The organism is Chitinophaga sp. RAB17, from assembly GCF_052114225.1.
GTDB lineage: Bacteria > Bacteroidota > Bacteroidia > Chitinophagales > Chitinophagaceae > Chitinophaga.
Window position 1 is genome coordinate 115344 of sequence record NZ_JBFREI010000008.1, and the last position, 57671, is coordinate 173014.

Genomic DNA, 57671 nt, shown 5'->3' on the forward strand with positions numbered 1-57671 from the left:
TATCGCACTGGTGTGCCTTGGCGTATTCCTGTACTGTATCACACATCGTAAACTTCGCCTTAGCCTGTTTTACCTGTATGAGTGGCTCATGAAGAAACTCGTAGGACTGGTGATCGAACTTGACCCCTTCCTCATTGCGGAAGATTATATCGGCGACATGGAAGAACAGCGCGAAAAGCTGTACGCCCAATCCGTTGATGTAGACGCCCAGAAGGAAAAGATCGACCTCAAAATCAGCGAAAAGGAAAAGGAAATGACGCAGCTCCTGAGCCGCGCCAAAGCCGCCCAAAACAATAACATGTTGCCGGAACTGGGTAACGCTACCAGGCAGATTGCCCGTGTGAAAGAATACATCGCACAGCTCACGCCTATACGTGATAACCTCGCCCGCATTGGTGACTACCTCACCAAAGTGCATAAGAACAGCGGTTACATGATTGAAGATGCCCGCAATGAACTGGAACTGAAAAAAGACCTTTACAAGTCTGTCACCTCCGGTAACAAAGCGTTATCATCTGCACTCAAAATTTTCAACGGAGATCCGGAGAAAAAACTGATGGTAGAACAGTCTATGGAATTCCTGAAAGAGGATATTGCGACCAAACTGGCCAGCATGAAAAAAGCCATCAACTATTCTACAGACTTTATGCGCTCTATTGACCTGGATAATGCCACCTATGAGCTGCAGGGACTGAAAATGCTGGAGTCTTACGACCCCGATAAAACATATAAACTGGATGTACAGAAGTGGGAGCCTTCCCGTGAACCCCATCAACCGGGTACTGTACGTACTGACAACTACAACGATCTGTTAAGTTAACAATAACCTCTAATCAACAAATATTACAACTATGGCCGTGAAAGTAAAACCCGGTGGAAAGGTTTTTGGCATCGTACTGCTGTTAGGTGCCATCTATGCAGGAAAAATGTTATGGTGGGATAAACGCCCACAGGAAGCTAAAGCAGCTACTGAAATCGGGAAAGTAGCGTTGCCGGATGCGGCAGAAGCATCCCTGAGTGGTAATGCCGTGAAGTTGCCTTTACCGGAAAGTACAGAAGCATTAAATGGTGGTACTAAAATATCCTGGCGCGTAATGGCGTGGAACTCTCAGTTCGCGCTGATGTACGCCAACGGTGGTGTAAATACCACCAAAGGTTCACTGATAGATAAAGCAAAACTGCAGCTGCAACTGGTACGCCAGGACGACTGTAATAAATCACTGGCAGACATGGTAAAGTTTGCACAGGACTATAAAAAGAATCCTAACACCGCAGGGGTATTTGCTTCCTTCATGGGAGATGGTATGCCAGCCTTCTTTGCCGCGCTGGCAAAGGAACTGGAGCCACTGGGTGCTGATTACCAGCCTATCGCTTTCTATACCATGGGTAAAAGCTATGGTGAAGATAAACTGATGGGACCTGTAGAGTGGAAAAGAGAGCCTAAAACAGCTATTGGTAAAACTGTTGCCGGTGTTCTGCGCGATGGTGATATCAACATCATGCTGAAATGGGCTGGTGACAACAACATCCCTGTAAATCCGGATGAAACTTCCTATGACCGCAATGCGATCAACATCATTGCTGCCAACGACTTCCTGGATGCCGGTGCGAAATACATCGCAGGCTACAAAGAAACCCGCAAACTGGTGATTGATGGTAAGAAAACCAGCAAAGACACTACTGTTGGTGTAGACGGTGTGGCTACCTGGACGCCTGGTGACGTGAATATTGCACAGAAGAAAGGTGGTCTGGTGAACATTGCATCTACCAAAGAATACTCTTCACAGATGCCGAATATCACCATTACCATCAAGAAGTTTGCTTACGATCACCGTACAGATATCGAAAACCTGATCATTGCACTGGCCCAGGCCGGCGACCAGGTTCGTTCTTACAACGAAGCAAAAGCTTTTGCCGGTGACGTATCTGCGAAAGTGTACAACGAGCAGAATGGTGCTTACTGGCTGAAATACTACAATGGTGTGGAAGAAAAAGATGTGCAGGGCCTGAATATTCCTTTGGGAGGATCCATGGCATTTAACCTGACAGATGCTGCCAACACCTTCGGTATGGGTAAAGATGCCATTGACCGTTACAAAATAGTATACACTACTTTCGGTGAAATCCTGACCAGGATGTATCCTGAAATTATGCCTACTTATCCTGTATATACCCAGGTAGTAGATAAGTCCTTCCTCGCCTCTGTGGTGGCTAACCACCCTGAGTTACTGGAAGGTGCTGCTATCAAGGAAAAATATGCGGAAAGCATCACTTCAGAAGTATCTTCCAAATCATACCAGATACAGTTTGAAACCGGTAGCTCTGTAATTAAAGCTGCTTCTCACGCGGTACTGGATGAAATCCTGAAGAGCGCTGTAGTGGCGGAAGGCTTGAAAGTAGGTGTGTATGGCCATACCGATAACGTAGGTAATCCAACTGCCAATGAAAAATTATCCAACGAACGTGCCGAATCCGTAAGGAAATACCTGCTGGATAAAGGTTTACCAGAGGCACGTATCGAATCAAAAGGTTATGGTGATACCAAGCCTATCGCAGATAATACTACCAATGATGGTCGCGCGAAAAACCGCCGCGTACAGATCGTATTAGGTCAATAATATGAAATTGTCTGAATGGTGAATCATCACTGTTCAGACAATTTTCCCTCCGACCCATCTACACATTGACTCAATAATTTTAGACGTGATAAAATCTTTTTTTGAACCACTGCGCATACTCAACCGCCGTGCGATGTTGTCGCTGGTGATTGCTGAGGCAATAATAGCATTGATATGCTGGCAGCTGAGTGGAGGTGGTTTAATTCCGACTCCGGTAAAAGTATTGCAAACACTGGGTAAGATAGTACAGGACCCCTCTTTCATTGACAATCTTTTCAGTAGCCTGGTACTGACCATCAAAGGCATGTTTATTTCTATTGTCATTGCCCTGGTGATCAGCTATCTTTCTATTGTTCCCTTTTTTAATCCGATCGCACGTTTTGTGATCAAATGCCGTTACCTCACCCTTACCGGCTTAACGTTTCTCTTCACCCTGTGGACACAGGATGGACACGAACTGAAACTCAGTCTCCTGATTTTCGGTATCGTTCCGTTCTTCGTTACTTCGCTGTTGTCTGTAATCGATGGCATCAATAAACAGGAGTTCGAGCTGTGCACCACATTGCGTATGAACAGTTGGAAAACCTTATGGGAAGTGATTATCGTAGGACGACTGGACCAGGTTTTTGAAGTGATGCGGCAGAACTTTGCCATTGCCTGGCTCATGATCACCTCCGTAGAAGGACTGAGCATGAGTGAAGGGGGACTTGGTGTAATGCTGATCCGCGCTAACAAATATGTACAGCTGGATGTGGTATTCGGTACCCTGGTGATCATCTTTCTGCTGGGTATCTTCTTTGACTATATTCTCGGCAAATTCCGGGAGTGGTTATTTCCTTACACTAAACTCACGACCCGCTGATGAACGCCAACGTATATACGAAACATGCGCCATTGCTGTGTGCAGAACACATTACGCTGCAATACGGTGAGAAAACCATTCTCCGCGATATTAATTTCTGTATTCATGATATTCACCGCCCTGATATACAACAGGGACAGGTGGTTTCATTGATTGGTCGCAGTGGTATTGGTAAAACCCAGTTGTTTAAAATCTTGTCAGGCCTGATTCAGCCTACGCAAGGAGTGGTGAAAATAGATACAGACCAACACCCGGTGAAAGCAGGAGAGGTGGGCATTGTACCGCAGAATTATATCCTCTTTAACCACCGCACTATTTATCATAACCTGAAAATAGGATTGGATAATGCAGCCGTGAAACTGACAGAAGACGAGAAAAAACGTATCATTGAAGATTATGCGGCTACCTTTCAGCTGACAGAACACCTGAAGAAGTACCCGGCCCAAATCAGTGGTGGACAACGTCAACGCGTTAGTATCATTCAACAGGTGCTTACCGGCAACAAGTTCATTTTACTGGATGAACCCTTTTCAGGGTTGGACATTCTCATGATAGATAAGGTGATTCAGCTGTTGATAAAAGTATCAACATTGCATGAAGAAAACACCCTGATCATTGTGAGCCATGATATTGAGAATGCGGCCGCTATTTCTGATACCGTTTGGGTATTGGGAAAAGAGGAAAATAAAGAAGGGGCTACCATTATGCAGGAATATGACCTGTGCAAAATGGGGTTCGCCTGGCAGCCTGAAATCCGTAAGGAACCCGGATTCCAGGAGCTTATCAGCACTATTAAAAAACAGCTGTAGTTTACCGATATTTTTTTAATTTTTTTGGGGAGATGGATACTGCCATGGCGGTATCCATCTCCCCAAATCTTTTTACCATGGTATATATTAAAAACTGTTAAAACTGATGGAGGGAATAAGGGTGTCCGCATGACAAACTTCTCTTTTCCCTACATTTGCAATATTATGAAGAGAGTCATCGGTCTATTTTGTTTACTACCGCAATTATTACAGGCGCAAACCATTCCGGTAAAGGACTATCCCAAGGGCTATTTCAGAAATCCGTTGAATGTTCCAATAGAGCTGGCAGGGAATTTTGGTGAGCTGCGTCCTAACCATTTCCACTCAGGAATGGATATTAAAACCCAGCAAAAGGAGAATCTGCCGGTACATGCTGCCGCAGATGGTTATGTGAGCCGTATTGGCGTTTCACATACGGGATTCGGGAATGTATTATACATTACTCACCCCAATGGATATACGACCGTATATGCGCATCTGAACGCCTTTTTCCCGGCGCTGCAACAATATGTAAAGAAACAACAATACCAGGCGGAAAGCTGGGCAAGCGATCTGGATATTCCTGCCGGGTTGTTCCCGGTAAAAAAAGGCGACTTTGTTGCCTGGAGTGGTAATACCGGAGGTTCTGCCGGCCCGCACCTGCACTTTGAAATCAGGAATACCCAGTCGGAAAAGCCGCTGAATCCGCTGCTCTTTGGATTCGATATTGCAGATACCCACGCGCCGGACGTATATCGCATTGCTATCTACGACCGGGAGAAAAGTGTTTATGAGCAGCAGCCCATTATGTTGCCAGTGAAAAAGGTGGGCGGCGAATATGTGACCACCCAGCCAGTCATTAAAATAAATGCGGTGAAAGCAGGCCTGGGGGTGAGTGCAGTAGATCGCATGAATACCGGTAACATCTACGGCATATACGAAGTTACTTTATTGCAAAACGGTGAGCCGGATATCGACTTTCAGCTGGATAACATCGGCTATGAAGAAACCCGCTACCTCAATGCGCATATAGATTACAAAGTGAAGAAAGGTGGTGGCCCCTACTACCAGTTGCTCTTCTCTTTGCCAGGCAATAAACTGGATATTTACCACGATCTGAAAGGAGATGGTACTATTCACCTGGAGGATGGTGCTGTACACGAAGTAAAGCTGCTGGTAAAAGATGCTTATGGGAATACGTCTACCGTGAAACTGCATCTGCAGCAGGGTGGACCTGAAGCCGCGGATAAAAGCTGCGCCAACCTCATGTATCCTGATTCACGCAATATCTTCGAAAATAACCAGGTGGAATTTTACCTGGATGAAGAAGCTTTGTACGACAAGATCTGCTTTAACTATGCAGAAACGCCATCTGTCAGCACCAAAGCATATTCTAATGTATATCATCTGCACAACCCACTGGTGCCGGTACATGATTTCTTCAATGTACGTTTGCGTGCTTCCCGTACGGTTCCTGAAAACCTGCAACCTAAAGTTGTGATGGTAAGAGAAGGAATGGGCAGCAATGCTTCCGCTACTACACTGGAAAACGGTTGGTACAAAGGAACGTTCCGTGACTTTGGCAACTTCCACCTGGAAGTTGATACGATTGCGCCGAAAGTAACGCCATTGGGTGTGAAGCCAGGAGCAAATCTTGCTAAAGCCGCAAAAATAGCTTTTGCCATGAACGATGCCAGCGGCATTAAAAGTTACCGGGCGGAACTGGATGGTAAATGGTTATTGTTTTCCCGTAGGAGTAACGTGCTTACCTATACGTTTGATGAACATTGCCAGCCGGGTACACATATCCTGGTGATGAAAGTAACAGATATTGCCGGCAACGAAGGAACATACAGACTATCTTTTAAACGTTAGGAACATAATTTCAAACAGCTAAAACCTTATATATGGGAAACTTAAATGAAGGCGATAAAGCCCCGGTTTTTAAAGGACATGATCAGCACGGCAAAACCGTATCCCTGACAGACTTTAAAGGAAAGCGGGTGGTTCTGTATTTTTATCCGAAAGACAATACCCCGGGATGTACGGCTCAGGCCTGCAACCTGCGTGATAATTATGATGCACTGTTGAAAAAGGGATATGTAGTAGTAGGCGTAAGCACAGATAGCGAGCAAAGCCACCAGAAGTTTATAGAAAAGTTTGACCTGCCTTTTACTTTACTGGCAGATGAAGACAAGAAGATCGTGAACCAGTATGGTGTTTGGGGAGAAAAACAAATGATGGGGAAAACCTATGATGGCATTCACCGTACTACCTTTCTCATTGATGAAAAGGGTGTAATTGCTCACATCATCAAAAAGCCGGATACCAAAAATCATACAGAAGAAATTCTGGAACTCTGGAAATAGTCAGCGAAAAAACTGTACATAAAAAAAGGAGCGAAGATCATTGATCTTCGCTCCTTTTTTTATGTACAGTTTAAACTGTTATCTCTTTTGACGCTGTTTCTTGAACAGGTTACCGGTTTTAAACTTATTACCTTCAGGGCTACCTACACGATCCATGGCGCAACGGAAACCTACGGTGTTAGTGGCCATATCTTCCTGCATGTAACGGCGGGTACCAGGTGAAAGCCAGTAAGCGCGGTCATTCCAGCTACCACCCTTGATCACGTGTGATTTATCGTTGATCAGCGTAGTAACGCCGTAACCATATTCCACCTGTGAAAGGGAGTCACCATCCAGGTAGTTGATTACATCACCTTTCTGGTAGTTAAGACGGTTGGCACTTTCTTCGTCTGTTACATCACGCATTTTCAGGTGACCGAGACTATCTTTTTCCAGTTCTTTATTTTCATTCTGGTAAACAGTCTGGAACTTGTTACCACGGAAGTAGTTAAAGTCTTCCCCATCGATCGGGTTCAGAGGTCTGTAAACGTCCAGTACCCATTCTGCTACGTTACCTGACATGTTATAGATGCCAAACGTATTAGGGTAGAAGGAGCGGATAGGACCTGGAATGGAAGCACGGTCATTCAAACCACCGGCCACACCCATGTTATCACCGGAACCACGTTTGAAGTTGGCCAGGAACTGACCCTGCATGGTACCGCGGCGGATATCACGTAATCCGCTGGTGTTGGTACCCCAGGAATATACCTGTTTGTTCATGATCAGCTCTTCCCCGTGTTTGCCTTCTTTTTTGGAAGGGCCAGGGTTCTGACCAATATAACCCAGTGCGGCGTATTCCCATTCTGCTTCTGTTGGGAGGCGGTAGTTTGGTAACATTACACCATCTTCAAAGGCAGCATTGCGGGGAGTTCCGTCTGCGTTTTTAAATTGATTTTTGGCACTTTTAGACAACTTGCCGGGAGTACCTTCGTACAAACCAGCGGTGTATGACTTGGTGTCAAAAGTATTGTCGTCTGACTGGTTACCGACATCTGCTTTGGACAGCAGGCCTTTATCCATCAGCAACTTTTCGTTTACACGGTTGGAACGCCATTTACAATAGTCGGTTGCCTGTTTCCAGGTAACACCTACTACCGGATAGTCGTTGTAGGCCGGGTGGCGGAAATAATATTCTACCAATGGTTCGTTGTAAGCCAGTTCACTACGCCATACCAGGGTATCGGGCAGTGCATTGCGGTAAACATCCGGGAATGACTCGCCGTAAACGCGGTTCAACCAGTAAAGATATTCACGATAATGTACGTTGGCTACTTCAGATTCATCAATGTAGAAAGAGGAAACAGTGATACGACGTGGAATATTGTTCCAGTCGCCCATTACATCCTGCTCCGTTGCTCCCATCGCAAAGGTACCACCTTGTACAAAAACAAGGCCCGGGCCCGTTTGCTGGGCAACGTTTTTAGCTACGCTGAAACCGCCCATTTTCTGGTCGTTGTAGTTCCAGCCCGTAGCGGAAGAAGATTCCTTCTTCTTACCGAAAAGTCCCCCGCCGTCTTTATGACAGGCACTCATGGATAGCATTACGCTGGTACCTACGAGCAATGATAAAGAGGTTAATCTACGCATGCGATACAGCTTTAGTCTAGTATATTTACAGTAAACGCAAATGTACTCTTTTTTATTTTATGGCGAAAAAAATTAATTTGTAATTTGCTGCCATTCGTCCCTGCTGATAAAGGGTTTTCTACATCAACCGGTCGAAAAACTGCGATTAAGATAATGAAACTCAATTATATTTTTATCGGGATGTTCCTGATTTTTTTGCTGCGGCAACCCGAAATATATGCCCAAAGCAGTATTCGTCAATATAAAAAAAACTCCGCCCTGGCAGCCGGGAGCTGGTATAAGTTGTCGATCACCGATCCCGGGGTCTATAAAATAGATGTTGCCTTCCTGAAAAGTATGGGTATCAATACCCAGCAGCTACCGGTTACTGCCATCCGGCTGTTTGGTAATGGTGGACAAATGCTGGGGGAGCCCAACAACACCCCACGGTACGACGATTTGCCGGAAGTAGCCATGTATGCGCAAGATGGAGGAGATGGCGTACTGGACGGAAATGACTACCTGCTTTTTTATGCCCCTGGTCCACATTGCTGGTCGTATAATATGGTCTCCCGGACATTTACCCACCAACGTAATCTTTATTCAGATGCTTCTTTTTATTATATAACAGTGGGGGGAGAAGGATTACGGGTACAGGCAGATAATAACCCGCCGGCAACCGGTACTCCCGAATATGCTTTCACGTATCGTGCGTTTTATGAACGCGATAGCTTTAACTTCCTGGGCAGTGGCAAACAGTGGTGGGGAACGGAATTCAGTAAGGTGTTGGGGTTATCCCGCAGCTATCGCTTTACGCTGCCGGCGGCACCGGCAGGACCAGTTACATTGAGTATGCGTGCAGCTGCCCGCAGTGGTGGTGGATGTAATTTTAATGCCACCGTGAATAATGCAACAGCGGTCAGCAATTTATACCTGCTGCCCGTAACAGATAATATTTTTGAAGGCGTAGCTACTGCTGCGGCTGCCTCCGGCAGCGCTAATGCGTCCCAGGCGCAGCTGGATATAGGCGTGGAGCTCGCCCCCAATAATATTAATGACCGGGGATGGCTGGACTACCTGGAAGTACAGGCGCCCTGTCCGCTGGTAATGCCGGCAGGAGGCATGCTCGATTTTCGTAGTGCACTTTACGCAGGTAGCGGGCAAAACAGTCGCTTTGCACTCCATAACGCTGATGTGCAAACGAAAATATGGGATGTCACTGATCCGGTAAAGCCCGTGGCCGTCAAGTATCAGCCACAGGGCGATTCCCTGCTTTTTACCGGAAAGAATGAGCGCCTGCATGAATACATTGCTTTCTACGACAAGGCTGCATTGTTGCCTGTATTTGCAGGCCAGGTGCCTAATCAGGATCTGCATGGGAATGGCGCCGCAGATATGATCATTGTTACCACCACCGCATTAAAGGGGCCTGCAGAAAGACTGGCTGCCATGCACCGTTCACTGGATCAGTTATCGGTACAGGTAACTACCATTGACCAGGTATATAATGAATTTGCTTCTGGTACGCCCGATCCCACCGCCATCCGGGACTATGTAAAAATGTTTTATGACCGGGGACCCGCACCCCGCTACCTCCTGTTGTTTGGAGCGGCCTCGTATGATTATCAGCAGCGTATAAAGAATAATACCAATGATGTTCCCTCCTGGCAAAGTGAAGCCTCTCTGGATGCTATCCGCTCCTACGTATCAGATGATTATTTCGGAATACTGAAGGATGGGGGAGATATTACCCAAACCAGTGTACCTGATCGGCTGGATATAGGAATAGGGCGTATTCCGGCGCGCAATGTAAGTGAAGCTGCTTTGGCTGTAGATAAGATAATACGGTACCGGCAACCGGCAGCCTTTGGGCCCTGGCGTAACCAGGTGGCCGTACTGGCAGACGATGAAGACGATAACCTGCACCTGGAGGATGCCGAAAAAATGGCCACGGTCATCGCAGGTAATGCCCCCATATTGAATACAGAAAAGATTTACCTGGATGCTTATCCGCAGGAAACAAGTTCAGGGGGCGCTACTTATCCCGAGGTGAATACGGCTATTGCCAATCGGATCAACAAGGGTACGCTGGTGCTGAATTATTCGGGTCATGGCAGCAATTCCCGCCTGGCAGCTGAAAATATTATGGACGCCAACAGCATTGCTGCCTGGCATAACGATAATAAATTACCCCTGTTTATCACTGCTACCTGCGACTTTGCACCTTACGATGATCCGGGAATAACTTCGTTGGGGCATAAAATACTATTGCAGCAGTCCGGAGGCGCTATTGCGCTGATGACCACTACCCGCGCAGTTTTTGCGGCTTCCAATCAGCTCATGAATGCCAATTACCTGAAAGTGGCTTTTACCCCTGCAGCCAATGGGAAGATGCCTGCACTGGGAACGGCCGCTATGCAGGCTAAAAATGTTACTTACAATACCTCTGCGGATGCAGTCAATAATCGTAAATTTCAGCTGCTGGGGGATCCGGCATTAACGCTGGCATTTCCGGCTTATAAAGTAATCACAGATTCTATGAATGGAGTAGTACCGACGGGCATAGATACACTGAAAGGGTTAGGCACCTATACTATCAGGGGGCATATTGCTGATGCGCGGGGGAATGCTGTAACTGACTATAACGGTGTCCTCTATACGACTATATATGACCAGCCCACACTGCAGAAAACGAGGGGCAATGATGCCGGGAGCAGTGTAGAAGGGTATAAGGTACAGCGTAATGTTTTGTTTCATGGAACACAAACAGTAGCAGCAGGCAAGTTTTCCCTTACATTTGTGGCTCCCCGCGATATTCGCGAAGGCACCGGAAAGGGGAAGATCAGCTATTATACCAGCAATGATCAGCTGGATGGAAATGGTTATTTTGATAATTTTACGACCGGTGGAATCATTGCGGGACCTATAGCTGACATAACAGGACCTGCTATAAACGCCTGGCTGGATAACCGCCAGTTCAGAAGCGGAGATATAACCGGCCCGGATCCTATGCTGATCATCGATCTGGCAGACAGTAGTGGTATCAATATGTCAGGGAATAATGATAATCATAGTATTATAGCAATTCTGGATAGTACTGGATATATTGTATTAAATGATTATTTTGAGTCATCTTTGAACAGTTACAAAAAAGGGAATATATTGTTCCCTTTGAATGGTTTGTTAGCAGGAGAACATAGGATAACAATTAAAGCATGGGATACCTACAACAATGCTGCTACCACTACTATTTATTTTAAAGTAACTGAACAGGAAGTGCTGGCAGTAGAAGAGGTGAGGAACTATCCGAACCCTTTCCATGATGGAACACGTTTCACCTTCCTGCATAATCAGCAGGGAGAGGAACTACAGCTAACATTACAGGTATTTACAGTAGCAGGAAGTTTGGTAAAAACAATGCGTAGTACAATAATTTCCACAGCCGGTCGTTATGATGGCATGCCCTGGGACGGACGTAGTGATTCGGGAGCAAAGTTACCCCCGGGAGTATATGTTTACAGATTAACAATCAGAACCACGAAAAGAACTAAAATAAAGGGCGGTAAGCTGGTGTTATTATAGCCTATGCAAGGAAGATAATTTTTGCCATTATCCCAATTAAACCCCTTTCTGTATTATATTAATAAATAAGATTATTTTTACATCCTTATCAAATACAAAATCTGCATGATCCGAAAGGTAACAATGGGCCTCGTGTTCATTTACGGCACTTTCATAAGTTTTAAATCCTCAGCGCAAATTTCTACGGGGCAAATTGATGGTCGTTCAGTACCTATTAACACCGCTGTACCTTTTTTGCGCATTACACCGGATGCACGCAGTGGAGCCATGGGGGACGTGGGGTTGGGAACTTCTGCAGATGCCTATTCCATATATAGCAATCTTGCCAAGCTGCCATTTGCCGAAAAGAGCGCTGGTCTTGCAGTTACTTATACTCCCTGGTTAAAAGAACTGGTGAACGATGTGTTTCTGGCCAGCCTGAATGGTTATACCAAACTGGATGAGCAACAGGCCATTTCCGGATCCCTGCGTTATTTTTCGCTGGGCACCATTGCTTTCACCGACAGAGACGGAAATCCCATCCAGGATTTTCATGCCCGTGAATTTGCATTGGATGCAGGTTATGCCCGTAAGTTGTCAGAACACTTTTCTATTGGGTTAACCGGGCATTTTATTTATTCCAACCTGGCCAACGGGCAATCTGTGGATGGTGTTCAGGTGAAAGCCGCTAAGGCATTTGCTGTGGACTTATCCGGGTTCTATACCAAGGATTTTGAGAAATCAGATGGCCTGGTGAATAAATTAAACATTGGGATGGCCATTTCCAATATGGGTACCAAAATTTCTTACCTGAGCTCTGCACAGGAAAAAGATTTTATACCCACCAACCTGGGGATTGGTACTGCCTACACCATCGCCCTGGATGAAACCAATCAGTTAACATTTGCCCTGGATATTAATAAATTACTGGTGCCTACGCCGGATTCTGCTGGAAAATATAAAAGCAAGAGCTCACTGGAAGGAATGTTCAGTTCCTTTGGAGATGCGCCGGGAGGATTTAAGGAAGAATTGCAGGAACTGATGTATTCCGTGGGTATGGAATACTGGTATAACCAGCAGTTTGCAGTAAGAGCAGGCTATTTCAATGAAAATAAGAATAAGGGCAATCGTAAGTATTTTACCGCCGGTATCGGGGTGAAATATGACATCTTCGGCCTGAATTTTTCTTACCTCGTGCCTTCAGGATCTGGTATTCAACGTAATCCGCTGTCCAATACACTGCGGTTTACCCTGACTTTTGACCTGGGGCCAAGAGATGAGGATTCCCGTACAGGCTGGTAATGAACATTTTGTCTTTTATTTAACTAAATAATTAACTGGTTAAACGGTTGAATCCCTCCGCCAAACGGGGGGATTTTTATATTTATTGCCTTACCTTGCGGATTGGCAAATGATTAAATTATTACAAATATGAGTAGGATACGTATTGGACTGGGGGTAGATTTTCATCAGCTGGTAGAAGGTCGTGAATTCTGGCTGGGCGGTGTACTGGTACCTCATCATAAAGGAGCGCTGGGACACAGTGATGCCGATGTGCTGTTACATGCTATCTGTGATGCTATGTTGGGTGCACTTTCCTTAGGTGATATCGGGGTACATTTTCCGGACACGGATAATGCCTATAAGAACATCGACAGTAAGATATTATTAGCCCGTTGTGCACAACTGATTGGGGAAAAAGGGTACCAGGTGGTAAACGTAGACAGTACCCTCTGTTTGGAGGCGCCTAAAATAAAACCATACGTAGCGGCTATGCAGGCCGTGATTGCAGAAACCCTGCATATCGGTATCGAAGACGTATCTGTGAAGGCTACCACTACCGAAAAACTAGGCTTCGTAGGCCGCGAGGAAGGCGTTACAGCACACGCTGTAGTATTGCTGGAGCATATTACCCAATAGAATTACAAATTACGAATTACGGGATTGTGTGATTATCTTCTCGTTTATTATCCCGGGTGAATTCGTAATGCCTAATTCGTAATTATTTTAAAATATCTTTGTTCAATGGCGGATATTATAGTGAAAATCATCAATAAGTCTGGTAATGAATTACCGGCTTATGCAACGGCAGATGCGGCAGGAATGGACCTCCGCGCACATTTGGAAACAGCAGTTACATTACAGTCACTGGAAAGGATGCTGATCCCTACTGGTTTATTCATGGAATTACCAGCAGGACATGAAGCACAAATCCGTCCCCGTAGCGGTCTGGCTATCAAACAGGGATTAACCCTGCTGAATACACCCGGCACTATAGATGCCGACTACCGCGGAGAGATTAAAATCATTATGATCAACTTATCCAACGAACCGCAAACCATACAACCCGGCGATCGTATTGCCCAAATGATCATCGCCCCTTTTGTACAGGCGGTAATAGAACCGGTAACTGTGCTCACTGAAACAGTAAGAGGCGTAGGTGGTTTTGGACATACCGGTAAATCCTGATAAATGCGGATATACTTCACCGTTATAGGGCTGGCAGGTATTTTATTAATGGGGGCGTGTAGTGGTGCCAGGCAATCTGCATCACGTGGCAACACTTCCGTTAAGAATGCTGCTGTGCTTTCACAGCGGGCAGATAGCCTTTTCTTTGCTGCTCAGCGATCTAAAATGCTGGGCGACTATCGCACGGCTATTACCCAGTATGCTGACTATCTGCGGCTGAATAAAAATAATGCTACCGTTAATTACGAATTGGCCCGTCTCTTCATAGAAGTACAAAACGCCGGCAACGCACTCATTTTTGCCCGTCGTGCGGCAGCGCTGGATCCTGAAAACCATTGGTTCCAGGTAACCCTGGCTGATGCATATGCAGTGAATGAAAAGTTCGACAGCGCCGCTTTCGTTTTCGAAGGACTCACCAATAAGTATCCTGATAACGAAGACTATCTCTACAACAAGGGAGTACTACTGGCAAAAGCCAATAAAGCGGCATCTGCACTGGCTGCATTTAACCAGCTGGAAAGTAAAGTAGGGGTAGTCGAAGAACTCATCTACCAAAAACAAAAACTGTTGCTCAAAATGAGCATGGTAGATGAAGCCGCAGCGGAAATAAAAAAACTCATTAACCAGGAGCCGCAGGAAATCAGGTACTACTACCTGCTGGCAGAAATATATGATGCCAACGATCGTATTGCAGATGCGGCAGACGTATACCATACTATCCTCACAAAAGATCCGGACAATCCGAGAGCATTGATTGCATTAGCTTCTTACGCAAAGAAGAATAATGATATCAACACTTATTGGGCAAATCTCACCAAAGCATTTGCCAATCCGGGTTATAGCATCGATGAAAAAGTAGCTTATGTGTATCCTTATCTCCAGATGATGAACACAGATACTACCAAGCTGGAAGAAGGTCTGCATCTTACGTCCCTGATTATTAAAGCACACCCGAAAGACGCCAAAGCATACGCCTTACGCGGTGATATGTTTTCGCAGGCCGATATGCTCGACAGCGCAGAAGCCAGCTATAAAAAGGCCCTGAGCCTGGATGATACCCGCTTCTCTGTCTGGTATCAACTGATGTGGATTTACTCCCGTAAAGAAGACCCTACTGCTTTGCTGACACTCAGCAATAACGTGACCACCAAATTCCCGAAAGAATTTATGGGCTATTACTTTAAAGGTGTAGCCAGTTTTCTTTTGCAACAATATTCTAATGCGATTAATTCTTTGAATGCCGCATTGGAAATCGGTAACGGCGAGAAGAAATTCCTGGGAGATATTTATTCTCTGCTGGGTGATTCTTACCATGCTACCGGACAACACCGTCAATCAGACAGCAGCTACGAAAAGGCACTGGTACTCCGGCCTAAAGATGCGCTGATCATGAACAATTACAGCTATTACCTCTCTTTACGGGGTGAAAACCTGGATAGAGCCGCTGAATTGTCAAAACAATCCCTGGATCTGGAACCGGAAAGTCCAACCTACATGGATACTTACGCCTGGATTCTTTTCCGGCAGGAAAAGTTTGGAGAAGCAAAACAGTGGATCGAAAAAGCACTACAATATCCGGAAGCACAGAAAAACCCGAATGTATTGGAGCATTACGGGGATATCCTGTTTAATCTGAAAGAAGTAACAAAAGCAGTAGAGTACTGGCAGATGGCGAAAGACAAAGGAGCATCCTCTGTAGACCTCGCCCGTAAGATCGCTGAAAAAAGATATATTCAATAAGCTTTTAGCTATAAGTTCATCGCTCAATGAAGAGAAAAACCATCGTCACACTTTTAATTGTAACCATAGGCCTGGGTATGGTGGCCTGCCGCCATCCCAAAAAACTGGCTCGTAGTTCCTTCCCAGCCGCTGATACCAGTAAGGTAACAGTGGTAAAAGACAGTTCATCTAACGAGGAACTGGCCCGGTTTACCAGCGATATGCTGAAGGGAATACATGCCAATCATATCGACTTTAATACTTTTTCCGGCAAAATGAAGCTGGCATTTGAAACAGATAAGAAAAGCCATAATAATCTGAATGCTACTTTTCGTATAAAAAAAGATAGCATCATCTGGATATCTATTTCGGCTCCGATTGTAGATGAAGTGATAAGGGCAGTGATTACGCCGGATAGCCTTAAAATGTATAATCGTCTGGATAAACAATTATTTCTCCGGAAGATGTCTGACGCAGAGGACCTGCTGAATATACCATTTGATTTTCAGACCCTGCAGGATATGCTCATTGGGAATCCGGTATATCTGACAGACTCTGTATACCAGGTGGTGAAAACACCTTCTATTATTTCGTTCAGTTGTAATCATTCAAAGTTTGTAAGCCTGTTTAATGTGTTTGCAGATGATTATGGATTACAACAGAGCAAAGTGATGGATAAGGATAGCGCCAGCGTCGTAAAGCGCTCCTGCGAACTTACCTATGGAGATTATACCAAAGTAGCCGGGCGTAAATTCCCTACTACCCGCCGTATATATGTGGAAGAGAAAAATGTAACGAAAGTAGCGCTGGATTTTACGCGCTATGATTTTGATATCCCACTCAGTTTTCCGTTTAGTATGCCATCGAGCTATAAACGCATGTAAAATGGCAACTGAGTAAATGTCATCTTCATTAAACTAATAAACGTTGTATATTTATTTAATTTGCAGTTACTAAAATCAGTCATGTTGTATTTGAAGAAGATTATCCCGTTGATGTTGATGCTATGGTTAATGCCAGCCATGTTGGTTGCCCAGAATAATGGGCAACAGCAGCAATCGCGGGAGGAACTGGAGCGAAGAAAAAAGGAGCTGCAAAGAGAAATAGATGAGGCAAATGAACAACTGAAGGAAACCAAGAAATCTACCAGAGAAAGTCTTGGCCAACTTCGTGCACTGCGTGATAAAATTACGCTGCGTTCCCGGCTGATCAACAATATCAATGAAGAAATAAACTTTATCAACGGCGATATCAACTCCGCATACCGGGATGTAAAAACCCTGCAGAAAGACCTGGATACCCTGAAAGCACAATATGCACTCCTGGTGGTATATGCTTATAAGAATCGCTCTTCCTATGATATGCTGAACTTCGTGTTTTCTGCCCAGAGTTTTAATGATGCAGTGAAACGCTTCCAGTATTTAAAGCAATACCGCGAATACCGCCGCAGACAGGCAGATAACATTGTGAGCACACAGGATCAGTTAAATCAGAAAATACAGAACCTGGAATCACAACGGGTAAAACGTTCCGATGCACTTAAAACAGAACAGGAGCAAAGAACTACCCTGGAAGTAGATAAGAAAGAAAAAGATGAAGTCTTAAATAAACTGAAGGGCCGTGAAAAAGAGTTGATAACAGATATCAACCAGCGTAATAAAGATGCCCAGAAAGTACAGGTGGCTATCAGGGCGGTAATCCGTAAAGAAATTGAAGATGCCCGCCGTAAAGCTATAGAGGAAGAAACAGCCCGCCGTAAGGCCGCAGAAGAAAAACGCAGACGGGATGAAGAGGCACGTAAAGCCGCTGCACTCGCTGCCGCGGAAAAAGCCAGAGCTGCCGCCGCTGCCGCTGCTGCAAACAATAACAATAATACGGCTAACAATACCCCTGCCCCAGCGCCGGAAAAACCTGCCCCAGCTCCGGTTAAAACACCAGAGCCGACCCCGGAACCGGAAAAAACTACCCGTACTGAAAACGTACTGGAAGCAACACCGGAAGCACTGGCATTGTCAGAAAGTTTTGAAGCTAACCGTGGTAAACTCCCGTGGCCGGTAGATGCCGGTAATATCATCGAACATTTTGGTATTCACCAACACGCCGTAATGGAACATATCCAGGTACCTTCAGATGGTATTGTGATTGCTACCAACAAAGGCGGCGCCGTGAAATCCATCTTCGATGGTGAAGTGAAATCTGTAGTGGTAATGCCAGGCTCTGGATATGTAATTATTATCCGTCATGGACAATACTTCACTACCTATGTACGTTTGCAAACTACCCGGGTGAAGAAAGGTGATAATGTTAAAACCGGTCAGGTAATAGGTACTGCCAGCACCAATGATATTGAAAACACCGGTGAGGTGGAACTGCAAATATGGAAAGGTATTACCAAACAGAATCCTGAGCAGTGGATCCGGAGAAGATAATTTAACTGAAACTGAAACTATAAGAGATAAAAGCTGAAAGCATTTGATGATGCTTTCAGCTTTGCGCTTACTAACCAAATGCATTTTTTTTGAGAAAGTTGATCCCTCTTTTGATGGCTCTATGGCTATTGCCTGCGCTGTTGTATGCACAGCGGGGTGACAGACAATCGCGCACGGCACTGGAGAACCGTAAGCAGGAACTGTTGAAAGAAATAGAAGAAGCCAATAGAGCCCTGCAGCAAACAAAAAAATCTACCCGCCAGAACCTTAGTCTGCAGCGGGAACTGCAAGATAAGATCGCCTCCCGCAATGCGCAGATCGTAAATATTAACAAAGAAATCAGCTTAATTGAAGGAGACATCAGCAGTACTAACGATAACGTACAAACGCTGGAGAAAGAAGTCGATTCCCTGCGGGCCCGTTATGCGCAACTGGTAGTGTATGCCTATAAAACCCGTGATTCCTATGATGTATTGAGCTTCTTTTTCTCCGCTACCAGCTTTAATGATGCACTGCGCCGTTATCAATACCTGCAGCAATACCGGGAAAACAGGCGAAAACAGGCAGAAAACCTACTGTCTACCAAAGCGTTACTGGGACAAAAGTTGGTGGTATTACAGGAACAGCGGGCACAGAAAGCGGGCGCATTACATACAGAACAGCAACAGCGGGTAACCCTTATTGCTGATAAAAAGGAAACAGATCAAACTATTGCCCAGCTGAAAGACCAGGAGCAGGAACTACAGCAGCATATCAATAAAAGCAAGGCAGAAGCCCGGCAGGTAGACCAGGCCATCCAGGATGCCATCCGGCGAGAAATTGCAGCTGCACAGAAAAAAGCCGCCGCACAGGCACTGGCAAGGAAAAAGGCCGCCGATGCGAAACGTAAACAACAGCGGGAGCTGGCGGCAGCCCGTAGAAAAGCGGCGCTGGAAGCAGCCAGAAAAGCACATAAAAAGCCACCTGCAAAACCGGTAGAGGAGAAGGAAGAAGAGGAAGAGGATGTTCCGGTAGCGAAGGCCTCCAGCGAAGATGTGCTGGTAGCTACGCCGGAAGCATTATCGCTGTCGCGCGACTTTGAAGCCAACCGTGGCCGTTTACCATGGCCGGTGGAAGCTGGTCGTATTACCGGGCATTTCGGCACCGGAAGAGTAGGTAAAATTGAAGTAGATCATAACGGCATTATCATCGCTACAGCAAGAGGTGCTGCGGTAAAAGCCATTTTTGACGGAGAAGTAATTATGGTATTTATGGTACCAGGCGCAGGGTATATGGTTACCCTACGCCATGGAAAATATTTTACCAATTATGTGAGATTACTGGATGTACGTGTTAGCAAAGGTGCTAATGTAAAACGTGGTCAAACACTGGGCGCTGCCGCCTCCGGGCCTGGTAGTAATACCGGTGAGATAGAATTACAGATATACCGGAATATGGTGAAACAGAATCCTGAAAAATGGATCCGTTCCCGTTAAAGCAATTGTACCTGTTTTAGCAATACTTCTTCGTATAAAGCCTCGTATTGAGGAATGATATTATCTATATGAAAGCGTTGGGCCTGTTCCAGCGCACCTTTCCGTACATGTGCCAGCAATGTTTCGTCTGTCAGCAACTTGATGGCGTGAGCAGCCATACCTTCCACATCGCCTACATTACTCATGTAGCCTGTCTGGCCGGGGATGTTGATCTCAGGTAAACCACCTGCATTGGAAGATATCACAGGCACTTGTGCAGCCATGGCTTCCAGCGCCGCCAAACCGAAGCTCTCATATTCTGATGGCAGCAGGAACAGGTCACTGATAGACATCACATCTTCCAGTTGCTCCTGTTTTCCTACAAATCTTACATCTTCGCAAATACCGAGTTCCCGGCAAAGACATTCAATAGAAGGTCTGTCCGGACCATCACCTACCAGCAGTAATTTGGCAGGTAATTCTTTGCGTACCAGGGCAAATATTTTCACAACATCAGGCACCCGCTTCACTTTACGGAAGTTGGATACATGCAGTAATATTTTTTCACCGTTAGGTGCTATTGCTTGTCTGAAATGAGGCAGTTCCCGGCGGCTGAAACGCTGGGTATCCACAAAGTTGTAGATCACCGTGATATCCTTTTCTATAGGGAAGGACTTGTAGGTTTCATCCCGCAGGTTTTCAGATACGGCGGTAATAGCATCTGATTCATTGATGGAAAAGGTAACTACCGGCTCGTAGGTCTTATCCTTACCCACCAGGGTAATGTCAGTACCGTGCAAAGTGGTGATAAAGGGAACCGTTCTGCCATGTTTTTTCACGATTTGCTTCGCCATATATGCCGTAGAGGCATGTGGAATGGCATAATGTACGTGCAGCAGATCCAGTTTCTGGTTAATGATCACATCCACCATGGTGCTGCTTAGGGCAGACTCATAGGGAGGGAAGTCGAAAAGTGGATATGTGGGAACCTGTACTTCGTGATAATATATATTAGCGTGAAACGCGTTAAGCCTTACCGGCTGTTGATATGTGATAAAGTGGACCATGTGGCCTTTGTCTGCCAGAGCTTTACCCAGCTCGGTGGCCAGCACCCCACTACCACCGTAAGTAGGGTAACATACTATTCCTATGCGCATGAGTTAATTTTTTGCATTCTGCAAAGGTACTAAAAAGCAGAATGGATACAGCATAAAGCAAAACGCTGCCAGGAGTGGCCATGGGAAGCGGCCGTGGCTATCTGGCACCCACCTGGATAGCTTTATGCTTTTTGCCTTCGGCTTTTTTAGTAGTTTTAACCATAAATTAACCTGCTACATGAGAAAATATATTGTGCCAATTTTATTAGCCTGTTCATTGCCAGCCCTGGCAATGGCGCAGGAGAAAGATTCAGTCACCATGAGAAAATTAGCTGACGAAGTCTTAACTCACAGCACTGCTTACGAAAATCTGCGCAACCTCACCAAAAACATTGGTGGCCGCTTAGCCGGATCTCCTCAGATGCCAAAGGCAGAACAATGGGGAGTAGCTGCGCTGAAGGCAGCAGGTGCAGATACGGTATACCTGCAGGAGTGCATGGTGCCGCACTGGGTGAGGGGAGCCAGGGAAGAAGCCCGTATTATCTCCAAACGCCGCGATTTTATACCTCCACTGAATGTCCTGGCTTTGGGAAACTCTGTTGGCAGCGGCCCGGATGGAGTGACTGCGGAAGTGCTGGAAGTCGCTTCTTTTGATGACCTGGAAGCCAAAAAAGACAAGGTAAAAGGAAAGATCGTTTTCTATAATGTTCATTTCAATCCCACTTATATAAAAACATTCCATTCCTATCGTGATGCCGTGATGTATCGTGGGGTGGGAGCCAGCAGGGCGGCTAAATACGGCGCTTTGGCAGTCATTGTGCGCTCTATGTCTCACGGCGCCAATAACTTCCCGCATACAGGCGCTATGCGCTACGACAGTGCTTATCCCAGGATACCTGCAGTCGCCATTGGTTTGGAAGATGCCGATCGCCTGAGCCAGCGCATTAAAGACGATACCGATGCCAGGGTATTCCTGCGCACCAACTGCGAAATGCTGAAAGATGTAGTGGGCCATAATGTGATCGGAGAACTGAAGGGAAGCAAATATCCGGATCAATACCTCACCGTGGGCGGCCACCTCGATTCCTGGGATGTAGCCGAAGGTGCTCATGATGACGGGGCCGGTTGCGTGCAGTCTATTGAAGTATTACGTGCTTTCAAAGCGCTGGGAATAAAGCCGGAACATACATTGAGAGTGGTATTGTTTGCCAACGAAGAAAATGGCACCCGTGGTGGTACCAAATATGCGGCAGTGGCAAAAGCAAAGAACGAGCAACACATCTTTGCGCTGGAAAGTGATGCGGGTGGCTTTACCCCACGTGGTTTTTCCACTACGATGGATGCTGCTAAAAAAGCAAAAATTGCCAGCTGGAGACCACTGTTTGAGCCTTACGGCATCTATGATTTTAAAGAAGAAGGTGGTGGAACAGACGTAGGTCAGCTGAATGAGGCATTGGGTACGCCTATGGCTGAACTTTTTCCTGACTCACAACGTTATTTCGACATTCATCATGCCGCTAACGATGTATTTGAAGCGGTGAATAAAAGAGAGCTGGAATTGGGTGCTTTTGGTATGGCCGGTTTGATTTATCTTGTAGATCTGAATTTCTGATCATCCATCACTAAAATGTCCTTATGGGTCGCTTTGTCTTTATTGTTGTAAGTATTATTGTACTGGTACTGGGAGGTATATTCTTCTATAAATACTATTTTGTTTTCGGACAGGGAGTAAAGGCAGGTGAGCTGAATTATTTTGTGAATAAGGGATTTGTGTTTAAAACCTATGAAGGCAAGCTGATACAGTCAGGGTACCGGGGGAAGGTGGTAGGAACGATTCAGTCAAATGAATTCCAGTTTTCCGTGGCCAATGAACGGGTTGCGCAGCAATTGATGACAGCCAGCGGTAAAGTAGTTGAGCTGCATTATAAAGAGTACCTGGGCGCTATTCCCTGGAGAGGTTACAGTCCCTTTATTGTGGACAGTGTTATTTCCATCAAAGATCCCAACAGGCAGGAGCTTCCATAAAGAATTACGAATTTCAAATTACGAATTACGGATTTGCGGGTAGATGATAAACGTGGATATTATCCTTTACGTTATCTACCTGCAAATCCGTAATTCGTAATTTGAAATTCGTAATTCTTTTATTCGCTTGCTGCCAACAGCAGAAATATGGCCGGCCTCTTGTGAAGGTCAGGTATCTGTTGTTTCCATTCTTTCACTGTCTTTGTTTTAATATATTCAGTAGGAGCAGTGATATCTGCTGCCACACATACTTTCGTATAGTCCTTGCAGTTATCCAGTATATCTTTCATCAGCTGGTTGTTGCGGTAAGGGGTTTCTATAAACAGCTGTGTTTGGTTTTTCTTTTCAGATTCCTGTTCCAGTTCGCGGATCATTTTTGTTCTTTCCGGTGGTTTGATGGGCAGATAGCCAGCAAACTGGAAGTTTTGTCCATTTAAGCCGGAGCCCATCAGGGCCAGCAGCATGGAGTTGGGGCCAATCATTGGTATTACTCTTGCATTTACGCTGTGAGCTACCTGTACGATGAGGTTTCCCGGATCTGCAATAGCAGGGCATCCGGCTTCACTCAGCACACCAATATCCTTGCCTTCGAGTAATAATTTTTTTGCGAGCGCCAGGTCTGGGGGCTGATTTTCATTCATGATCAGCAACTGCAGGGCGTCTATATTTATATTTCTGTCCAGCGCTTTTAAATAGCGGCGGGCGGTGCGTTCATTTTCTACATAAAAAACAGATAGCTGCTGCACAATAGCAGTTACATATGCAGGAATGCTAAATAAGGCATCGGCGCTCAGCACAGTAGGGACAAGGTACACTTTGCCAGGGGTATTCATTATTTCAGTCTTTTAGTTTGTAAGTCAATAGTAGCAGCAATCACTGCATAAGAAGGCGCCAGCATCCAACCCAACACGGGAATAAGCATGAACAGGTAAAATACCATGCCATTACCCAGGGCCATGCCCCGATGCTGCCGTATAAAATCGATGCTCTGCGACATATTTAATTTATGTCGTTCACAACTGTAATCCATCATAGAAAAACCGTAAAAATAAGATTCAATAAAGAATCCTACCATCGGCGTAAGCCAGCCAATCACAGGTATAAATGATACCAGTAACAATACCAGGATGGCGGCTGTCTGATAAACAATATTGCGGCAGGACATTTTGATACCCCTCAGGATATCCTGTCCCAGCTGCGACCAGCTGAAAGGGAATTCTTTGTGATCAAGAATGGCCTCTGTCTTCTCTGATAAATAAGAAAAAACGGGAGATGCCACTATGAGGAACAAATATTTGAAATAAGAGAAATACCAGAAAACAAAAACGATTCTGATAGAGAAGGCGACTAATATAAAAAGGAAACTTATCCAGCTGCTTTCCAGGTCCTGTACCCACTCTGTAATGTGCATCAGCTTAGTCAGGTATTCTACGAAGTCACCAGAATATCCCCATACAAAGTAAAAGCCGGTAAAAAATAACAGGCAATAAATAATGCCTGGTATCAGTATCCATTTCCATAATTTATGCTGCAGTATAAATTGGTGGGCTTTTCCGTAAGACTGAACAGCCGACAGTACTTCTCTGAATGAAAACAACGCCTGAATATTTTTAATGTAACTGAATGTGTGTTTGTTCCTGTTTTATGAAAGAGCAACGAAACTAAGGCAAAAATAACTATGATTGCTATATTATACAGCAAAAAGCAGAAAGCATAAGGCAAAAAGCTATTAAAGCGAATGATGTCAGCGAAGGAATAATATCCGCCAAGATCATTCGCTTTAATAGCTTTTTGCCTTATACTTTCTACCTTCGGCTCACTAGAAACGTGGACAGAGCGTTTTGTATTTATTATTTTCGTTCCGGGTATGAATGTAGATCAGTGAGATTTCCATACCACCACGGTAATGAGAGGCAGGGTTGAGGGTGGATACGTTGGTATCGTAGGTGAGACCAACCTGGAAACCTTTGATTTCCATACCAATGTAGGGTATGATCGCATCTTTCAGGCGATACCAGCTACCCACATAAAAAGTGGTAGGGTTGTCGTCCATATCGCTGAGAGAGAATCCGTAGGCACCCCCAAATGTGAGTTCAGAGGCTGTACTTTGCTTCATATACAGGATACTTCCGTGAAAGCGGTCTTTCCCGTTAACAGGAACAGATCCTCCGCCGTGTACCGTCCAGCGGTAGCTGAGCCGGTTTTGGGTGAGGTTCATAAAAGACTCTGTAGGCTGTGTAATATGGTAATAGGAGGCTCCCAGGTAAATATTGGAAGATTCCCCGATCAGGCCGTTATACAAAATCCCAACGTTAGGATCGAAATAAGATATTTTAGGATTCACCAGTGTTTCATTACTGGGAATCATAGGATTATACCCGTTATTGTCTATCTGATTTTCGAACTGCAGTTTGCTGTTATCCAATCTTTTTTGCACCAGTGTACCTTGCAAACCAATCGCCAGCGTATGATTTCCTTCCGGATCAAGTCCTTTGTGATAGGCTGTGCTGAAAGAAAGGTAACTGGAAGTAAGTGCACCACCGCCACTTCTGTCATACATCGCCATAAAGCCCACTCCCCAGATATCAGTATAAGAAATGACATTTTTCAGAATGCCGAAGTCTATCGCAGCAGTACCTGTTACAAACGGCGTGGCAATGCTGCGCCATTGTGAACGGTAGTTACCTGATAAACGATAATCTCCTGAAAACAAACCTGTATAAGCTGGATTAAGTGTAAGCGGTGAGGCAAAAAACTGCGAAAAGTGCGGGTCTTGCGCCCGCAAAGGATTCACATAAAGCAATATGGCCAGGAATAGTAAAGCTCTTTTCATATTAGTAAAGCTTAAAGCATAGGGTATTATGCAATACGGGTGAAGGTACATCAATTAAATCATATCTCAAATTAAATCCATGTATAAAAAAGTTGATGAAATAAAAATACGAATAACAGCTATGCTCTTTTAAAGATACAAAACTGCTATTCGTAAAACGATATATTCAGTGTTATTGTTGTAATTTATTTCCAAAAGCCAGATCCCCTGCATCCCCTAACCCCGGTACTATATAGCCCTTAGCAGTCAATTCATCATCAATATCTCCGGCCCAGATGGTCAGATCAGCTTTCGTATTACGCAGCACATATTCAATTCCAACGGTGCAGGCAATTGCTACTACCAGGTGAATATGACTGGGTTTGCCAATTTCTTCCAGGTGTTCGATTGTTTTCACCAGGGAAGCGCCGGTAGCCAGCATTGGATCGGAAAGGATCAGTACCTGTCCGTCTATGGAAGGGGTGCTGACATATTCCAGGCTGATATCAAAAGAACCATCGTGATTATGTTTGCGATAGGCAGAAACAAAGGCATGATCTGCTTTATCAAAGTAATGCAGCAAACCCTGGTGCAGTGCCAGTCCGGCCCGTAAAATAGTGGCCAATACCGGTTGTGCTTTCAATACCCGGCAAGTAGCAATACCCATAGGGGTCGTCACTTCTTTGTCTTCGTAATCCAGCGTTTTACTGATCTCATATGCCGCTACTTCCCCCAGCCGTTCCATATTACGCCGGAAGCGCATACGGTCCTGCTGAACCTCCACATTTCTGATCTCGCTTAACCATTCTCCAACCAATGAATTGGTTTCACTTAAATTGATAATCATGAGCTATCCCTTTGAGGCCGCAAATTACCAAAAAATAGTGTAACTACTCTTTGTCCTCTTTGTCCAGCAGCCTGGCTTTTTTCACCAGCTGTATAAATTCGGCGCGGTAGCCTTCGGCATCTTCACCACGTGCATTTCCTGCCCAGGACAGTACCTGTTCATAGGTAGCAGTGCCCTTGAATGCGGAGTGGCGCAGCAATTGACCAAAAGCGGCTACTGCAGTGGCCATGCGGAAATCTTCCGGTGCAGCGGTGATGGCCTGGTCATTATAAGGCAACACCTTTTCCATCAATTGACTTTCATCAGCGGAAGGCTGCTTGTAGCGCAGCTTCACCGTCAATACCTCGCTCTGGTTGCCCAGTATTTTGCCCTGTTGGTATTTCAACGGATCTACCCAATTGACGTTTTCTCCTTTTTTGCCGGAGGGAATGAGCTCATAAAGTGCCGTCACAGTATGGCCTACACCCATATCGCCTGCATCTTTCTTATCGTTGTTGAAATCTTCATTCTGCAACATCCTGTTTTCATAACCTACTAACCGGTACGCCTGCACGAACTGCGGATTGAATTCCACCTGTAGCTTCACATCTTTAGCCACGGTAAAGAGGGTACCGCCAAATTCAGTCACAAACGTTCTGCGGGCTTCTTCAAAATTATCAATGTAAGCATAGTTACCATTGCCTTTATCGGCCAGTAATTCCAGCGTGTTATCTTTTAAGTTACCCATACCAAAGCCCAGCACAGAAAGGGAAACTCCTTTTTGTCTTTCGCTTTCTATCAATCGTGTCAGCTCTCCTTCACTGGAAATGCCCACGTTAAAATCTCCGTCTGTGGCTAGTATCACCCGGGTGTTGCTGTTTTTGGAATGTAGTTCGTCAGCAATGTTATAAGCCAGTTTTATTCCTTCTCCACCTGCGGTAGAGCCACCAGCCTGTAATTGTTCTAATGCGGTCAATATCTTTTTCTTGTCGTTACCACTGGTAGCAGGTAATACCACACCCGCTGCACCGGCATATACCACAATTGCTACTTTATCCTGTGGTCGCAGTTGCTCTGTGAGCACTTTGAATGCCCGCTTTACCAGGGGGAGTTTATTCTCCTCATCCATAGAGCCGGAAACGTCCAGCAGGAATACCAGGTTGGTGGCAGGAAGGTCTTTGGTATCTACCTGTTTGCTTTTTAAAGCAATGCGAACCAGTTGGTGGCCGGTATTCCAGGGGCAGATGGCCATGTCAGTATAAATAGCTACCGGATCTTTACCAGTAGGCGCTTTGTAGCGATAATCAAAGTAATTGATCATTTCTTCTACTCTTACTGCATCTGGTGGCGGGAGCTCACCATTATTCAGAAACCGGCGCATATTGCTGTAGGAAGCCCTGTCCACATCAATACTGAAAGTGCTTAAAGGCTGATCGGTAGCGGCGTGGAAGGTATTTTCGTTGATGGCACTGTAATCTTCTGTATTAGGAGCCGGGCTGTAATAATAACCAGGAGTCGCATCGGCGGTTACGCCGGCAACACGGCCAGCCGATGCCTTCTGTACGTTATTTCCCGAGATAACGGGAGCTGCATATTCTACGATTGCCGAAGGTGCTCTGGAACCATACAGGGCCTGGGTTTCCTTCATAACATACCGGTTCTTTTGACCAGCTTTTATCACCTGCTGCAGCTTGGTTAGCTTCACCTTTAAGGTGGTTTGGGTGGCGCTGATCTTCATTGCCACCTGCTTATAATTGGTAGCAGTTACCTCAATAGTTAACGCCCCTGCGGGCACTTTCAGGCTGAAAGCTCCTTTGGCGTCTGTAGCCGTTAGAAAATCTGTGCCTTTTACACGTACCACGGCGTTGGCGATGGGGTAGGAGGCAACACTATCGGTTACTACACCGGTGATGGTTCGCTGTTGCTGTGCAGCCGCAGTAAATGCCACCAGGCAACTGAGCAATAGTAAAGCAAGATATTTTTTCATGGCGATATTATTTTCTGCCAATAGGATGGTCCGGAGGTCCCTGTTTCCATAAATCGTAAAAAAAATATTTTAAAACTACCTTTGCTGAAATTTTTGTCAATGGTATATAACGTGATTGGCACCATGTCTGGTAGCTCATTAGACGGACTGGATATAGTTTTTGCAGAACTGACGGAGATACGCGGACAGTGGACCTATGCGATCAAAGCCTCGGAGAGCCTGCCTTATGAGCCGGAATGGGTGGTGAAACTGTCCCAGGCCACTACGCTGCCAGCCAGGGAGTACCTGTTGCTGCACACCGCTTACGGACATTATACCGGGCAACGTATCCTCTCTTTTATAGAAAAAAATCAGCTGGACCATAAAATACATTTCATTGCCTCCCATGGCCATACCACCTTTCACATGCCGGCAGATAAAATGACGGCACAACTGGGAGACGGCGCTGCTATCACGGCGGTGACCAGTTTGCCCGTCATATCGGACCTGCGTGCCGTAGATGTGGCGCTGGGCGGACAGGGAGCACCTATTGTCCCTATTGGTGAAAAATACCTGTTCCCTGGATACCAGTACTGGCTGAACCTGGGTGGTATTGCCAATATTTCGGCACAGCTGCCGGAGCAATTTGTTGCCTTCGATATTTGCCCGGCCAACAGGGTGCTGAATGCCCTGGCAGCAGCGCTGAACAAGCCATATGACGACGGTGGCGCCCTGGCAGCAGGTGGTGTGGCAGATAATAGCTTACTGGAGCAGCTGAATCAACTCTCTTATTATACCGCCCCCTGGCCCAAATCGCTGGCCAACGACTTTGGTATCAATACCATCCTGCCTATGATAGCACCTATGCGCATATCTGTGCAGGGTAAACTGCGTACCTATGTAGCGCATATTGCCACGCAGGTAACAAATGCCGTAAAAGCATTGAAAGCACAAATGCCGGAAGGACCGGGAAAAATGCTGATCACTGGTGGTGGCGCTTTTAATACCTTTCTCGTTAATACTATTCAGCAACAGCTGGAACCACTGGGCATTACGATAGAAGTACCTGATGAACAGGCCGTGAGTTTCAAAGAAGCGCTGATAATGGCCCTGATTGGAACTTTGCGCTGGAGACAGGAAGATAATATATTGAGCGGGGTAACAGGTGCTTCGAGAGACTCGATTAACGGAGCGCTATGGACGTGTTGAGTTGTTAGCTGTTAGCCATTAGCTTTTAGCTTTTAGCAAAATGCAGCGAAGACATGAGCAAAAGTTAAACAATAACTACGCTCATGTCTTCGCTGCATTTTGCTAAAAGCTAAAAGCTAATGGCTAATAGCTATAAGTTCAAATTTATCTCCATCAAATAGTCCGAGGTCGCTCAGTTTTAAATGTGGGATGACCAGCAGGGCCATAAATGACAGGGTCATAAAAGGAGAAGCCAGTGTAGCACCCAGTGCCTTGGCTGCTTTGTCGAGTGCGCTGTATTGTGCGGCCACCGTATATCCGTTGAGGTTACTCATTAATCCGGCTACGGGTAATGGTAATACCTGCGCTGTGTTGTTGGCTACCACACTGATGCCACCCTGTTCGGCTATTACGGCATTGATGGCAGCAGCAAGACTTTCATCATCAGTACCTACTGCAATAATGTTATGGCTATCGTGCGCAACAGAAGATGCAATGGCGCCATGTTGCAGACCAAATCCCCTGATAAATGCTACTGCAGGTGGTGCTGCCCGGTATCGGTTTACCACTGCCAGTTTTAAAATATCTTCTTCGATGCTGCCTTGTAATACACCATTGCTGACAGGTAATGCGGCAGTGATGGCATTGGTAATCAGTTGTCCGTCCAGGGCTTCTATCACTTTTGCCTGAAAGGCAGTAGCGTTACTATCACTAACGGGTATACGAAAATCATCTGCCTTTACCGGGGCGCATACAAAATTGTTAACCGGCGTAGAAGGAATGGAATCGATCAGTGTATGGCCGTTTTCCGCGACTTTTATGCCGCGGATATATGTTGCAAGAATGTTAAAGTTTTGAAGATCGTCTACTATAATAAAATCCGCCGGGTCATTTTCCTTCAGTAACCCGTTATCCAGCTTGTAATGCAGTACGGGGTTGATACAGGCGGCCAGTAATACTTTAAAGAGATCAATACCATATGCCAGGGAGCGCTTTACCAGCAGGTTGATATGTCCTTCTTCGAGGTTGTCAGGATGCTTATCATCACTGCAGAACATGATCCTGGTGGGATGGTCGTGCAATAGTGGATATAGTGCTTCAAAGTTTTTGGCGGCGCTTCCTTCCCGGATGAGAATGTGCATGCCATGTTGCAGCTTATCCAGTGCTTCTTCTATCGTAAAACATTCATGATCGGTGCTGATGCCGGCCGCGATATATTCGCGGGCAGCTTCGCCGCGGAGGCCCGGCGCATGGCCATCCACGGGCTTATTCACTTTTTTGGCGGCGGCTATTTTGGCCAGTACTTCCGGGTCTTTGTGCAGTACGCCCGGGAAGTTCATCATTTCAGTGAGGTATTTGATATCATCGCGTTGCAGCAGTGTTTCCACGTCGGCCACGCTGACAGTAGCGCCGGCTGTTTCAAAAACTGTAGCCGGTACGCAGGAGGGTGCACCGAAGTTAAACCGGAAAGGCACTTTTTTTCCATTTTCCAGCATATATTCCACCCCTTTTATACCCATTACGTTGGCGATTTCATGAGGATCGCTGACAGTAGCAATTGTGCCGTGAACAACCGCCAGCCGCGCAAATTCCGAAGGAATGAGCATGGAGCTTTCTATGTGTACATGGGCATCTGTAAAGCCCGGGAGCAGGTAGTTCGGATATTTGTTGGTGTTGCGTTCAATCCTGCGGATATAGCCTTCTTCGATATGCAGTGTGGCCGGATATATTTCCTGTTGTAGTATATCAACCAGGTTGCCTGAAATCTGGAATGTATTCATGCTGTAAATCTAAGAAATAGGTCGCATTTTCAAGCCTGGCTTATTTTTTGGAAAGATGCGCAGGAGATGTTTTTTGGTTATCTTTATTTGCCTAAAAAACTGGCATCAAAAATTCTTTTATGACAAGGATTAAATTTTTTACGCTGTTAGCAGCGCTGTTGATAGCAGGTGCAGCCACTTACGCTCAGACTGTGGATGAAATCATCGCAAAGAACATTGTCGCCATGGGTGGACAATCGAAGCTGAAAGATATTAAATCGCAGTATATAGAGGGCAACATGGAAGTGCAGGGTATGACGGTGCCTATCAAAAGATGGGTGAAACAGGATGAAGCCATGCGTTTGGTGTTTACTGTGCAGGGATCGGATAACATTCAGGTAGTAACGCGGACCAATGGATGGAGCCTGATGCCGGTGATGATGCAAACGCAGGCACAGGATATGGATCCTCAGATGCAGAAGCTGATGCAGAGCCAGCTGGATGTAAGAGGAGAGTTGTATGATTATAAAACCAAAGGCAAAAAGGTAGAGTTGTTAGGAAAGGATTCTGTAAACGGATCTCCTGCCTATAAGCTGAAAATTACGTCAGCTGATGGTTTGGTAGGTACTGCTTTCCTGGATGCCAAAACTTATTTGTTAGTGAAAGCTACTAATAATGTGAATCTCCAGGGGCAGGATGTGGAAGTAGTAACGTTGATGTCTGATTATAAGAAAACGCCGGACGGGCTTGCGTATCCAGGTACTACCGAACAAAGTCCGGGTGGCGTGAAAATTAACATTGTGAAGATAGAAACCAATCAGCTGGTTGCGGATACTTTGTTTTCAAAACCACAGTAATATTTTTCATTCAGATCAGCTGGTGTTACCGGACATGTTTCTTTATCACCGGCTGATCTGAATTGTCCATTATTTATATAGTGTGGTCATTGCTTTGGCTTCTTCTGCCATTTTCTTTGCCAGGTGTGCCGGCTGCAGCACTTTTACCTGGGCGCCATAACTGAGCAGGGTCATGGTGAGTTCAGGGTTGATAACAACGTTCAGGGATATACGGCATTCTTTGCTGTTATCTTCTACTACTTTCTGAGAAGCGTGAATAGGCTGTGATTTCACATATTTCCCTTGCCGGGGCACAAAACTCAGCAGTACATTTTCGGGTTCTCCGTCATGTACCGTGATGCCGATAGCGTGTTGAAAATAGCTGGCATCATCAAAATTCTTTTCATCAAAATGTTTATTGGTAGGCCAGAGTTTCACGACCCTGTCCAGTGCAAATGTAACCACGGCTCCTCCGCGGGTTTGCTGGCTTTTTCCTATGAGGTAAAAGCGGTGTTGATATTCGCGCAGGTGATAGGGTTCTACCCAATGTTCCTTGGGCTCATCGCGGTCAAAGCTCTGGTAGGCAATGCGTATAACTTCCAGGTTTTTGATGGCGTCCACTATTTCCGGAATATGCTCTGCTCCTTTGTATTGAGAGGTGCGGGTAAACTTGATCAGGCCTTTATGTTGCAGGGCTTCCCTGTTCATTTTGAGGCTGGCGGCTATTTTCAGAATGGCATCTTCAAACTGTTGTACCACTGGTAAACTGCGGAATTGTTCCAGTATGCCGATTGCTATTTCCAGTCCCTGGAGATCTGCTTCTTCAATAGGAGAGTTACCAATGGAAAAACCTTCTTCCGAATAGCGGTAGGTACCACTACTGCGGTCGTACACAATAGGCGCCATATAATTCAGTTCCGGGTCCTGGCGCATGTCCTGGATGTCTTTCTGGATGGTACGGACGGATATTCCTGTTCCCATTTTATCAGATACATATTCGATCAGGTCTTCCAGGGTAGGTTTGGGCTTCTGCTTGTTGCGCAGGCGCTCGTCAATCCAACGGTAGCGCGACACCGCGTCTTTGTTCTTTGGCAAAAGATAAAATTTAGATAATAAAAATACGCAATTCCAGCTTTTGCAAACAGGATTAAAAAAATTATAGCGAAAAGATCACTACGCAAATTCTTTGCGTGCAGCGCGGTTAGATTTGTATTGTTATTAAAACCTGATGGTTATGAATAAGGTAAATACAACAACAGCTATTACGCAGATGCAGGCTATTTCAATTGGACAGATCATTATGGATGATTCCAATTACCTGACGCTCTGGGGCCAGGTGCTACAGGATAATGTGTGGTACCCCTGTGATTTTGTAACGACTTATGAAGTAATGAATACCATGCTGCGTTTCAGCCAGGACAAGCATGACGCTGTGCAGATGACGATTGTGAAAAAGCTGGAAGACATGTGTCGTGTTCCGGATATTATTGATCTGGAAGCGGAACTGGGCACAACAGTAGTTTTTGATAACCTGATTTTTTATATGAGAAGGCCCTGCCTGCAGCAGGATGATAACTGGGAGGCATATGCAGATGAAGAGTGTTACTATATAGAAAGGGTAGTACAACTACCCGTTGTGCCCATCCTGCCACCCGCTGCACGCTATGACGCGGATGATATACACGAGAGAATGGAGTACTGTATACAATTACTCCATGATGCCTATAACCTATACCTTGGATTTATTGAGATAGAACTCGGGGATGAAGCTGCCCGAATAAAAGCCGGACTGGAGGATGATAACAAATTCAGTATGGCCTATTATGCCTGGCAGCTACATACCTCAAATACTTAAGCCCCTGTCATCCATATTTTTATCTATTGAATTACCCCTTTTATCTGTTGACCTTAACCCCTTTGTATCCATTTGAATTAACCCTGTTGTACATTGTTTGTTAGCCCCAATTCCCTCTCCCAGGAAAAAATATCAGTTAAATTGAGAAAAAATTCCCTTAAAGTCTATAAATTTTGTAGGAAAATGCTATTTTTGGTCAATTAAATCGTGAAACTATGAGTTTAAGACTGGGAGATGCTGCTCCTAATTTCAAAGCCAATACCACTTTAGGAGAGATAGATTTTTACGATTTCCTCGGTGAGGGCTGGGGTATATTGTTTTCACACCCGGCAGATTTTACTCCGGTATGTACTACTGAGTTAGGTAAAACGGCTTTATTGGCGGAGGAATTCGCAAAACGCAATACCAAAGTACTGGCGGTGAGTGTAGATCCATTGGATAAACACCTGAGCTGGATAAATGATATTAACGAAACACAACAGTGTGACGTAACTTTTCCTATTATTGCAGATGAGAATAAAACAGTGGCTAACTTGTATGACATGATTCATCCAAATGCCTCTGAAACTTTTACAGTAAGATCCTTGTTTATCATAGGACCAGACAAAAAAGTAAAACTCATCATCACTTATCCGGCCTCTACCGGCAGAAATTTCGTTGAAGTACTGCGTGTACTTGATTCTCTGCAGCTGACTGCTAAATACAGCGTTGCTACTCCGGCAGATTGGAAAGATGGTGAAGATGTAATCGTTACAGCAGCAGTGCCTACTGCAGATATTCCTGCACGTTTTCCGAAAGGCCATAAAATTATCAAGCCTTACCTGAGAACAACACCGCAGCCAAACAAATAATACCACAAAGAAGCCGAAAGGCTCTTCTTATAAAGATTTTTTAATGGTTGGTTTTTGATTTTTACGAAACGGGGATTTCTCCCCGTTTTTTTTATGCGCGTAAGTTTTTGTCTTTGTCCAGGATTATACTGGATCAAGTTGAAAACCAGGGGAATAGTGTAAATTTTAAGCATAAAGTTTAGTCAATCTATAAGGGAAGAATGCTACATATCTGAGGCTACCAACTGCCCGAAAGCCTGCATCACGGATACCGATGCTATGCTTAGCACCCGCTAAGCAGGTGTCGTATCATTGCAGTAGAGGTGGACTTGATGTGGACTTGAGGTGGACTTGAGGTGGACTTGATGCGGGGATGAGTTCGGGATATATAACCCGTATGAAATTGCATCAGAAGATGGATAAAGGTCAGAATTGGCCATAGTGGCGCAGCTTCCGTACCAGGCTGAAGCAGTGGAAAGAGATATACTTTTGTTTTGGGACAGGATGATACTGATTTTGATGATTTTTCGGATTATGCTAAAAAGATGAGGGCAGATATCAGCGGATTTATCCGCTGATATCTGCCCTCATCTTTTAAAATCATCTGTATCACAAAGGAAAAATCGTGAAAATCATGTACATCAGTATCATCCTGAACAAAGACAAACCCCACGCTATTCTTCGCTGCTTACAGGCTGTTTGCCACGGTGCTTACGCAACTGCGTCAACAGGGCACTCATATCTTTAGGCAAAGGTGCCTCAATAGTATATTCCTTACCATTTGGATCCTTAAAGATCAGCATTGACGCATGTAATGCCAGCCTGCTCAATAAAGGACGCTCTTCTTCTGTATGCTTGCCCAGTTTGAATTTCTTCTTGATACTGGATAACAACACTGGTTCAGCACTTCCATAAAATTCATCTACAGCAATTGGATGCCCCAGGAATTTCATGTGAACCCTGATCTGGTGCGTACGGCCGGTGTGAATCTGCATTCTTACCAGGCTGTAAAGACCAAATTCTTCCAACACTTCATAATCAGTAGAGGAGGGCTTGCCTTTTCTGTTGGTGACCATTTTACCTTTCTGTACAGGGTGTTCCATGATCCCCTCACTTACATTGCCTTGTTTAGGCGTAGGCTGGCCACTTACGAGCCCCAGGTAAAACTTTTTCACATCCCTGCTTTCAAAAAGCTGAGAGAAGTATTTATGTGCTGCTTCGTTGCGTGCAAACAGGATAATGCCACTGGTTTCACGGTCCAGTCTATGCACCGTAAATATTTCACCATAAGCCTTTTTCATGATAGCAATCAGCGATGCTAACTCATTATCATGACGATCAGGCAGGGTAAGCATTCCTGACGGCTTGTTTACAACAACAAAATCAGGCGTTTCGAGTATAATATGATCAACTAATCGCATCAGGTTATTCGGCAGTTATTTTTTAAAATGTTTCAGCAGGATGACCTCTTTTTCATTGAGGAAGCGCCATTGGCCGCGGTTCAATGTTTTTTTGGTAAGGCCTGCGTACATTACACGATCCAGCTTTTCTACCGTATACTCCAGGTGCTCAAAAATACGACGCACAATACGGTTTTTACCGCTGTGAATTTCAATGCCCACCTGTTTCTTATCCTTAGGATCTACGTATCCGAGTGCATCTACAAAGGCAACACCATCTTCCAGGGTTACACCTTCAACGATTTTTTCAAAGTCACCTTTTGTCAACGGCTTATCCAGTTCTACCTGGTAAATCTTTTTGATGTTGTGCTTTGGATGCGCCAATGTTTGCGCCAGTTCACCATCATTGGTGAGCAGCAGCAAACCGGAAGTATTGCGGTCCAAACGGCCCACAGGATACACCCTTTCATTTTCAGCAGCGTCCTGGATCAGATCCATTACGGTTTTGCGACCTTCAGGGTCATCGGTAGTGGTGATGTAGCCTTTTGGTTTGTTGAGAAGAATGTACACCAGGTTCTTGGTTGGCGTAATTTTTTTATCCTGCATCGTTACCACATCGCTGCTGGTCACTTTGGTAGCAGGCTCGGTTACTACCTTACCATTTACGGTTACTTTTCCTTCTTTGATCAGGTCTACCGCTTTTCTGCGGGAGCAAAGACCACAATGGGCTACAAATTTGTTCAACGGCATTTCACCCGGGCCAAAAATGCTTTCCTTACCTTCTTGTTCTTGATCGCCCCTTACTTTGCCGGCTTTTTTTTTATCTTGTTTGTCCGCGAAACGTTCATTGGTTTTATCAAAGAACTTTTTACGGTTAAATCCGCTCGGAGTATCTCTTTGCGCGGATTTTCCACCTTTTTTATTTTCACCGTGAAAGTGGAAGGCGCTATCATCACCTTTTTTTGCAGCTCCAGCTCCGTAGGTACGTTTCCGTGGTGGTCTTTCACCGCCATTGTCTTCTTTATCGAAGCTACGGGTACGTTCGGGGCGTTCGCCATCTTTTCTGAATGCGCTGAATGCACGATCACCGTCTGGTTTGTCTTTTTTGTCGCTGTCAAAGCCGCCACGTTTATGTGCAGGCTTTTCATCGCTGTCAAAACGTTTGCGGGAGCCGGGTTTGTCGTCACGTTTGTGACCGCCGAAAGAGCGTTTTTCGTCTTTATCACCGAAGCTACGCTTAGGTCTGTCTTCGCTGCTACCGAAACTACGCTTAGGTCTTTCGTCTTTATCACCGAAGCTGCGCTTAGGTCTGTCTTCGCTGCTACCGAAACTGCGTTTAGGTCTTTCGTCTTTATCACCGAAGCTACGCTTAGGTCTGTCTTCGCTGCTACCGAAACTGCGTTTAGGTCTTTCGTCTTTATCACCGAAGCTGCGCTTAGGTCTGTCTTCACTGTTACCGAAACTGCGTTTAGGTTTATCTTCACTATCGCTGCCGAAAGTACGTTTACGCTGCGGCTTATCGTTGCCCAGGCTATCGGTGGCCGGTCCGTGTTTGCGGGCTGGTCTGCCAGTACTGTCGAAGGTGCGTTTGCGGAAAGAAGGTTTCTCATCACCCGATTTCTCGCCTTCAAAGCGTGGTTTACGGGAAGATGGTCTGTCATCTCCACTGCGGTTATCTTTTGCAGATGCCCTTCCTGGCCTTTCGCCATCGGCGGAGGAGCGGTTGCGGTTGCCTGCTGGTTTGTCGCTTTTACCAAACTTATTATCCCTTGATGGGCCAAACCCTTTTTTAGCAGGTTGTTTTTTCTTCATAAATTATTATTGATTGATGATCATGCGTACATGACCAATAGAAATATTATTGTAATGATCAGCCTTTATTGGCCAGTTGTCCACATGCAGCATCGATATCTTTACCACGACTGCGGCGCAGCCTTGCATTCACCCGGTTTTTTGTAAGATATTCCATGAACTCTTCCGCTGTCTGTGAATCCGGCTTTTGAAAACGGGCAGCATCAATAGGATTGTATTCGATGATGTTCACCAGGTCAGCAGGTACCTGCCGGTAAATTTTAATCAACTCATCTGCATCTTCTTTTGAGTCGTTAAAATCTTTGAAGAGAATATATTCGAAAGAAATTTCATTTTCAGTAGCCTTATAGAAGTAGTTCAGTGCTGCTATCAACTCCTTCAAATTGTTGGAATCGTTGATAGGCATGATTTCACTGCGCTTTTTATCATTCGCGGCATGTAAGGAAATGGCCAGGTTAAAACGTACTTTATCGTCACCCAGCTGCCGGATCATTTTGGCCACACCAGCGGTTGAAACGGTAATACGCTTTGGCGACATGCCCAAACCATCAGGAGAAGTAATGCGTTCTATAGCATGCAGTACGTTCTTATAGTTGAGCAGGGGTTCACCCATGCCCATAAATACGATATTGCTGAGTTTTTTGCCATATGATTTCAGGGCTTGCTGGTTTATCAGGGCCACTTCATCATAAATTTCATCGTAGTCCAGGTTACGTGCACGATCCATATAGCCCGTAGCACAAAACTTACAGCTTAAACTACAGCCTACCTGGGAAGACACACAGGCGGTTTGCCTGCTATCTGTCGGGATCAGCACACCTTCTACCAGGTGGTTATCATGTAAGCGGAAACGACTCTTAATGGTACCGTCAGTACTCTGTTGTACAGTATCCACCTTTACGGCCGGCAATGAAAAATGTTCTGTTAGTTTTTGTCTTAATTCCTTGGAGAGATTGGTCATAGCTTCAAAACTATCAGCATGACGCAGCCAAAGCCACTCATACACCTGTTTTGCGCGGAAAGGCTTTTCACCTATTGACCCGAAATATTCCTGTAAAGCCGGTAAACTTAAATGCCGGATGTTTTTATTGTCAGACTTCATTATTGACCATTAATTGAGCAAATGGCTGCCTTACGGCAGTCGGAAAGTAACGGCAAAGATACGTAATATTGGCGTACTGACAGAATGTGCCCTTAAAAGTAATGCCACAGCCGTTTCCAGCTGTGGCATCTGTGTAAGTTATGTATTCGGTTTATTTCATCCATATCGCGGCAAAGCGGGAAGAATTGTCGTATCCCTGGATACGATACAACTGAAATCCCTGGCCGGTGAGGTCGTTGAATTTGGCCTGGTAATCGGCCGGACTCATATTCATGTAAGAATAATATGCTTTGTTCTTAGGCCACCAGAGCCCTCCTACGTTGTTCTGGTTACCGTTTTCCTCCACATTCACATTCACGGTCATCAGACCCGCCTTATTCATTTCATCGAATTTTTTGGCAAAATCGGTGGTATTCATGCCATAATACATATAAAATCCACCTGGATTGCTGCTGCCAAAAACACCGGCATGATAGCGTTTGCCTCCCACATAATATACCACATGCTCTGTTACCCGCATTTTTCCCTGTTCTACATAAGTTTTCCATTTAGCGGCGTAAGCATCATCGGTAACATTGTGTACGGCCGCAAAGTTTTCACCACCACGTTGCTTCCAGATCACGGTAAACAGTGGATTACCTGAATTATCGTTGGTCACAGAAATCTGACGGGGAATATAGCCCTTGCCATAATACTCATCAAAGTATTGCTGGTACTGGGTGGCGCTCATATTAATACGGCAATACCATTGTGATGGCAGCCCATACTGGAAAGAGCCGGAGGCCAGGTATTTGTTGCCGGATTTATGTACGCTCAGGGTTTGCAGCGCCATGCCCATACCGGTATAATAGCCCCAGTAGCGGGTGATATGCTCTACCGGCACATTGTGAAAAGAAGGATAGAAAGGTGCAAAGAAGCGGTTAAAGGCACTGTTGGCACCTATGTCATAACAATCAATGTTACTGTTATCGGCTTTAGCATAAACACCATAGGCATCTACCTCCATCCAGTCTACACCCGTAGAAGGATTCGGGCTTTTAATCCATAACATAAAGTGAAGGTGATTATTAGCGGTATTAGGATCACTGGGCGTACCATCCTGGTTAAGCCCCCATCCTGCGCCACCAAAACCGGTGTTACCGGACCACGCGATCTGCTGGCCTGCATATACCTGATCTCCGGCTTTCACCTTCAGCTTCTGTTCATTGGTACCCCATAACAGTTTGGAAGGGTTAGGGAGATTAGCGAATTTCTTGTACTTCGTATCCCGCGCATCTTTGTTAGAAGGATCACTTACAGGTGTATTTTTCGCGTTTTGTACATCATGATCAAAACCGCCGCGCAGGTGGAAATAGCCGGTGCGGTAAAGCGTTCCATCGGAGCCGGTATGTTCGATAATCACCACATTGCCAAAGAAGGCATCCCACATAGCAGTTACCACTTTGCCGGAAGCCGAGGCATACACACCAAAAGTGGGATCAATACCGGGGCCGTAGGCATCGGATGTTTTAAGAAAATCTACAGAGCCATGGCCGCTGCCACTGTCATAGATCCAGGCACCGGCAGGATACACTTTACTATTTGTAAACGGCATGAAGAAAGGCACTTTAGGCGTCAGACTTTCTGCATAAGTCCTCGCATCTGCTTCATTGCCAAATACAGAAGCGGGTGATGCGTAAAAGAGATTTTTATTGGCTGCCTGATCTTTAATGGTATAGCCACAGCACCCAATGGTAACTGTAGGTGTGGTGCAGAATGCAGGCATATTTCCCTTCATAACAGTCACCTTGTTAGGGGGAAGTAAATGGAGGTTGTCTACACTGATCAGCTCAGTTTTGCTGTCAGTAATACGATTCCATTTAGGCGCGGCCTTCAGCGCCCTTACATTAACATTGCTGCGTAAAGCAGGATTAGCTACCGGTTTTTGTTGCCTGGAAGGTTCTTCACCTTCCATAATTTTAGCGGTAGGCTTAATAGGTCTGTAAAGTAATTCAGACAGATTTGCATCATTTTCTCCAGGTGGTACCTGCGCTTTGGTGATCATGGGAATGGTGCACAGCAGGGCTGCGAGCCACAGGAGGCTACGTACGTGTTYCATCTTTTTTGGGGTTAATATTTATTAAATATGATAAATGATAGGTTGCAAAGCTAACTAACTGTGGAAATGGATCAAGCACCATTTACTGAAAGGCGGGAATAGGATTATATCTGGCGGGTTTTGTATTTCTGCCGCAATAAATGAGGGTGATGTTTTATTGGCCGAGTTGGCAGGATATGTTTTATTTGCATATAAACCAAAACACTTACATGCAAGTTGCTTACATAGTAGATGCAGTACGTACACCTATAGGCCGCTATGGTGGCGCTTTAAGCACTGTCCGCCCGGATGACCTGCTGGCGCATGTGATCAAAGCATTAATGAAAAGAAATGCGACTTTAGATCCCGCTGTAATTGAAGATCTGATAGCCGGAGCAGCCAATCAGGCCGGAGAAGATAACAGGAATGTTGCCCGTATGGCTGCATTGTTGGCCGGATTACCGGTAACAGTAGCCGGTAATACCGTAAATCGTTTATGCGCTTCCGGTATGCAGGCCATTATGGATGCTGCCCGTGCAGTGATGTGTGGAGAGGGCGATGTGTACCTGGCCGGGGGCGTAGAAAGTATGACGCGCGCACCATTTGTAATGGCGAAATCAGATGGAGCTTTCAGTCGCAAAACGGAGATATATGATACTACTATCGGCTGGCGATTTACCAATAAGCAGCTGGCAGACATGTATCATCCGTATGCGATGGGAGAAACAGCGGAAAATGTCGCAAACCAATGGAATATCGGAAGAGAAGAACAGGACATTTTTGCTTTGCGCAGCCAAACCCTTTACAAGCAGGCATTGGATGCCGGTAGATGGGAGGATGAAATTGTGCCGGTAGAAATTACACCCAATAAAGACGAACAGGTGATCTTTTCAAAAGATGAGCATCCCCGGGAAACCACGTTGGAAAAGCTTTCCGGACTGCGTCCTGCTTTTGCAAAAAATGGTTCTGTGACAGCGGGAAATTCTTCCGGTATCAACGACGGTGCAGCTGCAGTATTGATTGTATCTGAAAAAGCATTGAAACAGTTTAACCTGCAACCATTGGCGCAAATAAAGAGTATGGCGGTAGCGGGAGTGGACCCTTCTATCATGGGAATTGGCCCGGTACCAGCTTCTAGGAAAGCGTTGCAACGCGCAGGTATCACTATAGATCAGTTGCACCTGGCGGAGTTGAATGAAGCTTTCGCTGCGCAATCAATAGCATGTATACGTGATCTGGCGTTGAATCCTGATATTGTAAATGTGAATGGAGGAGCGATTGCTATCGGGCACCCGTTGGGTTGTAGTGGTGTACGTATTACTACTACGTTATTACATGAAATGAAACGCAGACCAGGGGCTAAATACGGTCTTGCTACCATGTGTGTGGGGGTAGGCCAGGGCGCTGCAATGATATTTGAAAAGGTGTAGTTTTTGAAAAAGGGGAGCAGGAAAAGTTCAGTAGGGTTTCCCTAAAATACCGAGCGGTCGGACATTACATCCGGCCGCTCGTTGCTGGCAAGCAAAAAAAAGGGTTCATCATAGACAGATTTGTTTCTCCGTCATCATTTTTCGGAGATTGATCAGACCGTAGCGCATCCGACCTAATGCTGTATTAATACTCACTTGCGTGAGATCTGCAATTTCTTTAAAACTTAGTTCTGCGTAATGGCGAAGAATAATTACTTCCCGTTGCTCTTCCGGCAGCATGTCCAGCATTCTGCGAACGCGGTCATGGCTTTGACGGGTAATCATCTTTTCTTCTGCGCAACTGTCACTGAATCCCAGTACATCAAAGATGTCTTTATCATCACCTGTTCTTATCATAGGTGTACGCTTGATCTTCCTGAAATGATCTACACATAAATTATGTGCAATGCGCATAGCCCAGGGTAAAAACTTCCCTTTCTCCGTATAACGTTCAGCCCTGATAGTATCAATAATCTTAATGAAGGTGTCCTGGAAAATATCCTCTGCGAGGAAAGAATCTTTCACCAGTAATAGGATAGAAGTGAACACCTTGTCTTTGTGACGGTGTACCAACTCTTCTAATGCGGAAGAATGTCCCTTTTTAAAGAGAGTAATCAACTGCTCATCGCACAATTTGTACATTACTTGCATAAACTTCTACAACTAGGCGGGTTAGTAAATAAATTACAGTATTACAGCCAGTTTGGTTGTTTTAATTAAGTAGAGTTTAGGCGATATTGAACAGTTTAAGTTAAAGATAAATTTTTGGTAAATCCAGCGAGATAGATCTGGTCCTATGCAAATATAGAAGAATAGTTCAATAAAACAAATAATAAAAATAGCCTATCGCCTTTCGCTATTAGCTTATAGCGTATTACGGACGCATATAAAAACCTAACTTCTGCACTAACATCTTTTCCCTTAAATTTGTTCCGTCATGGCAACAAAAGTAAAGAAACAAACAAGTATAATTGATCCTCAGGAAGTTAGCCCGCAGGACCACATATTCATAAAAGGCGCCAGGGTACATAATCTCAAGAATGTAAGCGTATCTATCCCCCGTAGCAAGCTGGTAGTTGTTACCGGTGTGTCCGGTTCTGGGAAGTCTTCCCTCACCATGGACACCTTGTATGCGGAAGGGCAACGCAGGTATGCTGAAAGCTTAAGTTCTTACGCCCGTCAGTTCCTGATGCGTATGAATAAGCCCGATGTAGATTATATCAAAGGCATCTGCCCAGCTATAGCTATTGAGCAAAAAGTTATTACCCGTACTCCCCGGTCTACCGTGGGATCTATGACGGAAATTTATGACTATCTCCGGCTACTGTTTGGCAGAGTGGGCAAAACATATTCCCCCATCTCCGGAAATCTGGTAAAAAAACATGAAGTAAGCGATGTGGTAGATTATATCACCAGGCTGAAAAATGGCAGCAAAGTATTGCTGTTGGCTCCTTTTCGCCGGCACGCCAAAAGAGAGGTAAAGGAAGAACTGAATATACTGCTGCAAAAAGGCTTTTCCCGTTTATACGTTCCCGGTAGCGAAGGCACCGGCTTATTACGTATCGAAGAACTGCTGGAGCAGAAGAAAATAACAGTATCTGCTGATGCCTGGGTGCTGATAGATCGCCTGGTAGTAAAGGATTTTGAGGAAGATGATAAACATCGGATTGCTGATAGCGTGCAAACTGCGTTTTACGAAAGCGAAGGCGATTGTTATCTGGAAGTAGATGGAAAAGAGACCATCCACTTTGCCAATCGCTTTGAGCTGGATGGTATTGCATTCGAAGAACCGGTACCTAACCTCTTCTCCTTCAATAACCCCTACGGTGCATGCCCTACCTGTGAAGGTTTCGGACAAACATTGGGCATAGATGCCGACCTGGTAATACCAGACAAGCGCTTAAGCGTTTTTGAAGGCGCTATTGCTCCCTGGCGTGGAGAAAAGATGGGCGAATATAAAGAAGCGCTCATCAAAACCGCCCGTAAGTTCGGTTTCCCGGTGCATAAACCTATTGCAGAGCTGACGGATGAACAGGTGAAATTACTCTGGACCGGCAATGAACATTTCTACGGTCTGAATGAGTTCTTTAAAATGGTAGAGCAAAATCTGTACAAGGTACAATACCGTGTACTGCAGGCGCGCTACCGTGGCCGTACTGTTTGCCCCGAATGTGGTGGCGGACGTTTACGCAAAGAAGCATTGTACATCAAAGTAGGAGAACGCAATATAGCCGAACTGGTAGACCTGCCGGTGTCTGATCTGAAACAATGGTTTGATACACTGCAACTGAATGAATACGAGCAGCAAATAGGTAAACGTATTCTCATTGAAATAAATCATCGTCTTAAAACATTACTGGATGTAGGTTTGGGCTACCTTACCCTAAACAGGGTGGCTAATACCCTGAGTGGTGGAGAAAGTCAGCGTATTCAACTGACCCGTACACTGGGCAGTAACCTGACCAATTCCATGTACATCCTGGATGAACCGAGTATTGGTTTGCATGCCCGTGATACCCATCGCCTGATTGCGGTGTTAAAGGAGCTGCGTGACCTGGGCAACACGGTGGTGGTGGTAGAGCATGATGAGCAGATGATGGAAGAAGCCGACTATATCATTGATATGGGGCCGCTGGCCAGCCATCTGGGAGGAGAAGTGATCTTTGCAGGCACCTATCCGCAGATTTTAAAAGATGCGAATAGTTTGACAGGTAAATACCTCAGTGGTCAGTTCACCATTGATCCTCCTGCGAAAGTGCGCAAGTGGAAAAAGGCAATCACCATTGAAGGCGCCAGACAACATAACCTGAAAGATATCACCGTAGATTTTCCTTTACAGGTATTAACCGTGATCAGTGGTGTGAGCGGATCCGGTAAAACCACACTGGTAAAGCAGATCCTGTATCCTGCCCTGATGAAACTGAAAGGTGAATTTGCAGAAAGGGTAGGGAATCACAAAGCATTGAAAGGTGCAGTAGATGATGTTACCCAGGTGGAAATGATTGATCAGAATCCTATCGGTAAATCATCCCGTTCCAACCCGGTTACTTATATCAAGGCATATGATGAAATCAGGGATCTGTATTCCAAACAACCACTGAGTAAAATGCGTGGCTTCCAGCCCAAACATTTTTCTTTCAACGTAGATGGTGGTCGTTGTGACGCATGTAAAGGAGAAGGAGAAGTAATTGTAGAAATGCAGTTCCTCGCAGACGTACATCTTACCTGTGAAAGCTGTGGTGGTAAAAGGTTTAAAGATGAAGTACTGGAAGTAACCTACAAGAATAAAAATATCTACGAAGTATTGGATATGGGGGTGGATGAAGCACTGGACTTTTTCAAAGAAGAAAAAGATGTGTGCAATAAAATACGCCCATTGAGCAGTGTGGGATTAGGCTATGTGAAACTCGGACAAAGCAGCGATACCCTAAGCGGTGGAGAAGCGCAGCGTGTTAAACTCGCCTCTTTCTTAGGTAAGGGAAAAGCGCAGGGACATATTATGTTCATCTTCGATGAACCTACTACTGGTCTGCATTTCCATGACATCAAGAAATTACTGGATTCTTTTAATGCCCTAATAGAACAGGGACATACCGTGCTGGTGATTGAGCATAACCTGGATGTAATCAGGAGTGCCGACTGGGTGATTGACCTGGGACCGGAAGGTGGTGTTGGTGGCGGCAATCTGCTGTACGCCGGTGTACCGGATGGGTTGAAGAAAGTAAAGGATAGTTATACAGGAAAGTACCTGTAAGCAGATTATATTTAAAAGAACGGCCCGGAGTGATTACTCCGGGCCGTTTAATATTTTACGGTATGTAAAGGTCAATTCTTTGAACCATATTCCGTTAGTTGATCAACAGTGGCTGTTTTGGCGCCAGTCTCCCAGGAGATCCGGAATCAAATTCAAGTTCCTTTAAGATGGGATCATTGTTGATGATAGCCCCGACATCCAGGACAGCCGCGGCAGATAGCCGATGACCCGCAATTACCCTTAAATCTACACCAGAGAAAATCCGTGCTTATCTAAGCCTGTCCAATGATTTGATCAGTTTTTCATCTTTATAAATTCCTCTTACAGCCAGGAATAAAAAAATGATTACTACGATGGGTAAGAAGGACGCGGGAAGATAGGATGCCGAAACAATGCTTACTCCACCGGAACTTAATTTGTTCGCCGTTTGCTGCACCACATAATATTGGTAAGCGAGGGCGGCAAAACCAAAAAGAATGTTAAAAATTGTCAGGCGAAACTGGAGTTTACGTTTCTTAAAAAGGAAAATAGTGGCCAGCGACAGTAGTATAATAATGATATACAGTACAAACAGGAGATAGTTGCTGGAGGCGTTTACATAAACAGGGTTAGTGCTATTGGTAAGCGTGGCTTTCCACAGATCGAAAGACAGAGCAGCAGCGCCTGCGGCGGCAGCCAATAGCAGATAGAGACTCTGGATGCGTTGTATCATGATATTTATGAATGTTTAACGCTGTAAAAGTAAGTAATTTTAATGGTTAGAATGCTTAATTATGAGGACATATCCCACTATTTGGGTGGATGTGCTTAATGCAATACTTCGTATATTGCACGCCCAATAACAATCTTTATATTTATATGGCAAAGAAACTGAATAAGCAGGATGCGTTAGACTATCATGCAAAGGGCAGGCCGGGTAAAATTGAAGTCATACCTACAAAGAACACTAAATCGCAATGGGATCTTTCACTCGCTTACTCTCCCGGAGTGGCGGAGCCTTGCAAAGAAATTTTCAATGATGTAGAAAACGTTTATAAATATACCGCAAAGGGTAACCTGGTGGGCGTTATCAGCAATGGTACTGCCGTGCTGGGTTTAGGAGATATCGGTCCGGAAGCCGGCAAACCGGTGATGGAAGGAAAAGCGGTATTATTTAAAATATTCGCGGATATAGATGTATTTGATATAGAGCTGGATGCTAAAGATCCTGATACTTTCGTTGCCGCTGTAAAGGCCCTGGAGCCTACATTTGGTGGTATTAACCTGGAAGATATCAAAAGCCCGGAGTGCTTTGAAATTGAGGAAAGACTCCGCAAAGAGCTGAAAATTCCGATCATGCACGATGATCAGCATGGTACGGCCATCATCTCTTCTGCCGCCCTGCTGAATGCACTGGAGCTGGTAAAGAAGAAAGTAGAAAAAGTAAAGATCGTAGTGAATGGTGCAGGAGCTGCTGCCATGGCCTGCGTAAAATTATATGTGGCACTGGGTGCTAAGCCGGAAAACTTTATCATGTTTGATAAAGACGGCGTTTTGAATAAAGATCGGCAAGGTCTTTCTGACAGGCATAAACAATTTGTTACCAATACAAAAATAACAACACTGGCAGAAGCCCTGAAAGGTGCGGATGTGTTCCTGGGTCTTTCTGTTGGTAATGTGGTGACGGCGGAAATGATTAAGAGCATGGGTAAGAATCCGATCGTATTTGCTATGGCTAATCCGGATCCTGAAATTGCTTACGAAACAGCGATTGCTGCCCGTCCGGATATCATCATGGCTACAGGTCGTTCCGACTATCCTAACCAGGTAAATAATGTACTGGGCTTCCCTTACATTTTCCGTGGTGCCCTGGACGTTAGAGCCACACAAATCAATGAGGAAATGAAACTCGCGGCAGTAAGAGCATTGGCTGAAATGGCGAAGTCTCCTGTACCCGATATCGTGAACCTGGCCTATAACGAAAGAAATATTTTCTTCGGACCTAAATATATCATTCCAAAACCACTGGATCCACGCCTGCTGAGTACAGTGGCGCCTGCCGTAGCTAAAGCTGCCATGGATAGTGGTGTGGCACACCGTCCTATTACGGATTGGGAAGCTTACCGGAATGAGCTGAATCACCGTCTGGGACTGGACAACCAGTTGTTCAGAGTGATCGGCACCAAAGCACGTCGCGATCCAAGGAAAGTGGTATTTGCGGAAGCAGATAACCTGAAAGTATTGAAGGCCGCACAGGTAGTGAACGATGAAGGGATTGCACATCCCATCCTGTTGGGCAACGAAGCGCGTATCCGCGAACTGATGCTGGAAAACGCTATCGAAATTGACGATGTAGTGATCATTGATCCGAAGAGTGAGGAAATGAAGGAAATGCGTCATCGCTTTGGTGACCTGTTCTTCGAAAAGCGCCAGCGTAAAGGTCTGAACCTGTACGAAGCCCGTAAGATTATGCGGGAACGTAACTATTTCGGTTGTATGATGGTGGAAACAGGCGAAGCTGATGCGCTGATTTCCGGTCTTACCCGTAAATACCCTGACACCATCCGTCCTGCACTGCAGGTAATTGGTATGGAAGAAGGCGCGAAACGTGTAGCCGGTATGTATATCATCGAAACCAAACGTGGACCTTTATTCCTCGCCGATACTACGGTTAACTTCAATCCTACTGCAGAAGAACTGGCAGATATTACCATGATGGTAGCGAAAGAAGTGAAGCATTTTAATATTACACCGCGCATTGCCATGCTGTCGTATTCCAACTTTGGCAGCAGCCAGACACCAGAAGCACAAACCATGAGCAAAGCCCGTGAAATTGTGAAACAACGCGATCCATCCCTGATTGTAGATGGTGAAATACAGGCTGCTATGGCCTTTAACAAAGAGATTCTGAGAGACAATTATCCGTTCACAGAATTACTGGAGGAAGAAGTGAATACCCTCATCTTCCCTAACCTGGCAGCTGGTAATATTGCCTATAACCTGTTACAGGAAGTGGCCGGATTTGATGCGATTGGTCCCATTCTGTTGGGAATGAAAAAGCCGGTACATATCCTGCAGTTGGGTAGTACCGTAAGACAAATCGTTAACATGGTGAACATCGCCGTAGTGGATGCACAGGAAAAATGCTGCAGACAAGCGGAAGAAGAGAAAGGAAAGAAGAAGAAAAAGAAAAGCTAAAAGTATAAAGCGAAAGGCATAAAGCAAAAAGCTATTGTTGCGAAGATTGACATATAATATTCTCCGCAACAATAGCTTTTTGCTTTATGCCTTTCGCTTTATGCTTTTTCCTATATTTATCCTATGCAAACCATTTCCCGTAAGAAAATATTCTTTCCGATTAACTCTGCTTTCCGCAACTATCTCAAAATGTATGAGCGGGAAGTGAAGCTGCCTTTATCGTACGAGGAACTGCGTTATTATGATCAGTCGATATCCGTGTATGATAAAGAAGGGAAAGATACTTTGTGGGAAACGGTGTTTTATCCCCAGAGCATGGTAGGCCCTATTCATGCCGGGCTAAAGCGGGTGTACTCTATCCTGAAAGCTGGTGGGGACCAGGCGGCAGAAGAGCATCTGCATATTGAGCGTATTGACTATTGCACCTTTGGAAATTCTCACCCGTTCCGCATTAAGATTGTCAATAATTACAACGAAGTATACGACTATTTTTATATTAAGATAGCCGATGCATCCCGCATTTATGGATTGGAACTGGAGCATATTTTATCTCCCTACTGGATGAACTTCCTGATAGATGGTAATACCCTGGTAGAAGAACATATTGCCGGAGTGCCGGGAGATCAGTTCATTCTGCACTACCTGAACCGACCGGAATTTAATCCCAAACGTATCGCCAAAGAGTTCGTGAAATTTAATGAGCGTTGCTTTGTGCGGTTGCTGGGAGATATGCGTTCCTATAATTTCATCTTTGATATTACTCCTGATTTTGATGATGTGCAATTCCGTATCCGCGCCATCGATTTTGATCAGCAGTTTTATGAAGGCAGACGTACTTTATATATGCCGCAGTATTTTAAGGAGAACAGGATATTTGTGGATTTAGCCATTAAGCATCTCAATGCAGAGGTGGTGAAACAATATCAGCAGGAGGAGCGCGCTGTGATTGCGCGCCGTATAAAAGTGCAGCGGCACCGTATTAAAGACCTCCGGGATGTGATTATGACGGACCGGGTTTCGTTCCCTGAAAAAATACAGCAGCTGGGCAACGAACTGGCGGAATATTATCATGATGCAGTTTTTTCCCGTTGCAAAACCATGGGGGAAATTATTGAGCGCAGTTTGAAACGTTTGTTGGTGAGTAGTTTACGTTAACGGCTGTATTAAATCTTAAATTAGGATCTGATTGAAAAAATCCTTCCTATCTTTGATCAGTTATGGAGTTCAAATTCTTCTATCATTTCGGAAATTTCCTGCTCATGCTTAAAGGCATGTTTTCCCGTCCGGAAAACATGAAGATGTACTGGAAGCAATTTATGCAGCAATGTGTGGATATCGGCGTAGGGTCGTTTGGGATAGTATTTATTATTTCCCTGTTTATGGGAGGTGTAACTACTTTACAAACAGCTTATCAGCTGGTAAGTCCTATCATACCCAAAAGTACCATCGCGCAGGTGGTACGTGATACCATTATCCTGGAATTTGCGCCTACGCTGACCTGTATTGTACTGGCCGGTGTGGTGGGTTCTAAAATAGCTTCCGAGCTGGGTAATATGCGGATATCCGAACAGATTGATGCCCTGGAAATTATGGGTATCAATACCAAGGGATACCTGATTGCCCCCAAAATTATGGCCGCCATATTAATGATACCTGTATTGGTAGCTATTGCTGGTTTCCTCGGCATTTATGGTGGAAAGGCTGCGGGTGAACTGTCTGGGGTTATTTCCGGTGAACAGTTTATGCAGGGGCTCCGGCAGGAGTTCAAGGCTTACAACGTATTTTTTGCGATGGCCAAATCCTATACGTTTGGATTTATTATCGCCAGCGTATCGGCCTATTATGGCTACAATGTTTCCGGTGGAGCACTGGAAATAGGTAAGGCCAGCACCACCTCCGTTGTGGTGAGCTGTGTGCTGATATTATTCATGGACTATGCGTTAACGGCTATATTACTGTAATCATGATTGAACTGCAAGACATAAGAAAGAGCTTTGGCGAAAAGGAAATACTGAAGGGCGTATCAACAATCATGGAGCCCGGTAAGGTTAACCTGATCATCGGTTCCAGCGGTAGTGGTAAAACCGTGATGATGAAATGCATCGTGGGACTAATGGGCGTGGATCAGGGAAAGGTACTGTATGACAACCAGGACTTTACCGCCATGGACGAAAAAGAAAAGAAAATAGTACGCCAGGAAATAGGGATGCTGTTCCAGGGTTCTGCCCTGTTCGACAGTATGACCGTAGAACAAAATGTGATGTTTCCCCTGGAAATGTTCGGTACCGGCAGCATCAAAGAAARGAAAGCCCGTGTGGAAGAATGCCTGGAAAGGGTACAACTGAAAGAAGCAGCCAGGAAATTTCCGGCTGAAATCAGCGGTGGTATGAAGAAGAGAGTAGGTATTGCCCGCGCCATCGTACTTAATCCAAAGTATCTTTTCTGCGATGAACCTAACTCCGGTCTGGATCCGCAAACCTCGTTGCTCATAGATAAGCTTATCACAGAGCTGACCAAAGAATACAATATCACTACCGTTATTAATACCCATGATATGAATACCGTAATGGAAAGCGGTGACCATATTGTATATATGTACCAGGGCCAGAAGCAATGGGAGGGTAGTAATAAAGATATCGTATTCAGCAAGGATCAGAAGTTAAACGACTTTATTTTCGCGTCTGAGTTCCTGCGGGAAGCCAAGGAAATGCGGCAGCTGGAGATGTTTAAGGATGGTAAATGGCGGGATCAGCTGAAGAAAGAGCAGGGGGGAGAGAAAGCTTAAACGAAAGATATTTTTTCTTTTAATACATTATTATTCCCGGTAGTTGCAGACGAAAGTCGAACTCCCGGGATTCTTTTTTTAATGTAGTTCAATTGTAAATAGTGTGTAATTTATTTTAATATGAATGTAGCTCCTGCCAAATGAAGGTTAAGATATTCCTGAGTGGCCAATTATTTTCTAAACCAATTGGTAGCTTTATCTTAAAGGTGCTAAATTGCAGAATTATAGAAATCGGCTTATTTTTGCCGTCCAGAAGAATCAGACATATAATATTAAACCAATAAAACAAGCGCGATGAGTGTTTTAGTTAATAAGGATAGTAAAGTGATTGTTCAGGGATTTACCGGTACTGAAGGTACATTCCATGCTACTCAGATGATTGAATACGGTACCCAGGTAGTGGGTGGTGTTACACCGGGTAAAGGTGGCAGCACGCATCTGGAACGCCCGGTATTCAATACGGTGGCCGATGCAGTAAAAGCAACCGGTGCAAATGTTTCTATCATTTTTGTACCTCCGGCTTTTGCAGCTGATGCAATCATGGAAGCTACCGAAGCAGGAATTGCGCTGGTGGTATGTATCACAGAAGGTATTCCTGTGCAGGATATGATCAAAGCGAAAAACTTCCTGCAAGGGACCACTACCCGCCTGATCGGACCAAACTGCCCTGGTGTTATCACTGCAGACGAAGCTAAAGTAGGTATCATGCCTGGCTTCATCTTCAAAAAAGGTAAAATCGGTATCGTTTCTAAATCAGGTACTTTAACTTACGAAGCTGCTGACCAGGTAGTTAAAGCTGGTTTAGGCGTTTCTACAGCAATCGGTATCGGTGGAGATCCAATCATTGGTACACCTACCAAAGATGCGGTAGAACTGCTGATGAACGACCCTGAAACAGAAGGTATCATCATGATCGGTGAAATTGGTGGTAGCATGGAAGCAGAAGCGGCCCAGTGGATCAAGGAACATGGTACTAAACCAGTAGTAGGTTTCATCGCTGGCCAGACAGCTCCTCCGGGACGCCGCATGGGTCACGCAGGTGCAATCATTGGTGGTGCAGAAGATACTGCTGCTGCGAAAATGAAAATCATGGCTGAATGCGGTGTGACCGTAGTAGAAAGCCCTGCCAACATTGGTAAAACAATGGCAGAAGTACTGAGCAAGAAAGCGGTATTGGCATAATTATCTGCCGGTAAAAAAATATAACGGGTGAAAAGTGAGCGGGAGTCATTCCATCACTTTTCACCCTTTTTTGTCCCCATTTATGGAAACCATGGAGGTACCTGCATCCTCTCTAAAAGAAGTAACTTACTGTAAATAACGATCCTATATGCGTTTATTCATCGGAATATTCATTGTTTTAATCTTTAGTAGCAACAAGATGATGGCCCAGTTTAATTATGATAACTCCTGGAAGAAGATAGCCGCGCTGGAAGAAAAAGGATTGCCTAAGTCCGCACTGGAAGTGGCTAACGACATCTATGCACACGCAGTGAAAGACAAGGCAACTGTGCAACAAATCAAGGCCCTGATCTTCCAACTGAAGTACAACGCCCAGATCAACGACAGCAGCACCCTGCAGAATATGCAGAAAATGGACCAGCAGATTGCTGCCGCCACCGGTGCCCAAAAGGCCATATTGCAAAGTATCAAAGGGGATATGTTGCTCCAGTATTTTCGGCATAACCGCTATCGGTTTTATAACCGTACCGCCATCGCCAATGATGAAGGAACGGACATCACCACCTGGGGCGCCGATAAGCTGCATCAGCAAATTACAGCTACCTACCAGGCTTCCCTGTCGGATAAAGCGCTGCTGGAAAAGACCGACCTCTCTGCGTTTGATCCCATTCTTCATAAGGGAAATACACGCGCGCTGCGGGGAACCTTATACGATTTGCTCGCGCATCGCGCATTGGATTATTTCAAGTACGACGAATCGGGGGTAACCAAACCGGGTAACCAGTTTGAGCTGACAGATCCCGCCGCTTTTGCTCCCGCAACAACTTTTGCCGCACACCATTTTACCACTACGGATAGCACTTCCCTGCAATATCATGCCCTGCTGATTCTGCAGGAACTGATCCGCCTACACGCCGGCGATAAAGCCGCACTAATGGACGTTGATGTGGAAAGAATCTCCTACATGAATCAGGTGGCGGTAATGGAAAATAAAGAAACACTTTACCTGCAGGCGCTGGACCAGATGTTACTGGCCTACACCGGCCAGCCGGAAGTAACCAATGTATTGCAGTTACAGGCAGCTTATTACCTGCAACAGGGTCAATCGGAGAAAGAGGGAAAAGGTGAAGCCATGAGAAAGGCTAAAGCCATCTGCGATAAAGCTATAGAGCTGGCTCCGAAATCCGACGGCGGTATCGCTTGTGCCATGATACGGGACCAGATTATGGCAATGTCCATAGAACTGGTAACAGAGGCCGTAAACGTACCGGCACTCCCGTTCCGCGCCCTCGTGAGATACCAGAATATTAATAAAATATACCTGCGCATCGTAAAGGTAGATGAAGCATTTTTGCAATCATTACAAAAGGCGCAGAATAACTATAGCACTAAAGAAAATGCTTACCTGAAAATGATCCTTGGTCGCCCTGTGGTAAAAGCATGGGAACAGGTTTTGCCAGACCCTAAGGATTACATTACCCATAAAGCAGAAATAAAGATAGACGCCCTGCCGGCAGGACATTATATGCTACTGTCCAGTGTGGACCCTAAGTTTGTCGTAAAAGATAATCCTATTGCCGTACACCTGACCTGGGTATCCGGCATCGGCTACGTAGAAAATAATGATACCTATTATGCCCTGGACCGTAGCAGCGGTAAACCACTGAGTGGAATAACCGTTGATGTGAAGAAGCTGAGAAATGGTGGAGACTACGATAACTGGATCCTGCAACAATCGCTGGTGGCCGGGAAAGACGGTAGTGTAAAGCTGGCTCCCACTAAAGAGGGTGGCCGCTTACGCCTGCATTGGAAGAATGGTGCGGATGAACTATATGAAGATGATTATAAATACTTCTATACGCAGGGTGAGAATGCTCCGGCGCCTTCCCCTCAAACCTTTCTTTTCGCCGACAGAAGCATTTATCGCCCGGGTCAAATCATTTACTTCAAAGGAATCGTGCTAAAGAAGCGTTCCAAAGAAACACAGAGCGATATCCTTGCCAACTACCAGACTACCCTGTTTTTGTATGATGTGAATGGAGATAAGGTAGACTCTATCAAAGTAACCACCAATGAATACGGTGCTTATTCCGGAAAGTTTGTATTACCGGAAGGCCGTATGAATGGCAGCTTTAGCCTGAGGAGTGATAAAGCAGATGCGTTTCTTGCCTTCAAAGTAGAAGAATATAAACGACCTAAGTTTTATGTAGCATTTGATACCGTAAAAAGCAGCTATCGTTTAGGCGATACCGTTACCGCCACCGCCAAAGCACTGGCCTATGCCGGTAACAATATAGATGGTGCCAAAGTAAAATACAGGGTGGAACGCCGGGTACGGTATCCTTATCCCTGGTTATTTTATAAGATATCCATCCCATACGGTTCTTCCCGTGAAATCATACATGGAGAAACCACTACAGATGCCAATGGCGCATTTACGGTGAAATTCCCTGCTATCACAGATAAGACGGTAGATCCAGCCAACAAGCCTGTTTTTACCTATGTAGTACATGCCGATGTAACCGATCTGAATGGAGAAACCCGCAGTGGGGACCAATCCGTAAGCGTGGGTTACCAGTCTATGGAAATAGCGGTGAATGCACCTGATCGCATGGAGCAAAAGGACTTACAGGATATCAGGATCTTCTCCAGAAACCTGAATGGTGCTTATGAACCAGCTACTTTCTCACTGCAACTGAAGCCGTTGCAACCTAACAAACGCCTGTTGCGCCCACGCTATTGGGAAGCACCTGACCAGTTTGTAATGGATGAAGCCAGCTACGTACAGGCATTTCCGGTAGATATTTATAAAGACGAAGCCAATGATAAAACGTGGGCCCGCCAAGCTGCCGTTGTGAACGAAACCGTTGCCAGCAGCCCGGATGGAAAGATTGTGTTCAATACATCCAAATTAGCACCTGGTTTTTATGAACTGGAAGTAAGCACGAAAGACAAGAACAATGAACCGGTGATACAGAAAACAACTTTCGAGTTAATTGATGTAAAAGCTAAAAGTCTGTCTGCTCCTGCCTATCTGTGGTCTTATCAATCAGAAGCTGCAGTGGAGCCTGGAAAAACAGCAGAGATCTTATTAGGTACATCTGCCAAAGATCTCCATATCATTCAATCCAAAGTGACAGCTATCAGCAAAGAAGAGCGCACCAGCCTGGAGCTTTCTGATATTAAAAAACTGGAATACCCGGTGACAGAAAACAGCAGAGGAGGTATACAGGTAGCTTATGTGTTTGTAAAAGATAACCGTGTATTTAACGGACAAATGGATGTTTCTGTTCCCTGGGATAACAAGGAGCTGCAGGTAAAACTCGGTACACATCGTGATAAACTATTACCCGGCGAAAAGGAAAAATGGACGGCTCAGATTTCCGGTTACAAAAACGAAAAAGTAGCGGCGGAAATGCTGGCATCTATGTACGATGCTTCTTTAGATGCCTTCGTGAAGCATAACTGGAGCATTCCATATATCTATCCCAATGCCAATGGTATTACACAGTTTAATGGTAATGAAAGCTTCAAAATGGAAGTGTCCTCGCTTCAGTATGAACATGAAACACCTGGTTATGCCAGTGAAGGCAAAACGTATGATGCGTTAAACCTGTTTGACTGGGTAATGGAAGAAGGAGGGGGAGACAGGATGTATGAGCGTGCTCCGATGGCGGCTATGCTTAGCAAAAAAAGTGTGGCCGGTGCTGTAAGGGGTAGAGTAGGAGGAATACAAAATGAGGCTGTGCTACAGGATGCGGCTTCTGCGCCAGCTCCCCCATCAGCCGCTCTGGCAGAGTCTGTGGTCACAGTTGGCTATGGAAAGGCTAAGGATAAAGCT

At 45.2% G+C, this 57671-nt stretch carries 43 protein-coding genes (2 of these 43 cut by a window edge); 28 read left to right on the plus strand and 15 right to left on the minus strand.

Features of this window, described 5'->3' with window-relative positions:
* The 6 genes from AB4Z08_RS24490 to bcp form a co-directional block, all read left to right on the plus strand.
* Window positions 1–820, plus strand: partial view of a hypothetical protein gene (locus AB4Z08_RS24490; protein WP_441576422.1) — the 3' portion only. It extends 170 nt beyond the left edge of the window; 820 of the gene's 990 nt are visible here — the last part of the coding sequence; its start codon lies beyond the left edge, outside the window; the stop codon is at window positions 818–820.
* A 31-nt stretch (window positions 821–851) separates the two neighbouring features.
* On the plus strand, window positions 852–2618 hold the full coding sequence (locus tag AB4Z08_RS24495) for an OmpA family protein (protein WP_441576423.1): 1767 nt from the start codon (window positions 852–854) through the stop codon (window positions 2616–2618).
* 85 nt (window positions 2619–2703) lie between these two features.
* Window positions 2704–3480, plus strand: coding sequence for an ABC transporter permease (locus AB4Z08_RS24500; protein ID WP_441576424.1), 777 nt, complete (start codon window positions 2704–2706; stop codon window positions 3478–3480).
* Window positions 3480–4289: an ABC transporter ATP-binding protein gene (locus AB4Z08_RS24505; protein WP_441576425.1), complete on the plus strand. Its 810-nt coding sequence runs from the start codon at window positions 3480–3482 to the stop codon at window positions 4287–4289. The genes AB4Z08_RS24500 and AB4Z08_RS24505 overlap by 1 nt, the downstream gene beginning before the upstream one ends.
* Before the next feature lie 165 nt (window positions 4290–4454).
* Window positions 4455–6143 (plus strand): M23 family metallopeptidase, encoded by a 1689-nt coding sequence (locus AB4Z08_RS24510; RefSeq protein WP_441576426.1) that lies wholly within the window; start codon window positions 4455–4457, stop codon window positions 6141–6143.
* 32 nt (window positions 6144–6175) lie between these two features.
* The gene (gene bcp, locus AB4Z08_RS24515) at window positions 6176–6637 is read left to right on the plus strand and encodes a thioredoxin-dependent thiol peroxidase (RefSeq protein ID WP_133807411.1); all 462 of its coding nucleotides are present in this window, start codon (window positions 6176–6178) and stop codon (window positions 6635–6637) included.
* Window positions 6638–6715: 78 nt separating this feature from the next.
* On the opposite strand, the gene AB4Z08_RS24520 is transcribed toward bcp, so the two are convergent.
* Complete coding sequence (locus tag AB4Z08_RS24520; protein ID WP_331972568.1) at window positions 6716–8266, minus strand: SUMF1/EgtB/PvdO family nonheme iron enzyme; 1551 nt, start codon at window positions 8264–8266, stop codon at window positions 6716–6718.
* 153 nt (window positions 8267–8419) lie between these two features.
* Between AB4Z08_RS24520 and porU the strand changes: the two genes are divergently transcribed.
* The 8 genes from porU (at window position 8420) to AB4Z08_RS24560 (ending at window position 19898) form a co-directional block, all read left to right on the plus strand.
* Window positions 8420–11827, plus strand: a complete 3408-nt coding sequence (gene porU / locus AB4Z08_RS24525; RefSeq protein WP_441576427.1) for a type IX secretion system sortase PorU — start codon at window positions 8420–8422, stop codon at window positions 11825–11827.
* 105 nt (window positions 11828–11932) lie between these two features.
* Entirely contained in the window at window positions 11933–13108 is a 1176-nt protein-coding gene (porV, locus tag AB4Z08_RS24530; RefSeq protein ID WP_441576428.1) for a type IX secretion system outer membrane channel protein PorV, read from the plus strand.
* A 129-nt stretch (window positions 13109–13237) separates the two neighbouring features.
* Complete coding sequence (gene ispF, locus AB4Z08_RS24535) at window positions 13238–13726, plus strand: 2-C-methyl-D-erythritol 2,4-cyclodiphosphate synthase (protein WP_441576429.1); 489 nt, start codon at window positions 13238–13240, stop codon at window positions 13724–13726.
* Window positions 13727–13831: 105 nt separating this feature from the next.
* Window positions 13832–14275, plus strand: a complete 444-nt coding sequence (gene dut / locus AB4Z08_RS24540; RefSeq protein ID WP_441576430.1) for a dUTP diphosphatase — start codon at window positions 13832–13834, stop codon at window positions 14273–14275.
* 3 nt (window positions 14276–14278) lie between these two features.
* Window positions 14279–16015, plus strand: coding sequence for a tetratricopeptide repeat protein (locus AB4Z08_RS24545; protein WP_441576431.1), 1737 nt, complete (start codon window positions 14279–14281; stop codon window positions 16013–16015).
* A 26-nt stretch (window positions 16016–16041) separates the two neighbouring features.
* Window positions 16042–16878 (plus strand): DUF4292 domain-containing protein, encoded by an 837-nt coding sequence (locus tag AB4Z08_RS24550; protein ID WP_441576432.1) that lies wholly within the window; start codon window positions 16042–16044, stop codon window positions 16876–16878.
* Window positions 16879–16968: 90 nt separating this feature from the next.
* The gene (locus AB4Z08_RS24555; RefSeq protein ID WP_441576433.1) at window positions 16969–18423 is read left to right on the plus strand and encodes a murein hydrolase activator EnvC family protein; all 1455 of its coding nucleotides are present in this window, start codon (window positions 16969–16971) and stop codon (window positions 18421–18423) included.
* Between the two features lie 89 nt (window positions 18424–18512).
* The gene (locus AB4Z08_RS24560) at window positions 18513–19898 is read left to right on the plus strand and encodes a murein hydrolase activator EnvC family protein (protein WP_441576434.1); all 1386 of its coding nucleotides are present in this window, start codon (window positions 18513–18515) and stop codon (window positions 19896–19898) included.
* Here AB4Z08_RS24560 and bshA read toward each other — a convergent pair.
* Window positions 19895–21034, minus strand: coding sequence for an N-acetyl-alpha-D-glucosaminyl L-malate synthase BshA (gene bshA / locus AB4Z08_RS24565; RefSeq protein ID WP_441576435.1), 1140 nt, complete (start codon window positions 21032–21034; stop codon window positions 19895–19897). The two genes, AB4Z08_RS24560 and bshA, sit on opposite strands and share 4 nt — an antisense overlap.
* A gap of 178 nt (window positions 21035–21212) precedes the next feature.
* Between bshA and AB4Z08_RS24570 the strand changes: the two genes are divergently transcribed.
* Together AB4Z08_RS24570 and AB4Z08_RS24575 are read left to right on the plus strand one after the other, a co-directional pair.
* Window positions 21213–22586: a M20/M25/M40 family metallo-hydrolase gene (locus AB4Z08_RS24570; protein ID WP_441576436.1), complete on the plus strand. Its 1374-nt coding sequence runs from the start codon at window positions 21213–21215 to the stop codon at window positions 22584–22586.
* Between the two features lie 23 nt (window positions 22587–22609).
* Window positions 22610–22999 carry a hypothetical protein gene (locus tag AB4Z08_RS24575; protein WP_441576437.1) on the plus strand — a complete coding sequence of 130 codons (390 nt, stop codon included), beginning with the start codon at window positions 22610–22612 and terminating at the stop codon, window positions 22997–22999.
* 119 nt (window positions 23000–23118) lie between these two features.
* Here AB4Z08_RS24575 and AB4Z08_RS24580 read toward each other — a convergent pair whose 3' ends face one another.
* The 5 genes from AB4Z08_RS24580 to AB4Z08_RS24600 all read right to left on the minus strand — a co-directional run bounded on the left by AB4Z08_RS24580 (window position 23119) and on the right by AB4Z08_RS24600 (window position 28624).
* Window positions 23119–23832 (minus strand): SAM-dependent methyltransferase, encoded by a 714-nt coding sequence (locus AB4Z08_RS24580; protein ID WP_441576438.1) that lies wholly within the window; start codon window positions 23830–23832, stop codon window positions 23119–23121.
* On the minus strand, window positions 23832–24596 hold the full coding sequence (locus AB4Z08_RS24585; protein WP_441576439.1) for an EI24 domain-containing protein: 765 nt from the start codon (window positions 24594–24596) through the stop codon (window positions 23832–23834). Before AB4Z08_RS24585 ends, AB4Z08_RS24580 begins: the two co-directional genes overlap by 1 nt.
* 222 nt (window positions 24597–24818) lie before the next feature.
* On the minus strand, window positions 24819–25832 hold the full coding sequence (locus tag AB4Z08_RS24590) for a PorP/SprF family type IX secretion system membrane protein (RefSeq protein WP_441576440.1): 1014 nt from the start codon (window positions 25830–25832) through the stop codon (window positions 24819–24821).
* Between the two features lie 172 nt (window positions 25833–26004).
* A complete protein-coding gene (upp, locus tag AB4Z08_RS24595) occupies window positions 26005–26658 on the minus strand; it encodes a uracil phosphoribosyltransferase (RefSeq protein WP_441576441.1) in 654 nt (217 codons plus the stop codon).
* A 43-nt stretch (window positions 26659–26701) separates the two neighbouring features.
* On the minus strand, window positions 26702–28624 hold the full coding sequence (locus AB4Z08_RS24600; protein WP_441576442.1) for a YfbK domain-containing protein: 1923 nt from the start codon (window positions 28622–28624) through the stop codon (window positions 26702–26704).
* A 99-nt stretch (window positions 28625–28723) separates the two neighbouring features.
* On the opposite strand from AB4Z08_RS24600, the gene AB4Z08_RS24605 reads away from it, so the two are divergent.
* Window positions 28724–29812, plus strand: a complete 1089-nt coding sequence (locus AB4Z08_RS24605) for an anhydro-N-acetylmuramic acid kinase (RefSeq protein WP_441576443.1) — start codon at window positions 28724–28726, stop codon at window positions 29810–29812.
* 116 nt (window positions 29813–29928) lie between these two features.
* On the opposite strand, the gene ade is transcribed toward AB4Z08_RS24605, so the two are convergent.
* The gene (ade, locus tag AB4Z08_RS24610; RefSeq protein ID WP_441576444.1) at window positions 29929–31572 is read right to left on the minus strand and encodes an adenine deaminase; all 1644 of its coding nucleotides are present in this window, start codon (window positions 31570–31572) and stop codon (window positions 29929–29931) included.
* A gap of 119 nt (window positions 31573–31691) precedes the next feature.
* On the opposite strand from ade, the gene AB4Z08_RS24615 reads away from it, so the two are divergent.
* A complete protein-coding gene (locus AB4Z08_RS24615; RefSeq protein WP_441576445.1) occupies window positions 31692–32408 on the plus strand; it encodes a hypothetical protein in 717 nt (238 codons plus the stop codon).
* A gap of 69 nt (window positions 32409–32477) precedes the next feature.
* Here AB4Z08_RS24615 and AB4Z08_RS24620 read toward each other — a convergent pair whose 3' ends face one another.
* Window positions 32478–33482 (minus strand): helix-turn-helix transcriptional regulator, encoded by a 1005-nt coding sequence (locus AB4Z08_RS24620; protein WP_441576446.1) that lies wholly within the window; start codon window positions 33480–33482, stop codon window positions 32478–32480.
* A gap of 139 nt (window positions 33483–33621) precedes the next feature.
* On the opposite strand from AB4Z08_RS24620, the gene AB4Z08_RS24625 reads away from it, so the two are divergent.
* The gene (locus AB4Z08_RS24625) at window positions 33622–34242 is read left to right on the plus strand and encodes a hypothetical protein (protein ID WP_441576447.1); all 621 of its coding nucleotides are present in this window, start codon (window positions 33622–33624) and stop codon (window positions 34240–34242) included.
* Window positions 34243–34457: 215 nt separating this feature from the next.
* On the plus strand, window positions 34458–35093 hold the full coding sequence (locus AB4Z08_RS24630; protein ID WP_441576448.1) for a peroxiredoxin: 636 nt from the start codon (window positions 34458–34460) through the stop codon (window positions 35091–35093).
* A gap of 653 nt (window positions 35094–35746) precedes the next feature.
* Here the strand turns inward: AB4Z08_RS24630 and AB4Z08_RS24635 are convergent.
* From AB4Z08_RS24635 to AB4Z08_RS24650, 4 genes are all read right to left on the minus strand, one after another.
* Complete coding sequence (locus AB4Z08_RS24635) at window positions 35747–36493, minus strand: RluA family pseudouridine synthase (protein ID WP_441576449.1); 747 nt, start codon at window positions 36491–36493, stop codon at window positions 35747–35749.
* A gap of 15 nt (window positions 36494–36508) precedes the next feature.
* The gene (locus AB4Z08_RS24640) at window positions 36509–38284 is read right to left on the minus strand and encodes a pseudouridine synthase (protein ID WP_441576450.1); all 1776 of its coding nucleotides are present in this window, start codon (window positions 38282–38284) and stop codon (window positions 36509–36511) included.
* A gap of 58 nt (window positions 38285–38342) precedes the next feature.
* Complete coding sequence (gene rlmN, locus AB4Z08_RS24645; protein ID WP_441576451.1) at window positions 38343–39386, minus strand: 23S rRNA (adenine(2503)-C(2))-methyltransferase RlmN; 1044 nt, start codon at window positions 39384–39386, stop codon at window positions 38343–38345.
* Between the two features lie 151 nt (window positions 39387–39537).
* Window positions 39538–41484, minus strand: coding sequence for a hypothetical protein (locus AB4Z08_RS24650; RefSeq protein WP_441576452.1), 1947 nt, complete (start codon window positions 41482–41484; stop codon window positions 39538–39540).
* Between the two features lie 209 nt (window positions 41485–41693).
* On the opposite strand from AB4Z08_RS24650, the gene AB4Z08_RS24655 reads away from it, so the two are divergent.
* A complete protein-coding gene (locus AB4Z08_RS24655; protein WP_441576453.1) occupies window positions 41694–42893 on the plus strand; it encodes a thiolase family protein in 1200 nt (399 codons plus the stop codon).
* 108 nt (window positions 42894–43001) lie between these two features.
* On the opposite strand, the gene AB4Z08_RS24660 is transcribed toward AB4Z08_RS24655, so the two are convergent.
* The gene (locus tag AB4Z08_RS24660) at window positions 43002–43583 is read right to left on the minus strand and encodes a sigma-70 family RNA polymerase sigma factor (RefSeq protein ID WP_331964447.1); all 582 of its coding nucleotides are present in this window, start codon (window positions 43581–43583) and stop codon (window positions 43002–43004) included.
* 286 nt (window positions 43584–43869) lie between these two features.
* On the opposite strand from AB4Z08_RS24660, the gene uvrA reads away from it, so the two are divergent.
* Entirely contained in the window at window positions 43870–46686 is a 2817-nt protein-coding gene (gene uvrA, locus AB4Z08_RS24665) for an excinuclease ABC subunit UvrA (protein ID WP_441576454.1), read from the plus strand.
* 268 nt (window positions 46687–46954) lie between these two features.
* Here uvrA and AB4Z08_RS24670 read toward each other — a convergent pair whose 3' ends face one another.
* Window positions 46955–47398, minus strand: coding sequence for a DUF4293 domain-containing protein (locus AB4Z08_RS24670; RefSeq protein WP_441576455.1), 444 nt, complete (start codon window positions 47396–47398; stop codon window positions 46955–46957).
* Window positions 47399–47544: 146 nt separating this feature from the next.
* Here AB4Z08_RS24670 and AB4Z08_RS24675 point away from each other — a divergent pair, with 146 nt between their 5' ends.
* The 6 genes from AB4Z08_RS24675 to AB4Z08_RS24700 all read left to right on the plus strand — a co-directional run.
* Complete coding sequence (locus AB4Z08_RS24675) at window positions 47545–49863, plus strand: NADP-dependent malic enzyme (protein WP_441576456.1); 2319 nt, start codon at window positions 47545–47547, stop codon at window positions 49861–49863.
* Between the two features lie 123 nt (window positions 49864–49986).
* A complete protein-coding gene (locus AB4Z08_RS24680; RefSeq protein WP_441576457.1) occupies window positions 49987–51018 on the plus strand; it encodes a hypothetical protein in 1032 nt (343 codons plus the stop codon).
* A gap of 62 nt (window positions 51019–51080) precedes the next feature.
* Entirely contained in the window at window positions 51081–51824 is a 744-nt protein-coding gene (locus tag AB4Z08_RS24685) for an ABC transporter permease (RefSeq protein WP_133807380.1), read from the plus strand.
* Between the two features lie 2 nt (window positions 51825–51826).
* Window positions 51827–52648, plus strand: coding sequence for an ABC transporter ATP-binding protein (locus AB4Z08_RS24690; RefSeq protein WP_441576458.1), 822 nt, complete (start codon window positions 51827–51829; stop codon window positions 52646–52648).
* 294 nt (window positions 52649–52942) lie between these two features.
* Complete coding sequence (gene sucD / locus AB4Z08_RS24695; protein WP_133807376.1) at window positions 52943–53830, plus strand: succinate--CoA ligase subunit alpha; 888 nt, start codon at window positions 52943–52945, stop codon at window positions 53828–53830.
* Between the two features lie 148 nt (window positions 53831–53978).
* Window positions 53979–57671: the 5' portion of an alpha-2-macroglobulin family protein gene (locus AB4Z08_RS24700; RefSeq protein WP_441576459.1), read on the plus strand. Its footprint extends 2367 nt past the window's final position; 3693 of the gene's 6060 nt are visible here — the first part of the coding sequence; the start codon lies at window positions 53979–53981; its stop codon lies beyond the right edge, outside the window.

Excerpts from the sequence above, each read along its gene's own strand:
- AB4Z08_RS24495 (WP_441576423.1), top strand. The coding sequence starts at position 852 with ATGGCCGTGAAAGTAAAACCCGGTGGAAAGGTTTTTGGCATCGTACTG.
- AB4Z08_RS24505 (WP_441576425.1), top strand. The coding sequence starts at position 3,480 with ATGAACGCCAACGTATATACGAAACATGCGCCATTGCTGTGTGCAGAA.
- AB4Z08_RS24510 (WP_441576426.1), top strand. The coding sequence starts at position 4,455 with ATGAAGAGAGTCATCGGTCTATTTTGTTTACTACCGCAATTATTACAG.
- bcp (WP_133807411.1), top strand. The coding sequence starts at position 6,176 with ATGGGAAACTTAAATGAAGGCGATAAAGCCCCGGTTTTTAAAGGACAT.
- AB4Z08_RS24520 (WP_331972568.1), bottom strand. The coding sequence starts at position 8,266 with ATGCGTAGATTAACCTCTTTATCATTGCTCGTAGGTACCAGCGTAATG.
- porU (WP_441576427.1), top strand. The coding sequence starts at position 8,420 with ATGAAACTCAATTATATTTTTATCGGGATGTTCCTGATTTTTTTGCTG.
- porV (WP_441576428.1), top strand. The coding sequence starts at position 11,933 with ATGATCCGAAAGGTAACAATGGGCCTCGTGTTCATTTACGGCACTTTC.
- ispF (WP_441576429.1), top strand. The coding sequence starts at position 13,238 with ATGAGTAGGATACGTATTGGACTGGGGGTAGATTTTCATCAGCTGGTA.
- dut (WP_441576430.1), top strand. The coding sequence starts at position 13,832 with ATGGCGGATATTATAGTGAAAATCATCAATAAGTCTGGTAATGAATTA.
- AB4Z08_RS24545 (WP_441576431.1), top strand. The coding sequence starts at position 14,279 with ATGCGGATATACTTCACCGTTATAGGGCTGGCAGGTATTTTATTAATG.
- AB4Z08_RS24550 (WP_441576432.1), top strand. The coding sequence starts at position 16,042 with ATGAAGAGAAAAACCATCGTCACACTTTTAATTGTAACCATAGGCCTG.
- bshA (WP_441576435.1), bottom strand. The coding sequence starts at position 21,034 with ATGCGCATAGGAATAGTATGTTACCCTACTTACGGTGGTAGTGGGGTG.
- AB4Z08_RS24570 (WP_441576436.1), top strand. The coding sequence starts at position 21,213 with ATGAGAAAATATATTGTGCCAATTTTATTAGCCTGTTCATTGCCAGCC.
- AB4Z08_RS24575 (WP_441576437.1), top strand. The coding sequence starts at position 22,610 with ATGGGTCGCTTTGTCTTTATTGTTGTAAGTATTATTGTACTGGTACTG.
- AB4Z08_RS24580 (WP_441576438.1), bottom strand. The coding sequence starts at position 23,832 with ATGAATACCCCTGGCAAAGTGTACCTTGTCCCTACTGTGCTGAGCGCC.
- AB4Z08_RS24590 (WP_441576440.1), bottom strand. The coding sequence starts at position 25,832 with ATGAAAAGAGCTTTACTATTCCTGGCCATATTGCTTTATGTGAATCCT.
- upp (WP_441576441.1), bottom strand. The coding sequence starts at position 26,658 with ATGATTATCAATTTAAGTGAAACCAATTCATTGGTTGGAGAATGGTTA.
- AB4Z08_RS24600 (WP_441576442.1), bottom strand. The coding sequence starts at position 28,624 with ATGAAAAAATATCTTGCTTTACTATTGCTCAGTTGCCTGGTGGCATTT.
- AB4Z08_RS24605 (WP_441576443.1), top strand. The coding sequence starts at position 28,724 with ATGGTATATAACGTGATTGGCACCATGTCTGGTAGCTCATTAGACGGA.
- ade (WP_441576444.1), bottom strand. The coding sequence starts at position 31,572 with ATGAATACATTCCAGATTTCAGGCAACCTGGTTGATATACTACAACAG.
- AB4Z08_RS24615 (WP_441576445.1), top strand. The coding sequence starts at position 31,692 with ATGACAAGGATTAAATTTTTTACGCTGTTAGCAGCGCTGTTGATAGCA.
- AB4Z08_RS24625 (WP_441576447.1), top strand. The coding sequence starts at position 33,622 with ATGAATAAGGTAAATACAACAACAGCTATTACGCAGATGCAGGCTATT.
- AB4Z08_RS24630 (WP_441576448.1), top strand. The coding sequence starts at position 34,458 with ATGAGTTTAAGACTGGGAGATGCTGCTCCTAATTTCAAAGCCAATACC.
- AB4Z08_RS24635 (WP_441576449.1), bottom strand. The coding sequence starts at position 36,493 with ATGCGATTAGTTGATCATATTATACTCGAAACGCCTGATTTTGTTGTT.
- AB4Z08_RS24640 (WP_441576450.1), bottom strand. The coding sequence starts at position 38,284 with ATGAAGAAAAAACAACCTGCTAAAAAAGGGTTTGGCCCATCAAGGGAT.
- rlmN (WP_441576451.1), bottom strand. The coding sequence starts at position 39,386 with ATGAAGTCTGACAATAAAAACATCCGGCATTTAAGTTTACCGGCTTTA.
- AB4Z08_RS24655 (WP_441576453.1), top strand. The coding sequence starts at position 41,694 with ATGCAAGTTGCTTACATAGTAGATGCAGTACGTACACCTATAGGCCGC.
- AB4Z08_RS24660 (WP_331964447.1), bottom strand. The coding sequence starts at position 43,583 with ATGCAAGTAATGTACAAATTGTGCGATGAGCAGTTGATTACTCTCTTT.
- uvrA (WP_441576454.1), top strand. The coding sequence starts at position 43,870 with ATGGCAACAAAAGTAAAGAAACAAACAAGTATAATTGATCCTCAGGAA.
- AB4Z08_RS24670 (WP_441576455.1), bottom strand. The coding sequence starts at position 47,398 with ATGATACAACGCATCCAGAGTCTCTATCTGCTATTGGCTGCCGCCGCA.
- AB4Z08_RS24675 (WP_441576456.1), top strand. The coding sequence starts at position 47,545 with ATGGCAAAGAAACTGAATAAGCAGGATGCGTTAGACTATCATGCAAAG.
- AB4Z08_RS24680 (WP_441576457.1), top strand. The coding sequence starts at position 49,987 with ATGCAAACCATTTCCCGTAAGAAAATATTCTTTCCGATTAACTCTGCT.
- AB4Z08_RS24685 (WP_133807380.1), top strand. The coding sequence starts at position 51,081 with ATGGAGTTCAAATTCTTCTATCATTTCGGAAATTTCCTGCTCATGCTT.
- sucD (WP_133807376.1), top strand. The coding sequence starts at position 52,943 with ATGAGTGTTTTAGTTAATAAGGATAGTAAAGTGATTGTTCAGGGATTT.